This window comes from Corynebacterium sp., assembly GCF_030532965.1.
In the GTDB taxonomy this organism is placed as follows: domain Bacteria; phylum Actinomycetota; class Actinomycetes; order Mycobacteriales; family Mycobacteriaceae; genus Corynebacterium.
Map to the genome: position 1 here is coordinate 57,140 of NZ_JAUNKC010000007.1, position 57,671 is coordinate 114,810.

Annotated in this window: 58 protein-coding genes (2 of these 58 running past the window's edge); 18 read left to right on the forward strand and 40 right to left on the reverse strand. The window is 55.5% G+C overall.

Annotated elements, in window-relative coordinates:
- The 5 genes in view from Q4D85_RS05110 to Q4D85_RS05130 are tightly spaced (at most 28 nt apart) and all read right to left on the reverse strand, a layout consistent with a single transcriptional unit that may run on beyond the window.
- Positions 1-233: the 5' portion of a rhamnulokinase family protein gene (locus tag Q4D85_RS05110; protein WP_303198684.1), read on the reverse strand. The gene continues 1,159 nt to the left of window position 1, outside the view; 233 of the gene's 1,392 nt are visible here — the first part of the coding sequence; its start codon is at positions 231-233; the stop codon falls past the left edge of the window.
- Complete coding sequence (locus Q4D85_RS05115) at positions 233-2,002, reverse strand: L-fucose isomerase (protein WP_303198685.1); 1,770 nt, start codon at positions 2,000-2,002, stop codon at positions 233-235. Before Q4D85_RS05115 ends, Q4D85_RS05110 begins: the two co-directional genes overlap by 1 nt.
- Before the next feature lie 9 nt (positions 2,003-2,011).
- Positions 2,012-2,992 (reverse strand): ABC transporter substrate-binding protein, encoded by a 981-nt coding sequence (locus Q4D85_RS05120; RefSeq protein WP_303198686.1) that lies wholly within the window; start codon positions 2,990-2,992, stop codon positions 2,012-2,014.
- 28 nt (positions 2,993-3,020) lie between these two features.
- On the reverse strand, positions 3,021-4,016 hold the full coding sequence (locus Q4D85_RS05125) for an ABC transporter permease (protein ID WP_303198688.1): 996 nt from the start codon (positions 4,014-4,016) through the stop codon (positions 3,021-3,023).
- Positions 4,016-5,539, reverse strand: a complete 1,524-nt coding sequence (locus Q4D85_RS05130; RefSeq protein WP_303198689.1) for a sugar ABC transporter ATP-binding protein — start codon at positions 5,537-5,539, stop codon at positions 4,016-4,018. The genes Q4D85_RS05125 and Q4D85_RS05130 overlap by 1 nt, the downstream gene beginning before the upstream one ends.
- 611 nt (positions 5,540-6,150) lie before the next feature.
- Here Q4D85_RS05130 and Q4D85_RS05135 point away from each other — a divergent pair.
- The 9 genes from Q4D85_RS05135 (at position 6,151) to Q4D85_RS05175 (ending at position 15,050) form a co-directional block, all read left to right on the forward strand.
- Positions 6,151-6,405 (forward strand): hypothetical protein, encoded by a 255-nt coding sequence (locus tag Q4D85_RS05135; protein ID WP_303198690.1) that lies wholly within the window; start codon positions 6,151-6,153, stop codon positions 6,403-6,405.
- 53 nt (positions 6,406-6,458) lie between these two features.
- Positions 6,459-7,373: a YwqG family protein gene (locus Q4D85_RS05140; protein ID WP_303198692.1), complete on the forward strand. Its 915-nt coding sequence runs from the start codon at positions 6,459-6,461 to the stop codon at positions 7,371-7,373.
- 38 nt (positions 7,374-7,411) lie between these two features.
- Complete coding sequence (locus Q4D85_RS05145) at positions 7,412-8,200, forward strand: YwqG family protein (protein ID WP_303198694.1); 789 nt, start codon at positions 7,412-7,414, stop codon at positions 8,198-8,200.
- A gap of 146 nt (positions 8,201-8,346) precedes the next feature.
- Complete coding sequence (locus tag Q4D85_RS05150; protein ID WP_303198696.1) at positions 8,347-9,582, forward strand: DUF6138 family protein; 1,236 nt, start codon at positions 8,347-8,349, stop codon at positions 9,580-9,582.
- A gap of 570 nt (positions 9,583-10,152) precedes the next feature.
- A complete protein-coding gene (locus Q4D85_RS05155) occupies positions 10,153-11,061 on the forward strand; it encodes an alpha/beta fold hydrolase (RefSeq protein ID WP_303198697.1) in 909 nt (302 codons plus the stop codon).
- 125 nt (positions 11,062-11,186) lie between these two features.
- Positions 11,187-12,335 (forward strand): ATP-binding protein, encoded by a 1,149-nt coding sequence (locus Q4D85_RS05160; RefSeq protein WP_303198698.1) that lies wholly within the window; start codon positions 11,187-11,189, stop codon positions 12,333-12,335.
- A 348-nt stretch (positions 12,336-12,683) separates the two neighbouring features.
- The gene (locus tag Q4D85_RS05165; RefSeq protein ID WP_303198699.1) at positions 12,684-13,052 is read left to right on the forward strand and encodes a hypothetical protein; all 369 of its coding nucleotides are present in this window, start codon (positions 12,684-12,686) and stop codon (positions 13,050-13,052) included.
- 158 nt (positions 13,053-13,210) lie between these two features.
- On the forward strand, positions 13,211-13,768 hold the full coding sequence (locus Q4D85_RS05170) for a hypothetical protein (RefSeq protein WP_303198701.1): 558 nt from the start codon (positions 13,211-13,213) through the stop codon (positions 13,766-13,768).
- 313 nt (positions 13,769-14,081) lie between these two features.
- A complete protein-coding gene (locus Q4D85_RS05175; protein ID WP_303198702.1) occupies positions 14,082-15,050 on the forward strand; it encodes an Abi family protein in 969 nt (322 codons plus the stop codon).
- Between the two features lie 210 nt (positions 15,051-15,260).
- Here the strand turns inward: Q4D85_RS05175 and rpsQ are convergent, their stop codons facing one another.
- Genes rpsQ through rpsJ form a run of 11 tightly spaced genes read right to left on the reverse strand, consistent with a single transcriptional unit; the run spans position 15,261 to position 20,409 of the window.
- The gene (rpsQ, locus tag Q4D85_RS05180; RefSeq protein ID WP_047261141.1) at positions 15,261-15,539 is read right to left on the reverse strand and encodes a 30S ribosomal protein S17; all 279 of its coding nucleotides are present in this window, start codon (positions 15,537-15,539) and stop codon (positions 15,261-15,263) included.
- A gap of 2 nt (positions 15,540-15,541) precedes the next feature.
- On the reverse strand, positions 15,542-15,772 hold the full coding sequence (gene rpmC, locus Q4D85_RS05185; RefSeq protein ID WP_303198704.1) for a 50S ribosomal protein L29: 231 nt from the start codon (positions 15,770-15,772) through the stop codon (positions 15,542-15,544).
- Entirely contained in the window at positions 15,772-16,188 is a 417-nt protein-coding gene (rplP, locus tag Q4D85_RS05190) for a 50S ribosomal protein L16 (RefSeq protein ID WP_047261139.1), read from the reverse strand. The genes rpmC and rplP overlap by 1 nt, the downstream gene beginning before the upstream one ends.
- 3 nt (positions 16,189-16,191) lie before the next feature.
- Entirely contained in the window at positions 16,192-16,938 is a 747-nt protein-coding gene (rpsC, locus tag Q4D85_RS05195) for a 30S ribosomal protein S3 (RefSeq protein WP_303198705.1), read from the reverse strand.
- 2 nt (positions 16,939-16,940) lie between these two features.
- The gene (gene rplV, locus Q4D85_RS05200; RefSeq protein ID WP_303198706.1) at positions 16,941-17,297 is read right to left on the reverse strand and encodes a 50S ribosomal protein L22; all 357 of its coding nucleotides are present in this window, start codon (positions 17,295-17,297) and stop codon (positions 16,941-16,943) included.
- Positions 17,298-17,300: 3 nt separating this feature from the next.
- Positions 17,301-17,579, reverse strand: a complete 279-nt coding sequence (gene rpsS / locus Q4D85_RS05205; RefSeq protein ID WP_047261136.1) for a 30S ribosomal protein S19 — start codon at positions 17,577-17,579, stop codon at positions 17,301-17,303.
- Positions 17,580-17,595: 16 nt separating this feature from the next.
- Entirely contained in the window at positions 17,596-18,438 is an 843-nt protein-coding gene (rplB, locus tag Q4D85_RS05210; RefSeq protein WP_303198709.1) for a 50S ribosomal protein L2, read from the reverse strand.
- 24 nt (positions 18,439-18,462) lie between these two features.
- Complete coding sequence (gene rplW / locus Q4D85_RS05215) at positions 18,463-18,765, reverse strand: 50S ribosomal protein L23 (protein ID WP_047261134.1); 303 nt, start codon at positions 18,763-18,765, stop codon at positions 18,463-18,465.
- On the reverse strand, positions 18,765-19,418 hold the full coding sequence (gene rplD, locus Q4D85_RS05220) for a 50S ribosomal protein L4 (RefSeq protein ID WP_303198711.1): 654 nt from the start codon (positions 19,416-19,418) through the stop codon (positions 18,765-18,767). The genes rplW and rplD overlap by 1 nt, the downstream gene beginning before the upstream one ends.
- Complete coding sequence (gene rplC / locus Q4D85_RS05225; RefSeq protein WP_047261132.1) at positions 19,415-20,071, reverse strand: 50S ribosomal protein L3; 657 nt, start codon at positions 20,069-20,071, stop codon at positions 19,415-19,417. The genes rplD and rplC overlap by 4 nt, the downstream gene beginning before the upstream one ends.
- A 32-nt stretch (positions 20,072-20,103) precedes the next feature.
- Positions 20,104-20,409, reverse strand: coding sequence for a 30S ribosomal protein S10 (rpsJ, locus tag Q4D85_RS05230; RefSeq protein WP_047261131.1), 306 nt, complete (start codon positions 20,407-20,409; stop codon positions 20,104-20,106).
- Between the two features lie 930 nt (positions 20,410-21,339).
- On the opposite strand from rpsJ, the gene Q4D85_RS05235 reads away from it, so the two are divergent.
- The 4 genes from Q4D85_RS05235 to Q4D85_RS05250 all read left to right on the forward strand — a co-directional run bounded on the left by Q4D85_RS05235 (position 21,340) and on the right by Q4D85_RS05250 (position 26,985).
- A complete protein-coding gene (locus Q4D85_RS05235) occupies positions 21,340-22,323 on the forward strand; it encodes an ABC transporter permease (protein WP_303198714.1) in 984 nt (327 codons plus the stop codon).
- A gap of 2 nt (positions 22,324-22,325) precedes the next feature.
- Positions 22,326-23,258: an ABC transporter permease gene (locus Q4D85_RS05240; RefSeq protein WP_303198716.1), complete on the forward strand. Its 933-nt coding sequence runs from the start codon at positions 22,326-22,328 to the stop codon at positions 23,256-23,258.
- A complete protein-coding gene (locus Q4D85_RS05245) occupies positions 23,255-25,168 on the forward strand; it encodes an ABC transporter ATP-binding protein (RefSeq protein ID WP_303198717.1) in 1,914 nt (637 codons plus the stop codon). The genes Q4D85_RS05240 and Q4D85_RS05245 overlap by 4 nt, the downstream gene beginning before the upstream one ends.
- Positions 25,169-25,293: 125 nt before the next feature.
- Positions 25,294-26,985, forward strand: coding sequence for an ABC transporter family substrate-binding protein (locus Q4D85_RS05250; protein ID WP_303198719.1), 1,692 nt, complete (start codon positions 25,294-25,296; stop codon positions 26,983-26,985).
- 59 nt (positions 26,986-27,044) lie between these two features.
- On the opposite strand, the gene Q4D85_RS05255 is transcribed toward Q4D85_RS05250, so the two are convergent.
- The 12 genes from Q4D85_RS05255 to Q4D85_RS05310 form a co-directional block, all read right to left on the reverse strand.
- Complete coding sequence (locus tag Q4D85_RS05255; protein WP_303198720.1) at positions 27,045-27,575, reverse strand: DUF421 domain-containing protein; 531 nt, start codon at positions 27,573-27,575, stop codon at positions 27,045-27,047.
- Between the two features lie 71 nt (positions 27,576-27,646).
- Complete coding sequence (locus tag Q4D85_RS05260) at positions 27,647-28,273, reverse strand: hypothetical protein (RefSeq protein WP_303198722.1); 627 nt, start codon at positions 28,271-28,273, stop codon at positions 27,647-27,649.
- Positions 28,274-28,498: 225 nt separating this feature from the next.
- Positions 28,499-29,320 (reverse strand): TrmH family RNA methyltransferase, encoded by an 822-nt coding sequence (locus tag Q4D85_RS05265; RefSeq protein ID WP_303198724.1) that lies wholly within the window; start codon positions 29,318-29,320, stop codon positions 28,499-28,501.
- Between the two features lie 185 nt (positions 29,321-29,505).
- Positions 29,506-30,699 carry an elongation factor Tu gene (tuf, locus tag Q4D85_RS05270; RefSeq protein ID WP_047261124.1) on the reverse strand — a complete coding sequence of 398 codons (1,194 nt, stop codon included), beginning with the start codon at positions 30,697-30,699 and terminating at the stop codon, positions 29,506-29,508.
- A 326-nt stretch (positions 30,700-31,025) separates the two neighbouring features.
- A complete protein-coding gene (gene fusA, locus Q4D85_RS05275; RefSeq protein WP_303198772.1) occupies positions 31,026-33,098 on the reverse strand; it encodes an elongation factor G in 2,073 nt (690 codons plus the stop codon).
- Positions 33,099-33,383: 285 nt separating this feature from the next.
- Positions 33,384-33,851 carry a 30S ribosomal protein S7 gene (gene rpsG, locus Q4D85_RS05280; protein WP_047261123.1) on the reverse strand — a complete coding sequence of 156 codons (468 nt, stop codon included), beginning with the start codon at positions 33,849-33,851 and terminating at the stop codon, positions 33,384-33,386.
- Positions 33,852-33,856: 5 nt separating this feature from the next.
- Complete coding sequence (rpsL, locus tag Q4D85_RS05285) at positions 33,857-34,228, reverse strand: 30S ribosomal protein S12 (RefSeq protein ID WP_047261122.1); 372 nt, start codon at positions 34,226-34,228, stop codon at positions 33,857-33,859.
- Positions 34,229-34,591: 363 nt separating this feature from the next.
- A complete protein-coding gene (locus Q4D85_RS05290) occupies positions 34,592-35,320 on the reverse strand; it encodes a hypothetical protein (protein WP_303198728.1) in 729 nt (242 codons plus the stop codon).
- Positions 35,321-35,398: 78 nt separating this feature from the next.
- Complete coding sequence (locus Q4D85_RS05295; RefSeq protein ID WP_303198775.1) at positions 35,399-36,253, reverse strand: sugar ABC transporter permease; 855 nt, start codon at positions 36,251-36,253, stop codon at positions 35,399-35,401.
- Between the two features lie 23 nt (positions 36,254-36,276).
- Positions 36,277-37,599, reverse strand: a complete 1,323-nt coding sequence (locus tag Q4D85_RS05300) for a carbohydrate ABC transporter permease (protein WP_303198777.1) — start codon at positions 37,597-37,599, stop codon at positions 36,277-36,279.
- 293 nt (positions 37,600-37,892) lie between these two features.
- Positions 37,893-39,131 carry an extracellular solute-binding protein gene (locus tag Q4D85_RS05305; RefSeq protein ID WP_303198730.1) on the reverse strand — a complete coding sequence of 413 codons (1,239 nt, stop codon included), beginning with the start codon at positions 39,129-39,131 and terminating at the stop codon, positions 37,893-37,895.
- A gap of 281 nt (positions 39,132-39,412) precedes the next feature.
- The gene (locus tag Q4D85_RS05310) at positions 39,413-39,706 is read right to left on the reverse strand and encodes a hypothetical protein (protein WP_303198732.1); all 294 of its coding nucleotides are present in this window, start codon (positions 39,704-39,706) and stop codon (positions 39,413-39,415) included.
- 38 nt (positions 39,707-39,744) lie between these two features.
- Between Q4D85_RS05310 and Q4D85_RS05315 the strand changes: the two genes are divergently transcribed.
- The gene (locus Q4D85_RS05315) at positions 39,745-41,343 is read left to right on the forward strand and encodes an alpha-amylase family glycosyl hydrolase (protein ID WP_303198734.1); all 1,599 of its coding nucleotides are present in this window, start codon (positions 39,745-39,747) and stop codon (positions 41,341-41,343) included.
- On the opposite strand, the gene pulA is transcribed toward Q4D85_RS05315, so the two are convergent.
- Both pulA and Q4D85_RS05325 read right to left on the reverse strand, forming a co-directional pair.
- Positions 41,340-43,259, reverse strand: coding sequence for a type I pullulanase (gene pulA / locus Q4D85_RS05320; protein ID WP_303198736.1), 1,920 nt, complete (start codon positions 43,257-43,259; stop codon positions 41,340-41,342). The genes Q4D85_RS05315 and pulA overlap by 4 nt on opposite strands.
- A gap of 466 nt (positions 43,260-43,725) precedes the next feature.
- Positions 43,726-44,826: an ABC transporter ATP-binding protein gene (locus tag Q4D85_RS05325; protein ID WP_303198737.1), complete on the reverse strand. Its 1,101-nt coding sequence runs from the start codon at positions 44,824-44,826 to the stop codon at positions 43,726-43,728.
- 263 nt (positions 44,827-45,089) lie between these two features.
- Here Q4D85_RS05325 and Q4D85_RS05330 point away from each other — a divergent pair, with 263 nt between their 5' ends.
- Complete coding sequence (locus Q4D85_RS05330; protein WP_303198739.1) at positions 45,090-45,866, forward strand: DUF1707 domain-containing protein; 777 nt, start codon at positions 45,090-45,092, stop codon at positions 45,864-45,866.
- Positions 45,867-45,993: 127 nt separating this feature from the next.
- Here Q4D85_RS05330 and Q4D85_RS05335 read toward each other — a convergent pair whose 3' ends face one another.
- From Q4D85_RS05335 to Q4D85_RS05355, 5 genes are all read right to left on the reverse strand, one after another.
- Positions 45,994-46,173 carry a hypothetical protein gene (locus Q4D85_RS05335; RefSeq protein WP_303198741.1) on the reverse strand — a complete coding sequence of 60 codons (180 nt, stop codon included), beginning with the start codon at positions 46,171-46,173 and terminating at the stop codon, positions 45,994-45,996.
- A gap of 347 nt (positions 46,174-46,520) precedes the next feature.
- Positions 46,521-47,300 (reverse strand): hypothetical protein, encoded by a 780-nt coding sequence (locus Q4D85_RS05340; protein WP_303198743.1) that lies wholly within the window; start codon positions 47,298-47,300, stop codon positions 46,521-46,523.
- Positions 47,290-48,054 carry an ABC transporter permease gene (locus Q4D85_RS05345; RefSeq protein ID WP_303198746.1) on the reverse strand — a complete coding sequence of 255 codons (765 nt, stop codon included), beginning with the start codon at positions 48,052-48,054 and terminating at the stop codon, positions 47,290-47,292. The genes Q4D85_RS05340 and Q4D85_RS05345 overlap by 11 nt, the downstream gene beginning before the upstream one ends.
- Before the next feature lie 9 nt (positions 48,055-48,063).
- Positions 48,064-49,005: an ABC transporter ATP-binding protein gene (locus Q4D85_RS05350; protein WP_303198749.1), complete on the reverse strand. Its 942-nt coding sequence runs from the start codon at positions 49,003-49,005 to the stop codon at positions 48,064-48,066.
- A gap of 164 nt (positions 49,006-49,169) precedes the next feature.
- Complete coding sequence (locus Q4D85_RS05355) at positions 49,170-50,228, reverse strand: hypothetical protein (protein WP_303198750.1); 1,059 nt, start codon at positions 50,226-50,228, stop codon at positions 49,170-49,172.
- A gap of 312 nt (positions 50,229-50,540) precedes the next feature.
- On the opposite strand from Q4D85_RS05355, the gene Q4D85_RS05360 reads away from it, so the two are divergent.
- Positions 50,541-50,918 (forward strand): hypothetical protein, encoded by a 378-nt coding sequence (locus Q4D85_RS05360; protein ID WP_303198751.1) that lies wholly within the window; start codon positions 50,541-50,543, stop codon positions 50,916-50,918.
- Positions 50,919-50,924: 6 nt separating this feature from the next.
- On the opposite strand, the gene Q4D85_RS05365 is transcribed toward Q4D85_RS05360, so the two are convergent.
- Genes Q4D85_RS05365 through Q4D85_RS05380 form a run of 4 tightly spaced genes read right to left on the reverse strand, consistent with a single transcriptional unit; the run spans position 50,925 to position 54,688 of the window.
- On the reverse strand, positions 50,925-51,698 hold the full coding sequence (locus Q4D85_RS05365; RefSeq protein WP_303198753.1) for a hypothetical protein: 774 nt from the start codon (positions 51,696-51,698) through the stop codon (positions 50,925-50,927).
- Positions 51,699-51,709: 11 nt separating this feature from the next.
- Positions 51,710-52,669, reverse strand: coding sequence for an ABC transporter ATP-binding protein (locus Q4D85_RS05370; protein ID WP_303198755.1), 960 nt, complete (start codon positions 52,667-52,669; stop codon positions 51,710-51,712).
- Positions 52,666-53,373, reverse strand: coding sequence for a response regulator transcription factor (locus tag Q4D85_RS05375; RefSeq protein ID WP_303198756.1), 708 nt, complete (start codon positions 53,371-53,373; stop codon positions 52,666-52,668). The genes Q4D85_RS05370 and Q4D85_RS05375 overlap by 4 nt, the downstream gene beginning before the upstream one ends.
- Before the next feature lie 25 nt (positions 53,374-53,398).
- Positions 53,399-54,688 (reverse strand): sensor histidine kinase, encoded by a 1,290-nt coding sequence (locus Q4D85_RS05380; protein WP_303198757.1) that lies wholly within the window; start codon positions 54,686-54,688, stop codon positions 53,399-53,401.
- A gap of 260 nt (positions 54,689-54,948) precedes the next feature.
- On the opposite strand from Q4D85_RS05380, the gene Q4D85_RS05385 reads away from it, so the two are divergent.
- Positions 54,949-56,775 (forward strand): ribonucleoside triphosphate reductase, encoded by a 1,827-nt coding sequence (locus Q4D85_RS05385; RefSeq protein ID WP_303198759.1) that lies wholly within the window; start codon positions 54,949-54,951, stop codon positions 56,773-56,775.
- Entirely contained in the window at positions 56,741-57,385 is a 645-nt protein-coding gene (locus Q4D85_RS05390) for an anaerobic ribonucleoside-triphosphate reductase activating protein (RefSeq protein ID WP_303198761.1), read from the forward strand. The genes Q4D85_RS05385 and Q4D85_RS05390 overlap by 35 nt, the downstream gene beginning before the upstream one ends.
- A 19-nt stretch (positions 57,386-57,404) precedes the next feature.
- On the opposite strand, the gene Q4D85_RS05395 is transcribed toward Q4D85_RS05390, so the two are convergent.
- Positions 57,405-57,671 carry the 3' portion of a hypothetical protein gene (locus Q4D85_RS05395; protein WP_303198763.1) on the reverse strand. It continues 504 nt past the right edge of the window, so the window shows 267 of its 771 coding nt (coding positions 505-771); its start codon lies beyond the right edge, outside the window; its stop codon occupies positions 57,405-57,407.

The following is a 57,671-nucleotide window of genomic DNA, read 5'->3' on the forward strand; positions in this document are numbered from 1 at the left end:
ACAGTGGCTGGCAGACCACCGATCGCATCCTTGGCGTGGCGCAGTCCAGTAATTGTTTCGGCTACCAGGTGGTCAATATCCCATACCAGGTGGCCGCCCTCAGTGTGGGCGTGGTGGGCAAACCTGTGGACCTCTGTCATCTCGAGGGTGTCTCCCCCGGCCGAGCTGGCGACTACGACTCGGCCGGAGGATGATCCTAGATCCACAACTACGGCGTAGCTGAGCGTATCCATCAGCCGTAGAGGGGTCCGTAGTTTGCGCAGGCGCGGAAGTCAGCGGATTCGGCATCCTGGGTGCCGTGCAGCCCCCAAGCACGCGGCCGGAAAATCCGGTCGGCTTCCACGTTGTGCATATTCACCGGGATGCGCAGCATCGCTGCCAGGGTGATCAGCTCGTGGCCGAAATGCCCGTATCCGATGGCGCCGTGGTTCGCTCCCCAATTGTCCATCACCGAATACACGCTGGTGAAGGCACCCTCGCCCGTGAGTCGCGGCGCGAAGAAAGTGGTGGGCCAGGTGGGGTCCGTGCGGTCAACGATGGCGGCGGTGGCGGCGTCGTCAAGCAAAACCGTGGTTCCCTCCACAATCTGCAACACCGGGCCTTGGCCCTTCACCAGATTCAACCGCGCCATGGTCACCGGCATACCACCCGGGGTGGTGAAGTGGGTGGAGAACCCGCCGCCCCGGAAGTACTCATGGGTGGCGGCGTGGAAGGTAGTAGCCTCCAAGCACGCGGTGATGTCCGCATCGGTCATTTCCCACCACGGCTTGATGGTTGGGTTTCCATCCGCATCGGTGGCACCACCTGAGGCATCAAGCGACGTGGAGCCGGAGTTCCGCAGATCCAAGAACCCCTGTGCCGCCAAGCCTTCCGGTTTGGTGCCGGTGACCCGTTCGATAGCCTCCGGCGACCAGTAGGTGCGCACATCGCTAAAGAGCTGAGTGCGGTTGGTCAGCAAGTGGTTAAACAGCATGCTGATGCCGTTGAGCACATCGTTTTCGGTGGCGAACGTCAGCGGCTGCCGCTTACCGTTCCAATCGAAGCTGGTGTTGAGAATCGTCTCCATGAAGTCGCCGTTAGGAAGGTGATCCGTCCACTGGCGTTGCCCCTGGAAACCGGCGCAGATGGCGTTATGGCCAGCGGCTTCCTCGACGAAACCCAACTCGGCAAGACGTGGGTTACCTACCATGAGGTCCTTGGCGATCAACGCCATCTTGGTCACATAATCCCACTGCCGTTCCCGCTCGTCGTCAGAAATCTGGTTGTGCTTAGGGTTATGATCCTCCCCCTCGGTGATCCGCTCCCGCACCCACGCGCGAGCCTTGTCATATTCCTCACTATCGAATACCTTACGGTCGACCCGCCGCACCAGTTCGGTCATGTCGACGCTTTCGGTGCCCATGCCCAGGTAATCCTGCAGCATGTGCCGGTCAATAACCGAACCTGCGATACCCATGCAGGCGGAACCGATCTGCAAGTAATTACGTCCCTTCATGGTGCCAACCGCGATGCCGCACCGGGCGAACCGCAAAATCCGCTCCGCTACTTCCGCCGGGATGGTTTCGTCGTCAGCATCTTGCACATGCTCGCCGTAGATTCCGAAAGCCGGAACCCCGAACTGGGCGTATGCGGCCAGATTGGCGGCCAGGGTGACCGCGCCGGGACGTTCTGTGCCGTTGAAGCCCCAGATGGCGTGTGGGTAATTGGGGTTGAGATCCATCACTTCGGTGACGTAGCACCAGGATGGGGTGACGGTGAGCTCGGCGGCGATGGGGAGTTTGGCGAATTTTTCGGCGCACTGGGCGGCTTCCCCGGCGCGGCCGATGGTGGTGTCGGCGATAACGCAGGTTACTGGGGTGCCGTCTGCGTGGCGTAGATTGTCTTCGATGAGTTTGGCGGCTGCCGTGGCCATTGCCATGGTTTTTTCTTCCAAGGATTCGCGCACGCCTTGGCGACGGCCGTCAATGATGGGTCGGATTCCGATGACTGGATGTTGCGTCATTGTTCTTCCTTACTTGTACAGCATGGTTTGGATGTCGGCGTCGTCGATATTGTTTTTGTCGTACCACGCAAAGTTGGTGGCGATATTCTTTTCGACGGTTTCGCCGCCTGCGGCGGCAAAGGCGGCCTTTACTGCCTGGTACCCGATGTCGACTGGGTCCTGGGTGACTGCGCCAGCGATGGTGCCATCTTTGATGAAGTTCATCTGTGCTTCACCGGAGTCGAAACCGACGACGGTGACCTCACCTTTCTTTCCGGCTTCGGTGACGCCGAGGCCGATTCCGACAGCGGAGCCTTCGTTGCAGCCGTACATTGCTTTGATGCCGGAGTGTGCTTGCAGCATGGACTTGGTCAGGTCGGCGGATTTCTGGTGGTCACCGCCGCCGTATTGGATGTCGACGACTTTCAAGTTAGGGGCGTTCTTCTCCAGGTACTCGGTGAATCCGTCGCGGCGATCCTTGGCGGTGGTGGAGGTTTGGTCTTGGCAGACGACGCCCACTTCGCCGGTATCCCCCACGAGCTCCACCACGTGCTTGGCGGCTTCAGCGGCTGCCGCTTTGTTGTCGGTGGCGGCGGTTGCGACTGGGATGTCGGAGTCGACGCCGGAGTCAAATGCGACCACTGGGATGTTATCGCCCTGGGCGGTGGTCAGCAGCGGGATGGCGGCTTGGGAGTCGAGTGCTGCGAAAACCACGGCGATTGGTTTCTTCGACAGCGCGGTTTGCAGCTGTTGGATCTGCTTATCCACTTGGGTTTCATTGTCGGGGCCGTCGTAGGTGATGGTGGCGCCGACTTCTTCGGCCGCCTTCTCTGCGCCCTGCTTGACTGCCTGCCAGAATTGGTGCTGGTAGCCCTTGGATACCACCGCGATGTAGGGTTTGCCGTCTGACCCCGGTGACGGGGAGGAGGTTCCTGCTTGGTCGCCGGAGTTTCCGGAGCACGCGCTCAGCAGCGTGGCAGCGCCTAGGACGGCGAGGAGTTTCTTGTTCATGGTGCTAGTCCTTTCTTAAAAACTAGAGTTAGGCTTTCTTTTCGCGACTTCGGCGAAGATTGTCGGCGAAGACTGCGATGAGGATGACGATGCCGATGGAGACTTTCTGCCATTCCTGCGGAATGGACATGATTTGGAGGCCGTTGGCCAGAACCGCCATGAGCAGCGCACCGATGAAGGTGCCGAAAATGGTGGCCCGACCGCCCGAAAGTGAGGTGCCGCCGATGACGACTGCGGCGATCGCTTCCAGCTCATAGCCCATGCCGGTGGCCGGTTGGGCGGAATTGAGCCGGGCGGATAACAGGATTGCGGCTAATGCCGTGAAGATTCCCGCGAAGGTGTAGATGGCGATCAGCCAGTTCCGGGTGTTGACACCGGAGATGCGGGTGGCTTCTTCATTGGAACCGATCGAGAGGGCGTAGCGGCCAAGCAGGGTTTTGGACATCACCACTGCCGCGATGATGGCGCAGATGATGAATACCAGGGCGGCATTGGGGAACTCTGGTATGACCTCGCCTTGAGATATAGCGGCAAAGGCGGGGACATCGGTGAGGTAGATCGGGGTGGATTTGGTGATAATCAAGGCAAGGCCTTGGGCGACCATCATCATGGCAAGGGTGGCGATGAACGGCGGGATTTTAAAGATTGCCACGTTCATGCCGTTGATAAATCCCATGAATGCGCCAAAGGCGATGGCGGCGATGATACCGATTGGCAGTGGCAGCCCTAACCAGTCTCCGCTTAAGAACACACCGGTCATGACGGCGCACAGGGTCATGCCGGTGCCGACCGACAGGTCGATGCCGGAGGTGGCGATGACGAAGGTGGCGCCAAGGGCCATCGTGCCGATCACCGCAGAAGACAGCAGAATGGATGTGATGTTGCCCCACTGGAAGAAATTGTCAGTGGATACGGAGAAGAAGATGAAGATCAAGGCCAGGGCTGCCAGCGCCAGCAATTGTTGTAGTTGAGCGCCAAGCCGTGCGTTAAGGGTGCTTGCGGTCGTGGTAGATTGCGCAGACATTAGGCCACCTCCTTATCGGTGTCGCGGAATTTGGTTGCCAGTTCCATGATTGATTCTTGGTTTGCCTCGGAGTTTTCCAAGATGCCGGTCATGCGGCCGTTACACATCACGCCAATTCGGTCGCAGATGCGCAGCACCTCGGGGAGTTCGGAGGAGATGACGATGAGTGATTTTCCTTCGGCGCAAAGTTCGTTCAAAAGGGCGTAGATTTCGTCCTTGGCGCCAACGTCGATGCCTCGGGTGGGCTCATCGACAATGAGGATGTCGCAGTCGCGGACCAGCCACTTGCCGATGATGACTTTTTGCTGGTTTCCGCCGGAAAGATTGCGGATGATTTGGTGGATGCTGGGGGTTTTGATCTTTAAGCGATCCACCTGGGCTTGGGTGTCGCGAGCAATGTCGGCTTCGCGAATGATCCCGAACTTCGAATATTTGGTGGACAGCGACGAGAGCGCGGTATTGGCTTTGACATCCATGTCCAGCAGGAGCCCGTATTGTTTGCGGTCCTCCGACAGATAGCCGATGCCGTGCTCGACCGCGTCCGCTGGCGAACGAAGGTGAACTTTCTTGCCCGCAACGGAGACCGTCCCGGCGCTTTTCGGGTCGGCACCGACGATGGCGCGGGCGAGTTCGGTGCGCCCGGCCCCCATGAGGCCCGCGATGCCGAAGATTTCGCCGCGCCGCAACTCGAAGCTGACATCTTTGACCAGGTCGCGGGTGGAGAGCTTGTCGACGCTCAAGACAACCGGCTGCCCTTGGAAGTCTTTGGGCTCCGGTCGGACATCCGTGACAATCTGGCGTCCCACCATGGCTGCGATGATGTCCTTGATGGGCGTTTCGGCGGTTTCGAGCGTGGTGACGTATTGGCCATCGCGAAGCACCGTCACCCGGTCGGTAATCTCGGCGATTTCGTCCATGCGGTGTGAGATATACACCATGCCGGTTTCGGGGGACACGAAATTGCGGATGAGCCCCATCAAGGTTTCGATCTCGGTATCGGTGAGGGCGGCAGTGGGCTCGTCCATCACCAAAATCTTGCAGTCAAACGAAAGTGCTTTGGCGATTTCCACCATTTGCTGCCGGGCCACCGTGAGGTCGCGGATATAGGCGCGGGGATTGACGTCGATCCCGAGTTTGGTCAGCAATTGCTCGGCGTTTTTCACCATCGCATTGTCGTTGAGTAAGAGCCCACCGGTTTTAGCCTCCCGACCCATGTAGATGTTTTGGGCGACAGTCATGTCGGGCACCAAGTTGAGTTCTTGGTGGATGATCGAAATTCCTTTTTCCTGTGCGTCGCGTGGCCCGGTGACATCGCTTTCGTGTCCATTGATGTAGATGCTGCCGCCTGGGTCCGCGGTATAGACGCCGGTGAGGATCTTCATCAGGGTGGACTTGCCTGCACCGTTTTCACCGCATAAGCCCAATACTTCATTGTGGCGCAGGGTGAGCATCACATCGTCCAAAGCTTTGACGCCTGGGAAGGTTTTTGAGATGTGTTCAAGGCGAAGTAAATCGGTGGTCATTGCCTGCCGCCTCCTTTCACTTGTTTCAGTGGAAGCAAATGAGGCTTGGAACACACTCAGCTTTTATTGTGGGGTGCCTCACTTACCGCTCTAGGCTCAGCTTGCATGATAGCGCTAACATTGGCAAGCGATTCCGATAGAAAATGAAAAAGATCCCAACAGCTTTACCCCCGCTAGAATCCGAAATTTCCACACACATTTTCGGTGCACATCGCCGCTAATCGACGCATATGCAAGTCGGCCCAAACAGTCAACCAGCCCGCACCCAGAGAGGGTAATTACCGTGCTAAATGGCCAAATTTTCCATCCTGTTATGTGAAGGTTCACATTAGCAAGACCTTAACCAAACCTCCATAAAAACCACCCATCAGATGACCGAATATCACGAGCGATACACCACCCCCACGATCACAGATTTTTAAGCATTCTTGGTTGGATATTTCCACATTGCCCACCATGGGGCGTCGAAAAGCGAAAACCGCTGCAAAAATCTTGAATTTTTATTAACTTTAGATAGCTTAAAGCTAATTTATGTATGATAATTGCACTAGATTGCAGTTAATACACATCGGAGGAACCACACGTATGCGTCGCCTTTTCTGTCGTGCTGGATGGCAGCCGCCCTCACATTCACGACAATCGTTCCCGCAGCTCACAGCGCCGAAACCCCTCCGCAGCCCCGCAGCGCAAGCGCCACAACGTCCGCCCAAACAACGCCACCGGAGACGCAACGCCGCGGCCAAGACTTCGATCTGGGCACCATCATCAGCATCATTGTTAGCGTTGTCGCCAGCATCGGGGTATCGCTCATTGGGCTCGCTCCCCTGCTGAATTATTATCTGCAAAAACATCCCCGGTTTCGTTAGGGAAGACTAAAATCTCAAGGCACATATCACACGTCATGTGAAAGGCCGTCCGCGTGGATTCCGTCATTCGTCCCAACCTTAAAAACCTCGAATCGCCATTTGCCGAATTCGCCGCAGCAAATCTGCGCCGAACCACGAAGCTAACGCTTATACCCGTCACCACACCGCTCGCCGCTACCGCCTCACGCACTGGCAATACGGCGGCAGTGACGCCAAACCATCCGTGGCCCGTTGATTCCTCTGGCAACCCGATGCAGCATCTCGCGCAGCTTAACCTCGCCGAACTGCCCGCCCGAGAGGAACTACCAACGGAAGGTTTGCTGCAGTTCTTCGTCACGGTGGATGACCACATGGGCACCACAAACGGTGCAACCCCCGACTACTCAGAAAGCGTCGTGCGCTACATTCCGGCAGCGGAACTAGAAACTGCCACCACCGAAACCCACGATCACGTCGCGAGCACCTTTTCCATCGACCAATTCACGATCACTGGTGCCCTCTACGACCAGGCACCGCAATGCGGCGACTACCAGTTCAGCGCGGTAGCGGAACAGGCGGGCATTTACACAGAAGAAGAGGATTTCCTCGACTCCATCGGATTCTATGATGACGAAGACTTCGAGGACCTCGACGAAGAAGACGTCCTTGAAGAACACGGGTGGCAGGATCCACTTGACGCGCTAGCGGACGTCACCGACAATTACGCTCAGCTTTTCCTCGGTGGCTGGACCCAGCACCCACAGCAAGATCCGCGCGGCTACCTCAACGACCAGAATTCACGGTACTTTCATCCGCATTTCCAAACCCAAAACATGCAGCTACTTCTGCAACTCGCATCCGTCACCGACCCCGCTACCGGTGCCCGCATCGATATTGGCCACGATGGGATTCTACACTTCTTCATCGGCGACAAAGATTTAGCCAACCTTGATTTCAGCACCCCACTGTACAGCTTTAGCACCCACTAGTCCCCCGCCCATCCCGTGATCCTAAGGAATGCTTCGCCGTGACTGATATCCGCCCAGCCCTCACCGATTTCTACAACACCACGACTCGCCCTGTCGTCGCCCTGAAATTACACCCCGTTTCTGGCTCTGGACCGCAAGAACTCGATCCGGCGAGTTCCCGGGTGGGATACCTCGGTGCGGTCACCCCGGATTTTCCCTGGCCCCGCGGCTACAACGACAAACCGATGTGTTTAATCGCCCAGCTCAACCTCGCGGAACTACCGCCATTGACCGGCTACCCCACCGGTGGGCTTCTCCAGTTCTTCGTTGCGGATGATTTCTCCTTTGGATCCGACGAAGCCGCAACCGGCGGCAAGCCGGGGTGTCTGGTGCGTCTCATACCTGCCGACGAGCTTGATAAGGCCCAAGCCGCCGAACATATTCCGGATAATGCCGAATTTCTTTTAAGCGGCGGGCACTTCACGGTCACCGGCACCCATATTCAGCAGGGGATCAGCAGTGCCGAAAACCCCGTTGTGCTGAACGAACTCGCCGAGCACGGCCTGCCTACGGATGCCACTACTGCCCGGAAACTGCGGCGGATCATCACCGCACACCAGCCAGAACCATATCCCTCGATTTTCGGCGATGGGTGGGGCTACTTCTTCCACTGGGATCCCCGTGAGGTCGGCGACGGTCAGCGGCTTCTCCTCCAGCTTCATGCATACAGCACGCAGGACGTCCAATTGGTCCTAGGCAATGAGGGGTGCATGAGTTTCCTCATCGACGACCATGACCTTCAACGCTGCGACTTTAGCAATATCACGTATCTCTTGGAAGTCTCCTAACGCCCGATACCGCGCGGGCCGGGATCGTTACCGGATAACAGCTTGGCGACGCCCCCCACGTCGCCGACCAAAACGAACAAATAATAAAACCGCACCGCAGCACCACAACTACAGATTCCGTTTAGATCGCCTTAGAAAGCAGAAATATGTCGGCAAATGACCACGTCCAGCCCAGTTTCGACGACTGCACGGATCCTCTGGCCAGCGACATGTTTACCTGCGTGCTCAAACAACTACGGTTGGGCCACATCCACTACCGCGACATAACCACCGAGCACCCCAAATCGATCCAATACAAGGATGTCCGCATCCCCATACAGGCCCTTGTAGAGTTCGCGTTAAACGAGCTGGACCTAAGTTCCACTACTGCCGACGAATGGGATACGGTGGATAAACTCCGGGAACTGGTTGGGTGGAACGCCATTAGCGGGCCTATGTGCAACTGGCTGAGGCGTAACCTTACCGAACCATACTTTCCGGCTACTCAAAACCCCTATGCAGTTACTACGTGGAACCCCAAGCCCGAGGTGGATCTAACAGAAGTACCCCACGAACTACTAGAGTTTGCGTGCACCGTTGCGGTAGCCGATATCCGCTATTCGTCCCCAACCTCGCGCCAATACGCAGATATGCTGTTAAACCAGGCCAAGGCATTGGGTTCTGATACCCCACGCCGTCTGCGTGAAACCGGCAGCGGCGATCTGCCTGACACTATCGCCACTTCCGCTGGCGATAGTTGGCACGGGCAGGCAAATGACGTCTCCGGGATTATTTCCGTGACCGTGACGCAGGAAAATCCACACGCGTATCTCGCGGTGTTGGAGTACCTTATCCGCGTTATCTCCTGTCCTCTATTCCCCGCAAGCTACGGCATCGATTTCACCGGCCCCACCGAGGACTACCTCCCCATTCCGTATGTGGAGACCAACAGCATAAATCAGCTTTTCCAATGCGCTGCACGCTATCCCGAATTATTCGGAATCATCGCCGACTACGCTCGCGCAGCCATGAGGGAATACGAATGGTATCTCGGTTTAGAAGACGAGAACCGGGCAATGCCCGGGACGTTCGCGGTTTTTGCACTTGGGCTTTACGACGCCACCGCCGCCCCACTCGTCAACGACTACATGGAGCTTTGCGACGATGAGCACCAAGAAGTGCACGCGTTGTTCGTCGCCGCCGCCATCGAGAGAAATGGATATACCGCTACAACAATTGAGTACCTTGTTCGGTGCCTTGAGAATTGCCAAATAGAACCAGAATTGACTGAGATGACGGAGAAAACTCCTGATGCTGACGCGCGTGAGATTCTCAACGAGGTGGAAGCTAACGTTGACGAATACCTGTGGGAACGTATTCGCTACAGCATCTGGGGTGAATAGTTTTCCATGCTACGTAGCCAAACCCGCCATGAATCACGCGACCGAAATAAGTGAAACGGCGTTATTCGAATAACACATTGCTGCGATAACAATCGCACTGGCCAAGTGGGGTCGGGCAGCGAATCCAGCATCCAATTCCGCAAGGTTTCAAACAGTTGCTTTACTAAACCCGCCACAAACTCGCGACTGGTAAAGAATACAACCGTGGCCCTAAAAGCCTTCCCTCGTAGTCCGTGCTAAAACCAATCCCCGCTACAAATTTGTCCCCGTATTTATCACGCAATGTTGAGATGATGAGACGCGGCTCTTGAGGCGTCGAAAAGCAAGAAACTTATCCATGCCACAGTGTGCGAACTGCTGCCAATGTGGCCTGGCTAACGCACTATTTATGCAGCTTAACCCTTTACCTTCCCACTATGCGGTGCTAGGTTTTAGGCTATGTCGGCACCGCAGAAGGACCCGTCACCGTTGGCAGCCCCAACACGAAGGTCAACCGCGCGCTCTAACCGCCGCAGGAATCTGGCGCGGACCATCGTCGCGGTCCTGGCGATAATTGGGGTTTGGCACGTCGTGGCAACAGTAACAGGCAAGGCTAGAGTCGGGTATTTCCAGTCCGTCGCTGGCCGTAACGCCTACGCAGCCGCATACCGCGATGCCATGACGCTCATGCCCCCGCTGACGAAACAACATGATATCCAGACGGACTACGGCACAGTGCGCGTTTACGAGTGGAGCACACCCGCGACTGCGGATTCAACTCCTATAGTGCTGTTACCGGGGCGTTCGTCAGGGGTGCCCATGTGGGCAGCCAATCTGCCGAGCTTTGCCGAAACTCACCGCGTTGTGGCATTCGATGCGCTTGGCGACGCTGGCATGTCAGCCCAATCGGCCCCATTAATCTCAATGGCGGACCAAGCTGAATGGATTGACCAGGTCATGGATGCCGTAGCCCCTATGGGCGCGCACTTTGTTGGCCATTCCTTCAGTGGGGCGACCGCAACCGCGTATGCGTACACCCATCCGGAACGCGTCGTATCCCTTGCGCTTCTCGAACCGGTCTTCACTTTCGCGTATCCACCTGCGTCCATGATGGCTTGGGTACTTGTGGCATCGATTCCCGGCGTCCCCGATAGCATTCGCAACCAGGCACTTAACCGCATCGGCGGTGTCGAAGACGACCACGATGACGATGACGCCCTGGCGCGCATGATCGCATTAGGGACAAAGCATTACCGTGCGCAACTGCCAACCCCGTCACTGCTAACCGCATACACCGCAGCGGCGCTATCTATGCCGGTCTACGTTGCGATAGCCAGCGACAGCTCACTTGCTGGCGGGCAAAAAGCGGCGGATAAGGCTCATCAATTGCTTGACGACGTCACAGTGCACACGTGGCCGAACACCACCCATTCTCTTCCGATGCAGGCGCCCGACGAATTGGCTACCCACTTGCAGAAACTTTGGGATAGCGCGAAGTAGGAAATTATCACAACTCAACGGCTCAAGGACTTGCGTCGTACCCGTTTTGAGCTAGCAATATGCGGAAGATAGTAAGAGATAGTAAAGGATAATAAGAGATAGTAAAAATAATGTAGATTTATGTCATGAGCCGTGTACGCAATCCTTTCAAAGCCACATTGGGAGCAACCCCGCCATACCTTGCTGGTCGTGAACAAGAAATTGAAGACTTCAAGGATGCGCTTTTCGACGGCCCAGGCGCACATGAACGAGTTTCCCTCATTACCGGCCTTAGTGGCGTGGGTAAAACTGTATTGCTTAATGCATTTCAAGATGTCGCACGAGCCGAATCTTGGTGGGTTATCGCCGAGACTGCAACCCCTGGTTTTACCCAACGCATTCAAGATGCAGCGTACCGGATCATCCAAGAGAACTTTCGCATCCACAAGAAAACTCTTACAGGTGTAAACATCGCCTCGCTAGGAGGCTTGCAGTTCACTGAGACAGAGAAATATCGTCCAAATACAACGTTACGGGATGTCCTCACGAATCTTTTCACGTTGCAGGCACATATTGATGCCCAAATTGGACAGGAACCTGTGGGAGTGCTTATCACCTTAGATGAGCTGCATTGTAACCGAAAAGAAGAAGTTATTGACTTCGGGGCGACCATTCAGCATTTGGTCCGTGAAAACTGCGAGATTGCCGTAACCATGGCAGGCATTCCACAATCCGTGAAACCACTTTTGGCGGCTGATTCTGGGCAAAATCCCGTAGCGTTCCTACGCCGCGCCAACAAAATTGCACTGGGGCTGGTCACTGATTCCGATGTCCGCACAGCCCTTTCGTCCCCGCTAGCCTCATTAGATTTCGAATGGGAACCAGGCGCACTAGATCTAGCTGTTGAGATTTGTGGCGGCTACCCATTCATGATTCAGCTGGTAGGCCAATACCTGTTCCGCACTCGGGACGGAAACCGCATAACCTTAGACTCGGTTACAGCAAGTGGTGAACGCGCCCGCCACCGTCTCGGCGAGTTGGTTCACGAACCTTCCCTTTCAGATCTCTCCCCCACGGATCAAGATTTTCTTAAAGCGATGGCAGTTGACGACGGGCCGTCCAAAATGTCCGATATTGCCCAGCGACTTAATGTTGACGCGCAATACGCAGGCAACTACCGACGTCGTCTTTTAGACGCCGAAATCATCTCAAGCCCCCGCTACGGGTATGTCAGTTTCGCTTTGCCCTATATGCGGCAATACCTTACATCACCGACCAATTCCACACACTTTTAAAAAAGATAAGGAAACGGCTTGATGCCTTATGATCCAGTTTCACGGTTGCGAGACTTTTAGGAAATAAACCACGATCTACGTGGGAAAATGCAACCAAACAGCAAACTGGACGGCGCTCTACTGCTAAAACAGTCGGAGTTCTACCGATAAACTGCTCGGCATTCTATTGCTAAATCGGTCGGCGCTTTACGACGATTACCTGGTGGCAGATTGCTGATTCACCGCCATTGTCTGTAACCCATGAAAGCTCCCTTTTCATCGCTGTAGGATGGGCTGATGCATATGTATAGGTCGATTGTAAGAACCCTTTTCACGGTAATTTTCATTTCCGGAGGTTTCTCTCACCTTGTGCTCGGCCGAACGCATCCAGAAAGCTACGCGGTGTTCGGCGACACGGCGCTCATACCGTCGCTTTCTAACCTGTGGTCAGATTTTGTGATGCCGAATATCGGATGGCTCACCATCGTGCTTGGCTGCTACGAAGTAGTTGCTGGTGTCCTCCTTTTGATGAGCCGCTCAAAAGCACGTCTCGGGGCCTGCATGATGCTTGCTTTCTTAATCTTCATCACCATCGTCGGTTATGGATTCCCCACCACGACCATCGTCGAGGATTTGCTAAAGAACAGAATCATCACGATAGTGATGGCACTCCTACTTATCCCCGTAGTCCTAGAATCAAGCCCGAAAAGCTGGCGCGCAATGTGGCGCCATACGTAATGCACGACAACCTCAGCATTGCGGTAAAAGTGTTCCCACGCAGGCGTTTCACTGTTCGTTCAACTAGTGCCGGGTGAGCTGCGCGATGCTTGTCGACGTAGCCAGAAGCCTTTTATAAAACCCCGCAGTATCTGCACTTTATTGTCATAATCGGACCTATGATCTTTTCTTCCGAAATCGAGGCACGGCTGAAAGAACTGGGCGCAACCTACACCAGCCCCAATGACACTTTGCAGGAAGCACTCATGTCTATGACGTTCCCAACGCCCATCATTGAGCAAGGATTCAGTGACCACGTCGAATACAGCGATGATCTTCGCAAGATCCTTGAACACCAAGGACAACTGCGTGAACTGGTTCAAAGGGCAGACTTCACATTCTCGCCTTGGATCGCAACGCCGCTGAGCCCAGGAACCACAGACTACGAAGAGTGGCACGATGACGAGGGCTTCATCACCGGAGTCGCATCAAAACTACCCACAACCACTAAGTCCCCAAACTTCATCATCTTAGGAAACACCCGCTACCAGGTGGGATTTTTCGTTCTTAGCGACGATCCCCACCCCCAAAATCCCACTGTTTACGCCATGGACCACGACGCCTGGTTCTATGACATCGAATACAAACTCACATTCCTTGATTTCTTAAACAGGTTCGCCACTGACACCGAATTGCGGGAAGAAATCAACGCATATTTCGCAAGACCTTCAGATTAAAACGCTTCAACCGGTAACCAACCATCGTATAAGGGAGCAACGGGTTAGTTACAAGGTACAGGGTGCTGTCTAAATTCACACGGCACGAATAACAGAGATAATCACATCGTTTTTGCTCAAGCTTTCTCAATCTCGATCTACTCGGCCGACAGCCCAACCCGCTTACCCCCGTTTTGCGTCAGTGCCCCTGAAAAATCTGCCATATAGAGAAGAAATTTGTTAGACTCTGGTTAATCGTTCAGCCTGCCTTTGAATCATTTTTGATGGTTCGGAGTGTGGGCTGGATCTTTATTTGGAAGTGAAGATCCAACATATGTCAAGCTCTCAAGCCCACCAACTTAAACCCGCAGCAACTATTACCGATCATATTGAACGATTACGGTCGCGTGGTATGATCATCAGCGACGAAATGGCACAGCAGTGGCTCAGTAACGTTAGTTACTACCGTCTCAGTGCTTATTGGTTCCCTGCGAGAATGGTCAATACGGCAGGCGAAAAGTTAGATGAGTTTAATCCAAAGACTTCATTCGAGGCTGTGGTGGAGTTATATGAAGCAGACCGTAAACTTCGTACTCTCATTCATGATGGAATCGAACGGATCGAAATTTCGCTACGCACGCAGATCACCGATTACATTTGCCTTACCAATGGAACCGACCCACTGGCATATAAAGATCCGACGCTCTTTCGGCCAAGCTTTAAACACCTGAATTGGATTTCGACCATCTACAGTCGTCTTGCTAGAGCTCATGCGAGAAACGAAGCGATTAAACACTACCAAGATAATTATGGTGCTCAATTTCCGCTGTGGCTTGTTGCTGAAGCTTTGGATTTCTCCGATATTTCTAAGCTCTACGGAGGCCTCAAAACACATGACCAGTACCAGGTGGCAGAAAAACTCAACATTCAGATTGACCATACTCAACTATCAAAAAGCCAAGCTCGCCAAACAAAGAAGAAACATCCATTAGCGACCTGGCTCGAACAACTGACGGTGGTACGCAACACATGTGCTCACCATGGACGGCTATGGAATAAATCGTTTTTGCCTGCCCAAACAGAAGCATTACGAACTTCGGGCCACTTCGATCAGCTTCCCGAACAACAGAGTGAAAGAATATTTGGAACTCTCGTGGTCATGTCGCATCTTTTACGCACGATATCACCAGGAACAACGTGGCCCGAAAAAGTGGATAAATTAATTAAAGAATCTTTCATCACCAACCCAATTGTTAAGGCAGAAAGCCTCGGTATTCCTAGCGATTGGAACGGAAGCCTTTAAAAGGCTCGTACACCCGACATTCGGTTCATAACAATGGTTCCGTGACAGATTGGTAAAACAGATACATTCTTAACAGTCAGTTCCAACTAAAACATTGAGTACAGCGAAACCCGTTAAAGCGTCGAAAAGCAAAAACACTCGCCCGCATCCCCTTTTATGTCGGGGGGCGGGCGAGTGTGTAGTTTTATCCGCGCCTTTTAGGCTAAAGAATTAGCGTGCCTTCTCGATGATCTCAACGAGACGGAAGTGCTTGTCCTTGCTCAATGGGCGGGTTTCCTCGATGCGAACGAGGTCGCCGATGCCAGCGATTTCGTTCTCGTCGTGAACCTTCACCTTGGAGTTGGTGCGGATGGTCTTACCGTACAAGCCGTGCTGCTTGCGGTCTTCCAATTCCACAACGATGGTCTTCTGCATCTTGTCGGAAACGACATAGCCGGTGCGTACCTTACGTGCGCCCTTTTTCTTCTTGTTCACGTTTGCCTCACTCATAATTAAGCCTCAGCTCCCGGAACAACAGACAGGCCCAGCTCGCGCTCGCGAATAACGGTGTAGATGCGGGCGATGTCGGTCTTGACCGTGCGCAGGCGACGGTTATTGGTCAGCTGGCCGGTTGCAGCCTGGAAGCGCAGGTTGAACAGCTCTTCCTTGGCTTCAGCCAGACGGGTCTTGAGCTCCTCAGCGTTAAGCTCGCGAAGCTCGTGTGCGGGGGTACCGTTAGCCATTAGAACTGGTCCTCCTTCTTGATAATACGAACCTTGCAAGGGAGCTTTTGGCCTGCGCGACGCAGTGCCTCAAGCGCCATTTCCTCATTCGGATAGCTCATTTCAAAGAGGATGCGACCTGGCTTGACGTTTGCGATCCACTTTTCCACAGGACCCTTACCGGAACCCATACGAACACCGAGTGGCTTCTGGGTAAGTGGCCGGTCTGGGAAAATGTTGATCCACACCTTACCACCACGCTTGACGTGGCGGTTGATGGCGATACGTGCAGATTCGATCTGACGGTTGGTGATGTAAGCAGGTTCCAGAGCCTGGATTGCGTAGTCACCGAAGTTGATGCGGTTACCGCCCTTAGAAACGCCGTCACGGTGTGGACGGTGCTGGCGACGGTACTTCACGCGCTTTGGAATAAGCATAGGTTATCCCTCCTGCTTCTGCTCAGCACGCTGACGACGCTGGCCACCACGACGCGGACGTGCGTTGCGGTCACCGCGGCCACGGCGCTCTGCTGGTGCGTTGATTTCGCTCTCGCGACGGCCACCAACGACGTCACCCTTGTAGATCCACACCTTCACGCCGATGCGGCCGAAAGTGGTGTGTGCTTCGTAGGTGCCGTAGTCGATTTCGGCGCGGAGAGTGTGCAAAGGAACGCGACCCTCATGGTAGCGCTCGGTGCGGGACATCTCGGCACCGCCAAGACGACCGGAGCACATAACCTTGATGCCCTTGACCTGTGGCTGACGCATAGCGCCCTGGATTGCCTTGCGCATTGCGCGACGGAATGCCACACGGTTGGTCAGCTGCTCAGCGATGGACTGTGCCACCAGTTGAGCGTTGGCGTCAATGTTCTTGACCTCGAGGATGTTGAGGGCGACCTGCTTGCCGGTGAGCTTCTCCAGCTCGCGGCGCAGACGGTCTGCCTCAGAACCACGGCGGCCGATCACGATGCCTGGACGGGCGGTGTGGATGTCGACGCGGACGCGGTCGCGGGTGCGCTCGATCACGATGTCGGCGATACCTGCACGGTCGAGGGTTTTGGTGAGGAACTCGCGGATCTTGATGTCTTCTGCGAGGTACTCAGCGTAGTTCTTATCGGCGAACCAGTGGGACTTCCAGTCGGAAGTGATGCCCAATCGGAGGCCGTGTGGGTGGATTTTTTGTCCCACTGTTATGCACCTGCCTTCTGGCTCTCGACAACCACGGTGATGTGGCTGGTGCGCTTACGGATCTGGAATGCGCGACCCTGAGCGCGTGGACGGAAACGACGCATGGTTGGGCCTTCGTCGGCGTAAGCCTCGGAGATAACCAGGGTGCGACGGTCAAGGCCGAAGTTGTTCTCAGCGTTTGCAGCTGCGGACTGAACGACCTTGGCTACTGGCTCGGAAGCAGCCTGTGGGGCGTACTTCAGGATTGCCAGTGCTTCCTCAACGGACTTACCGCGAACCAAGTCGATTACACGGCGTGCCTTCATAGGGGTTACGCGAACGAAGCGGGCAGTCGCGCGTGCGGATGTGATTTCGCTCATCGCTTATCGACGTCCCTTCTTCTTTTCTTGAATGTGACCCTTGAAGGTCTTGGTTGGTGCAAACTCACCGAGCTTGTGGCCGACCATGGAGTCGTCCACGAACACTGGCACATGCTTGCGACCGTCGTGGACGGCGAAGGTGTGACCAATGAAGTCGGGGAGAATGGTGGAACGACGGGACCAGGTCTTAATAACCTGCTTGGTGCCCTTTTCGTTCTGAGCATCGACCTTCGCGAGGAGGTGCTCATCAACGAACGGGCCCTTCTTAAGGCTGCGTGGCATCTTTCCTTACCTCCTCTTAGCGCTTCTTGCTCTTGTTCGTGCGGCGGCGCTGCACGATCATGTTGTTGCTGTACCGGTTCGGGTTGCGGGTGCGACCTTCCTTCTTGCCCCATGGGCTAACTGGGTGACGACCACCCGAGGTCTTACCTTCACCACCACCATGTGGGTGATCCACTGGGTTCATGACCACACCACGCACGGTTGGGCGAACGCCCTTCCAGCGCATACGGCCAGCTTTACCCCACCGGATGTTGATCTGATCGGCGTTGCCGACCTCACCAACGGTGGCGCGGCAGCGGATGTCCACGCGGCGGATTTCAGAGGAAGGCATACGCAGAACAGCGTACTTGCCTGCCTTACCGAGCAGCTGAATGGATGCACCTGCGGAACGGGCAAGCTTAGCGCCTGCGCCTGGCTTGAGCTCAACGCAGTGGATGACGGTACCAGCTGGGATGTTCCGCAGCGGCAGGTTGTTACCAACCTTGATGTCGGCGGTTGCGCCGGACTCTACCATCTGACCCTGCTTGAGGCCCTTAGGTGCGATGATGTAGCGCTTTTCGCCGTCGACGTAGTGCAGCAACGCGATGTTGGCGGTACGGTTCGGGTCGTACTCGATGTGAGCAACCTTTGCCGGAATGCCATCTTTGTCGTTGCGACGGAAGTCGATCAGACGGTACTGGCGCTTGTGTCCACCACCCTTGTGGCGAACGGTGATGTGGCCGTGAACGTTACGGCCACCCTTCTTTGGAAGTGGGCGAACCAGGGACTTCTCCGGGGTCGAGCGAGTGATCTCCTCGAACATCGATACGGAGCTCTGGCGGCGACCCGGGGTTGTCGGCTTGTACTTACGAATAGCCATAGTTTTTCCTTACCTCGACCTTTCTTAAGCGCTAGCGCCAAAGATGTCGATTGCGTCGCTGCCCTCACGAAGCGTCACGTAGGCGCGCTTGGTTGCCTTGCGGGTACCGAAACCGGAGCGAGTGCGCTTGCGCTTGCCCTCACGGTTAAGGGTGTTCACGGAGGCGACCTTCACACCGAAGATCTGCTCGACGGCAATCTTGATTTCGGTCTTGTTAGCGGTCTTTGCGACGAAGAACACGTAGGTGCCTTCCTCCATCAAACCGTAAGACTTCTCAGAGACAACCGGGGCGAGAATGATGTCGCGTGGGTCTGCAATCTTAGCCATTAGTTCTCCTCCTTATCCGCACCGGTAGCGCGGGCGATAAAGGCGGTGAGAGCCTCGACCGAGAACACAACGTCATCGGACTTGAGAACGTCGTAGGTGTTCAGCTGATCCTGGAACAGGATGTGAACGTTAGGTAGGTTACGAGCACTCTTCTGCGAATTGATGTCCTCACGACCAACGACGAACAGAACGTTACGACGATCGGTCAGGCGCTCGATGAACGCGCGTGCGGACTTAGTAGAAGGAGTCTGACCAGGAACCAGTTCCTCGACCACGTGGATGCGTGCGTTACGAGCACGGTCCGACAGTGCACCGTACAGAGCGGCCTTGATCATCTTCTTCGGGGTGCGCTGGCTGTAATCGCGTGGCTTAGGGCCGTGTGCGATACCACCACCAGCGAAGTGAGGAGCGCGGATCGAACCCTGGCGAGCGCGACCGGTGCCCTTCTGGCGGAATGGCTTGCGGCCACCGCCACGAACTTCACCACGAGTCTTGGTGGAGTGGGTGCCCTGACGCTTTGCAGCGAGCTGAGCGTTGACAACCTGGTGCATCAACGGGATGGAGACTTCGCGGTCGAAGATCTCAGCTGGCAGTTCAACGGTGCCGTTGGTCTTGCCCTCAGCGGTCTGGACGTCCAATTTCAGATTGGTCATGCGTGTGCACCGCCCTTCACTGCGGTCTTAACAGTAACGATGCCGCCACGGTTGCCCGGGATTGCACCCTTGATCAGGATGAGGTTGGCATCGGCGTCGATCTTTTGAATCTTAAGATTCTGGGTGGTGACGCGATCGGAACCCATGCGGCCAGCCATGCGCTTGCCTTTGAAGATGCGACCTGGGGTAGCGCAGGCACCGATGCCACCGACGCGGCGGTGTGCTGCCTGGTTACCGTGGGATGCACCCTGACCGGCGAAGCCGTGGCGCTTCATGCCACCAGCGAAGCCCTTACCCTTGGAGGTGCCGGTAACGTCAACGAAGGTGATGCCTTCGAAGATGTCAACGGTGACATCCTGGCCGACCTCGTAGCCGGAAACGTCATCCATGCGGATTTCGGCTACATGGCGGCGTGGGGTAACGCCTGCTTTATTGAAGTGACCGGTGCGTGGCTTGTTTACCTTGCGAGGGTCAATGTCGCCGTAGGCGATCTGGATGGCGTTGTAGCCATCGGTTTCTACAGTGCGAATCTGGGTAACTACGCATGGACCAGCCTCGACGACGGTTACTGGGATGACCCGGTTTTCCTCGTCGAAGATCTGAGTCATGCCGAGCTTGGTGCCCAGAATGCCCTTGATCTCAGTTTCACTCATTATTTGTTCTCCGTAGCCAAGAAACTCGTCGATTACTTAATGTCCACATCGACGCTGGCCGGAAGGTCAATACGCATAAGCGCTTCAACCGTCTTCGGCGTCGGGTCGAGGATGTCGATCAGGCGCTTATGAGTGCGCATCTCGAAGTGCTCGCGAGAATCCTTGTACTTGTGTGGGGAACGAATAACGGCGTATACGTTCTTTTCGGTTGGCAATGGCACTGGGCCCACAACGCGTGCCCCGGCACGGGTCACGGTTTCGACAATCTTACGTGCAGCCACGTCGATTGCCTGGTGGTCGTAAGCCTTCAGGCGAATGCGGATCTTTTCTCCCGCCACGCTTATCCTCTTCCTCGCTTGTCCCACATCGCAAATGGAGTGGTGGGAATCGCTTCATCTATCTCTATAACGTTGTCCGGACCAGTTTTAAGGGCCTAAAGCGCAACGCCAGTTCTTAACTTGACTTGTCTTAAAACGACTTGCCGGAAACGCTTAAGGTCAAAGCAAATAAACTTTCACCGCATTTCCTTGAAGCTTCCACCCCTGGGGTACAAGACCCAGATGTGTGCCAAGCCGGAAGGGATCTTAATGCTCGTGATAAGCGTGGGATCTCTTTCGTATACTGCCGCTGTTTATTTGCCATGCTCTTCACTTTTCCGGCCCTCAAGGTATGAACTGGATATCGCCCAGAAACCTTGAAGGTCCTTCCATGGTTTTGAAAACCCAACCGCACGGGTTGGGACTTCACACCAGTGAAGGTGTCATGTTTGCCCTACCAGCACTGATAGCAATCCTGTTAAGGCAACCTGATTATTAAATCATGCATACTCTCCAAACGCAACCTCAGGGCGTCGAAAAGCTAAAGTTTTTAGCTCCGCACCCCGCCCGCTTTTCGACGCCCCCAGGTCGCGAAATTTTATGCACCTTAGCAAATCCCTATATTTTCGACTGAAATAACCTATTTCCACCTCCAGTACACCGTATGATTTATAGGGTTTTTCCACCGATATTTTTGCCATGAAAAGGAAAAATGCGACCAACTAGGGGCCGTGACAGCTCACGCTCGAAGTTTTTAGATAAGTTAATCTTTTAGTAAGATTGTGACGCAGCTCGCATATATGCAAGCATCGGCCACCTCCCGCAATTGTGACTAACGAAACTGCGGGAGTAGATTTATGTCAAACGCTTGCATTTATGCCTGTGCACTGCGTTTTCGCATTTTTTACGTGCGAAACCTATCCCTTTGTCAGAACCCATCGTGGAGACACCATGTTCAAGTATTTGCTGAGGAAGACCCTGAGCTGGATGCTCATTGTTTTCTTGGCGACGAACCTGACGTTTTTCCTCGCGGCATCCTTTTTGGATCCGCGATCGAATTACATCGGGCGACGTCCACCGCTAAGCCCAGAACAGGTCGCCAACCTGCTGGAACCATACAACCTCAACCCAGACACTCCTATAGTTGAGCGGTGGTGGACATGGCTTACCAATATCCTTCTCCATTGGGATTGGGGAAGGTCTCCGATCGGCGATTCCATCAACGAACAAATCTCTTACCGCATTTGGGTCTCCGCGCAGCTATTGCTCCTGGCAACTATTCTCGCCGTGGTCGTAGGCGTCGCGATTGGTGTTTACACCGCCTCTCGCCAATACAAGTTCGCGGATAGGGCATGGCAAGCCGTTTCCATCGTGGCGTTGAATACACACGTTGTGGTTGCATCGATCCTGGTTGTGTGGCTGGCATTAAAGATTAACGAATGGACTGGTGTCCGGGTTTTCTATGTCACCGGCGCCGCCTCGCCAGACGTGACCGGTTTCTTCAACCGACTCATCGATTTGGGCCAGCATTTAATCCTACCGACCGCGTCACTGTTGATCATTTCCTACGCTTCGTATCACCTCACCCAACGCACTCTCCTGCTTGATAATCTCGGCGCGGACTATGTCCGAACCGCACGCGCCAAGGGGTTAACCCGCGCCCAAGCTATTCGACGACACGCGCTGCGCACCTCGATCATTCCGGTCGCTACCTCGGTGGCGTTCTCGGTTCCCGGCATTTTCACCGGCGCGGTAATGACGGAAAAGATCTTCGCGTGGAAGGGCATGGGTCAGTATTTTGTTGAGACGATCGCTCGAAACGATGTTCACGGCGCGGTAGCTGTGGCAGCGTTCGGTGCCGCCATGACCGGTGTATCCGCAATCCTCGCCGACATTGTTGTTGTTGCCCTTGATCCACGAGTTCGGGTGAGTTAACTATGAGTTCTGAAAAAGCCCACGACCAGGTGCTCGACGCCACCCCCGTGACCGCAGATGACCCCGTAAAAGTCGTGCGGGGCACCTCTCGGTACAAGCTGTATGTGCGGCGGTTTTTCCGTAACAAACCCGCTGCTGTCGGCCTAGTAATTTTCGCGTTTCTCACCCTCATCGCCATCTTCGGCGAGAAGCTCAGCGCCTGGGATTTCTTCGACCCGGACTTTTTAAATCTCAGCGCCCCTCCGTCTCCGGAACACTGGTTCGGCACCACCGATTCCGGCCATGACCTATTCGCCCAAACTGCCCACGGCCTGGGCCGGTCGATGGTCATCGCTATTTCCGTGTCCCTGGCCAGCACCATTCTTTCCGCTCTCATCGGCGCTGGTGCTGCGTTGTATGGCGGGAAAGTCGAGGCCGTGGTTCTGGCCATCATCCACTTCATGATGGCCATTCCGTCCTTCCTCCTGCTCGCCCTTCTGGTTTCCGATTCGGGCGGCGACTGGAAACTTCTGATCGTCGTGCTCATCGCCTTCGGCTGGATGTTCCCCTCCCGTGTCATTTGGTCGCTATCGCTGACCGTTCGGGAGAATGATTTCGTGCGGGCCGCTAAGTACATGGGTGTGTCTCGCCCGCTGATCATCATTCGCCACATGTTGCCGAACATCGGCTCGTTACTTGTTATCCAGTTCGTCCTCGGTGTCGTCGCCACTGTTATGTCGGAAACCGCCTTGTCCTTCCTGGGCTTGGGTGTGAAGCTTCCCGATGTCTCCTTAGGTACGTTGCTCTCTGGCGGTACGTCTTCACTTTTGACAGCCCCGTGGAACTTCTACTTCCCTGCCGGTGCGCTTACCTTACTCACCGTTTCTATGGCACTGATCGCTGACGGCCTGCGCGATGCGCTTGACCCCAATTCCAAGTCCGGAGGCAAGGCATGATCTCCCCTGATACTTCTACACCCCAACCAGTTCTTTCTGTATCTGACCTTAATGTCTCCTTCCCATCCGAGGCGGGAAAGGTCTCTGCAGTCCGTGGTGTCAGCTTCGACCTGTACCCCGGCCGCACCCTCGGTATCGTTGGTGAATCTGGCTCCGGCAAATCCGTAACGTCCATGGCTGTGATGGGACTATTGCCGCAATACGCAACCATCACCGGTTCGGTGAAGTTCGCGGGCGAAGAACTCATCGGAAAGACTGATACCCAAATGTCGAAGATTCGTGGCAAGGGCATCGGCATGATTTTCCAAGACCCGCTGTCGGCTCTCACGCCCGTATTCGACATCGGCACGCAGTTAGTCGAGGCGATTCAAGCCCACCAAAAAGTTTCCAAGCAACAAGCGACCAAGCAGGCAATCGAGCTTCTGGACTTGGTGGGAATCAAGGAACCCCAGAAGCGAATCCGTTCCTTCCCTCATGAGTTTTCCGGCGGTATGCGGCAGCGCGTGGTGATCGCCATCGCCATCGCGAATAACCCCAAAGTTCTGATAGCGGACGAACCGACAACCGCACTGGATGTGACCATTCAGGCGCAGATTCTTGATGTCATCAAGATCGCGCAGCAAGAAACCGGCGCGGCCACCATCATGATCACCCACGATATGGGTGTCGTGGCGGGAATTGCCGACGACGTCATGGTTATGTACGCCGGTCGCCCCGTAGAACAGGCGGACGTCTATACCTTGTTTGGCCAACCACGTATGCCCTACACCGTGGGGCTGCTGGGATCGACGCCACGACCAGACGTGTCTTCGGAAGAACCGCTCACGCCGATCTCGGGTAATCCGCCCATCCTGGTCGATCTCAAGGACCAATGCCAATTTGCGGTTCGCTGCCCTGTCGCCATTGACCAGTGTTTGGCGGGGGAACCGCAACTACGCAGCGTCGAAAAGCACGACAACCACACCGCTGCTTGCGTGCGCGCCGACGAAATCGTCGACGGCGAAATAGACGGGCAGAAGATGTTTAAAATCCCGGAGCAATCGCCGGATCTTTTGGCGGACATTCCGCGTTCTGAGCGCACAGTCACCTTGCAAGTTGACAACCTCACCAAGGAATTCCCGCTGGTGAAAGGTTCGATCATCAAACGTCGAGTCGGTTCCGTCAAGGCCGTCAACGGCATTAGCTTCGACATTCGCGCTGGTGAATGCATGGCCATTGTGGGCGAGTCTGGCTGCGGCAAAACAACAACGCTGCTTGAGATCATGGATCTCAACCCGAAAAACGGCTCGGTGGTGCTCAATGGCGTCGATGCCGCGAGCATGACGAGCAAACAACGCCGCGAAGCCCGCAAAGATATCCAAATCGTGTTCCAGGACCCCATGAGTTCGCTAAACCCCCGGCTTACCGTCCGGGAGGTTATCGCGGAACCGTTGCAATCTCTGGGATACGACGGCGACATTGATGAGCGCGTCGCGGAGCTGATGAAACTCGTTGGTTTGGATGCCTCCCAGATCGACCGCTTCCCGGGGCATTTCTCCGGTGGTCAGCGGCAGCGCATCGGCCTGGCCCGTGCATTGGCGACGAACCCCAGCGTCATCGTGTTGGACGAGCCGGTATCCGCGTTGGATGTCTCTATCCAAGCAGGCGTGATTAACCTTTTGGACGATCTCAAGCGGAAGCTAGGTTTGTCGTACCTCTTCGTCGCCCACGACCTGTCCGTTGTTCGGCACCTTTCCGACCGCGTGGCGGTTATGTATAAGGGCGAGTTCGTGGAAGAAGGCGCAGTTGATGACATTTTCGACAACCCGCAACATGCGTACACCAAAGCTTTGTTGTCTGCCATTCCGATCCCAGACCCTACCGTGGGACGGAATCAGGTACGCACAAAGTACACGGAAGACTCGGCTTAGTCGTAGGTGTTGGCGCTGACATAACGTCTCCACCAACAACTACCACTCAGCCACATAGACCTGCTGGAAGATTCCTTCCAGCATTATCCCCACCCCCTTAAAAAACGAAGGAGGATCAACGCAGTATGAAAAAGAACATTCGCATCGCTGCGATGGCAACCTTGTCGGTCGCTGCATTGACCCTAGGTGCCTGCGCATCTAACGGCGAAGGCGGCTCTTCATCAGGCAAGGCCAAAGTTGAAGTTAATCTAGCTGGCGATTACAACGAATTAGACCGCGACCAGATCAAGGACGGCGGTGAACTGGTACTGCCGATCGAAGAAATCTCCGAGCAGATGAATGATTCGCACGGCAACTCCACCCGGTACGCCCGTGACCTCAATTACTGGATTCACCCAAAGCTAACCCTGCTCAACGGCAAGGGCGATTGGGAGCCGAACCCGGACTACCTAACGAGCGTTAAGGACGAGGTTGTCGACGGCAAGCTCGTTGTCACCTACGACATCCACGAGAAGGCAACCTTCAACGACGGAACCCCTATCGACTGGAAGGCCTTTGAGCACACCTGGAAGATGACCAATGGCTCCAACCCGGACCTCCAGGTTTCTTCCACCGATGGTTACGACCTCATCGAATCGGTGGAGCGCGGCGAGTCCGATAAGCAAGCCGTTGTGAAGTTCAACGGAACCTACCCATGGTGGCAGCAAGTATTCAGCGGTCTTCTGCACCCCGCAGTGAACACCCCTGAAATCTTCAACGAAGGCTTCATCAATAACCCACACGACGAGTGGGGCGGCGGTCCGTTCAAGGTAGAAAAGTGGGATCCAAACGGCGGCACCGTCACCTTCGTACCTAACGAGAAATGGTGGGGCGATAAGCCAAAGCTGGACAAGGTCACCTTCCGTCAGATGGAAGACAAGGCCATGATCAACGCCTTCAAAGCCGGCGAAATTGACTCCACTCGCGTAGCCAATAAAGACAACCTGGCCGTAGCTCAGTCCATGGGCGATGCCATCGACATCCGCGGCGCGCTGCAAAACTCCAATTCGCTACTCACGCTGAATGCTCAGGCACCACAGCTCAAGGACGTGAAGGTCCGTGAAGCAGTCTTCGCCGGCATTGACCGTGCCCAGGTAGCGGCCATCCGCTTCAATGGCCTCGACTACACCGAAAAGCTTCCAGGCTCCTTCTTCCTGTACCAGACCCAGGAAGGCTACGAGGATAACTTCGGTTCGGTTGTTTCCTACGATCCAGAAAAGGCCAAGAAGCTTCTCGACGAAGCCGGCTGGGTTGAAGGCGCTGACGGCATCCGCGAAAAGGACGGCGAGAAGCTGTCCCTCCGGTACATCGTCATCGGCGATAACCAAATCATCAAATCCATGGCTTCCGCTGTCCAGAAGATGCTGAAAGACGTCGGCATTGACGTGAAGATCGAAGAGCGCCCAAGCTCCGACTTCTCGAAGGTTATAACCAAAAAGGACTTTGATATTTTCCCAATGGGATTCTCTTCTTCCTCTCCGTGGGGCACCGCATTCTTCGGCCAGACCTACAAGTCGGACTCGGAGCTGAATCGCTCCGGCACCGGCAGCCCAGAATTGGACGCCAAGATTGACGCATTGCAGAAGCTTCCAACCGCTGAAGAGCAAATCGCTGAAGCAAACAAGCTGGAAAAGGAAGCCTTCGAACAGTACGGCATCATGCCAATGTACAACGGCCCTAACTTGGTTGGTACCAAGAAAGGCCTGGCCAACTACGGCGCATATGGTTTCGCTTCCGTCGCTATGGAAGACATCGGCTGGGCTAAAGACGCCAGCTAAGTAACCACCGATAACCGGGACATTGCTTCAGTCCGAAGCCATGCCCCGGTTTTTTGGGGTTATGGGTATAAATATTCCACCCCAGCCACACCCTTAAGCAGGTCGGGGTCGACGGGTTCGCCGGTACGGAAGATGGACAGCTCGCCGGTCGGCTCAAGGATCATAAGCTGCACGTATTTCATATTGGGGATTCCAGCGCGCCGCACTGCGTGCTTGATGTCGGAGCGAGAAATATGGCTTTTGCGGATTTGTTTCATGATGATCTCACCATTGGCGACCACAACCTGCGGCCGTCCGTCCAATGCTGCCCGAATCGGCCCGACGCCGCGTGCGATGCCGAAGACTGCTTCCAGCACCATGAGCGTTATCAGGCCGATGACGCCGGAGGCGAGCGTCGGCGGGTGGCCGACGATAACACGGCCAGCAACTGCCCCGAACATGACAATGACCACCGCATCAAAGGTGGTCATTTTTGCTAAAATCCGGGAGCCGAATATGCGTACCAGCACCAAGAACGCGAAGTAGATTCCTACCCCACTCATGACAACCACGGGGATTCGCCATGGCTCGATGGTGAGTTGGGTTGTCATGAATGTCAGTAGCCGGTCCACATTTTCACTGTACCGCCAAGGTTGCATGCGATACAGTCAGGTGTTCCGGTTTAGAACTTGAAAATACGCGGCAGAAAGCTTAACGCCCCTGCAATCAAAGCTCCGATTGCACCCAATGCACCTAGAATGCCACCAACAATTTTCCATGTACCCGAAGAAGAACTGCCACCGGGCTGAGCTTTCTCAGAAACAATGATTACGGTAAACGCCGTAGAATCGCCGAAAAACGTCCCTATCGTAATTCTTCCCGCCATCGTTGGGGTGTAGGTGGTTCGGTAGGTCGCACTATCCCCAACGCGCATTGCCTGCACTGTTGAATCACCAATCATGATGGGAAGTGCATCTGGTAATTCCATCATGTCGCCCTCACCAGGGGCTAGTGTGACTTCAATCGTTGTCGTCTCCCCCACGCTCAATCGACTTGGGTTGACGTTGAAATTGATCGGAATCGATTGCACTGATTCCTTAGCAGGTAGATCAGTTTCTGATTCAGAAGCTACGCCTGAGGTAACAGCAGTTTCATGAGAGCCAGTTTCTGGCATTTGATCTTGGGATGAATAAGACACATCCTGCTGAGGATTCTCAACGGCTGAAGCTGACGTAAGGTTGCTTAAAGAACCCATAAACATAGTCGCTACTGCAAGGGCTGCCACGTTCTTTCGTAATCGGAGGTACATTTGATAATCCTTTCATGTCGATGGCTCATGCCAGTAACTATTCAACGTTTACCAGCAAAATGAATTGACAGGCATTGGATTAAGTCCCGAAAAACGCTAAGAACTTTTCTGTGGGTCATAACCATGCTGTACATCTTTCAACATCAATGGAATCGAAATTATTCCGTTGCCCAACCGATTACTACAGCGACTATCGTTACATCACGGCATGATGAGGTTACCGGGTTAAAAACGTTGCAAAGCTGACCTGGCACGCTCGTACATGGCAATTGCGGCAGCCACCGAAACATTCAACGACTCAATCGCTGAACTAATGTCGATCCGATATCGCGAGGTCGCGGCTTCATGCATAATTAACGACGGCCCGGTTTTCTCGCTGCCCAGCACCAAACCAACACGCGGTGCCAATCCCCCGATCTCGGTGATTGCGTGCTCAGCGCCCCCGTCCAACACCGCGAGCGGAATATCCTTGGCCCGCGCCTGGGCCACGGCTTCTTCTGGTTCCGCAAACACGACCGGGATGGAAAACACCGTACCCCGGCTGGCGCGAATCAGCCGCCGGTCGACCAAATCCGACAGGCCGCTATCAACCACTACCACCCCCGCGGCGCGAAATGCACAAGCGTTGCGAATAATCGCGCCGATATTGCCCACCAAACGCACCCCATCGAGCACAATAATGTCCCCCGGCCGATCGAGAATATCAGTTAGCTGCGGCCGATCGTGCCACCTAGCTAACGCAAACACCCGCGACAGCCGCTCCGAGCCGAAGATGTCGCGCACATCAGTATGCGCCACGCACGCGATATCCGCGCCAGACAGCACTGGATTGTCTAGAAAACCTGCGGGAGGGTGCGCGTTGGAACTTATAAAAACCCCAAGCAGCTCGACCCCCGCGCGGGCCGCCTGGAGGATGTTATCCTCATCGTCGATAACGAATAAGGTCGGGTTGAGGTCGCGGTTACGCAGTGTCTCCTTTACCCGCACCAGGCGGATATCCGAGGCATGGCACACTGGCAATTGACCGAGCTCGTCCTTGTTGTCCACGAAGTACCCTTTCGGAAAACCAATTGTGCTTGTCGACGCACACACGTCCCCCTAACTTACCGCCCTGCGGCTATAAACAGCAAGGCAAACAGCACAAGAGCCCCACCTCGCCGAAGCGAGATGGGGCTTTTGAAAAAAGATCGCGAAGGATCACTGCTGCCACGATGTGTGTGGCGGAAGTGAGATTACTTCAGGATCTTGGTGACACGACCAGCGCCAACGGTACGGGAGCCTTCGCGGATAGCGAAGCGCAGACCTTCGTCCATAGCAACTGGCTGGATCAGGGTAACGGTCATGTCGACGTTGTCGCCAGGCATAACCATCTCGGTGCCCTCAGGAAGCTTCACAACACCGGTAACGTCGGTGGTGCGGAAGTAGAACTGTGGGCGGTAGTTGTCGAAGAATGGGGTGTGGCGGCCACCTTCATCCTTGGACAGAACGTAAACGGAAGCTTCGAACTCGGTGTGAGGGGTGTAAGCGCCTGGCTTAACAACAACCTGACCGCGCTCAACTTCGTCACGCTTGATACCACGGAGAAGCAGACCACAGTTGTCGCCAGCTTCGGTGTAGTCGAGAAGCTTACGGAACATCTCGATACCGGTAACGGTGGTGGTGGTGGACTTTTCCTTGATACCGATGATCTCAACGTCTTCGTTAACGTTCAAGGAACCGCGCTCAACACGACCGGTAACAACGGTACCGCGGCCGGTGATGGTGAAGATGTCCTCGATAGGCATGAGGAATGGCTTGTCGGTCTCACGAACAGGATCTGGAATGGAGTCATCGCAAGCCTGCATGAGGTCGAGGATAGCCTGGGTCCACTTAGGATCGCCCTCGAGCGCCTTCAGAGCGGAGATCTGGATGATCGGTGCTTCCTCATCGTAATCCTGCTCAGCGAGCAGCTCACGAAGCTCAAGCTCAACCAGCTCGATGATTTCTTCATCAACGTCTGGGGAGTCACACTTGTTCAGTGCAACGAGGATGTAAGGAACACCAACCTGGCGAGCCAACAGAACGTGCTCACGGGTCTGCGGCATAGGACCGTCGGTAGCAGCAACAACGAGGATTGCGCCGTCCATCTGAGCAGCACCGGTAATCATGTTCTTGATGTAGTCGGCGTGACCTGGAGCGTCAACGTGTGCGTAGTGGCGCTTCTCGGTCTGGTACTCCACGTGGGAGATGTTAATGGTGATACCGCGCTCTTTTTCTTCCGGAGCCTTGTCGATGGCGTCGAAAGCGAAAGCTTCGTTCAGGTCTGGGTATGCGTCAGCCAGAACCTTGGTGATAGCAGCGGTGGTGGTGGTCTTACCGTGGTCAACGTGACCGATGGTACCGATGTTTACGTGAGGCTTAGTACGCTCGAACTTTGCCTTTGCCACTAGTTGTCCTCCTGGACTTCGTGGTGGCTACGAAACTCGCAGCCACGGGTTTGATCAGTGCTGTACATTCTAGCTGCTAATTCGGCAGCCTGGCAGCACAGCTATTACAAATGTGCCAATTACATGATCCTAAGCGCCCAGCGCTAGTTTTTCAAACCGCTACCGGAATATTCTAGGAATCTTTCAGGGTAACGGCCGTCTAAAACCTAGAGTGTAACTCAATGCCTTAGAAGGCCGCTACCCCCAATTTCGGAGCGAGTTCCCGCTTGGCACGGCGGGAACCGTCCGTTAAAGCTGGGGTTGTGCCCTAAAACCCGCTAGGGGTTTTAAGAACCAGTGCGCTCAGCAATGATGTCTGCTGCAACGTTGGTTGGAACCTCAGCGTAGGAGTCGAAGATCATGGTGTAGTTAGCACGACCCTGGGTCTTGGACCGCAGGTCACCAACGTAACCGAACATCTCAGACAGCGGAACCTTAGCCTTAACAACCTTGGCGCCAGCACGGTCATCCATAGCGTTGACCTGACCACGACGGGAGTTAATGTCGCCCACAACTTCGCCCATGTACTCTTCCGGAGTAATGACCTCAACAGCCATCACTGGCTCAAGCAGGACTGGCTTTGCCTTAGCAACGCCTTCCTTCAATGCCTGGGAACCGGCGAGCTTGAAGGCCATTTCGGAGGAGTCAACTTCGTGGTATGCACCGTCGAGCAGGGTTGCCTTGATGTTCACCAGCGGGAAGCCAGCCAAGAAACCGTACTGCATTGCGTCCTGGATACCTGCGTCCACGGATGGGATGTATTCCTTTGGAACACGACCACCGGTAACAGCGCTTTCGAACTTGTAGATTGCGGACTCGCCCTCTTCCAAGGTCTCTGGCTCTGGTGCGTATGGCTCGAGAGCAACGATAACCTTCGCGAACTGACCGGAACCACCGGTCTGCTTCTTGTGGGTGTATTCGATCTTCTCGACTGGCTTACGGATGGTCTCACGGTATGCAACCTGTGGGTTACCAACGTTAGCTTCAACCTTGAATTCGCGCTTCATGCGGTCAACCAGAACGTCGAGGTGAAGCTCGCCCATGCCGCCAATAACGGTCTGGCCGGACTCGGAGTCAAGCTCAACGGTGAAGGTTGGGTCTTCTTCAGCCAGCTTCTGGATAGCCAGACCCAGCTTCTCCTGGTCGGACTTGGTCTTAGGCTCGATGGAAACCTTGATAACCGGATCCGGGAAGTCCATGGACTCGAGGATGATTGGGTTGTTTGCGTCGCAGAGGGTGTCACCAGTGGTGGTGTCCTTCAGACCGATGAACGCGTAGATGTTACCAGCGCGTGCCTCGTCAACTGGGTTTTCCTTGTTGGCGTGCATCTGGAACAGCTTACCGATGCGCTCTTTCTTACCCTTGGTGGAGTTAGAAACCTGTGCGCCTGGCTCAACGAGACCGGAGTACACACGAACGAAGGTGAGCTTACCGAAGAATGGGTGCACGGCGATCTTGAACGCAAGAGCTGCGAACGGTTCATCAACGGAAGGCTTACGAACAACCTTGGTGGACTCGTCGCCAACAGCGTGGCCAACAACTTCACCGATGTCCAGTGGGTTAGGCAGGTAGTCGATAACCGCGTCGAGAAGCGGCTGAACACCCTTGTTGCGGTAAGCGGTACCGCACAGCACTGGGTAGATCTCGGAGTTGACGGTCATCTTGCGGATGGCGCCCTTGATCTCCTCGATGGTCAGTTCTTCGCCACCGAAGTACTTCTCCATGAGTTCTTCATCGGACTCAGCAACAGCTTCGAGCAGCTTCTCGCGGTACTCTTCGGCCTTGTCCTGCAGGTCGGCTGGGATTTCCTCGATGGTTGGTTCCGCACCGGTCTCGACCTTGCCACGCCAGGTGATGGCACGCATGTTCACCAGGTCGACAACGCCGTCGAAGTCATCCTCAGCACCGATAGGCAGCTGAAGAACCAATGGCTTAGCGCCCAAGCGGTCGATGATGGTCTGCACGGTGTAGTAGAAGTCAGCACCGAGCTTGTCCATCTTGTTCACGAAGCAGATACGAGGAACGTCGTACTTAGCAGCCTGGCGCCACACCTGCTCGGACTGCGGCTCAACGCCTTCCTTGCCGTCGAAAACAGCAACTGCGCCGTCGAGAACACGCAGGGAACGCTCAACCTCAACGGTGAAGTCAACGTGACCAGGGGTGTCGATGATGTTGATCTGGTTACCGTTCCAGAAACAGGTAACAGCAGCGGAGGTAATGGTGATACCGCGCTCTTTTTCCTGCTCCATCCAGTCGGTGGTTGCGCCGCCGTCGTGGGTTTCGCCCACCTTGCGGTTGATACCGGTGTAGAAGAGGATACGCTCGGTTGTGGTGGTCTTACCAGCATCGATGTGGGCCATGATGCCGATGTTGCGGACCTTGTTCAGATCCTTAAGCACTTCTTGTGGTGCCACGATTGTCCTAACTTATGTAGCTGGAGTTCCAGTTTGGCGGAACTCACTACGGGTAGTGTTTGTTCAATTTTGCCAGTGTGTGGCGAAATCTTTACGCACCAACGTGGTAGTTGGTATGACGCGTCGTCCAAGTGACAATAAGACCCAACCAGGAAAGCCTGGCGGTGAAAGCCGGTGCGTTCATCTCCGGTTGGGTCATTGACTATCACTTTTCGACGGTCGTGGCGATGATTACCAGCGGTAGTGAGCGAACGCGCGGTTGGCTTCTGCCATCTTGTGGGTATCTTCGCGACGCTTCACGGAAGCACCCAAACCATTTGCTGCATCCAGAATCTCGTTAGCGAGACGCTCGATCATGGTGTTCTCACGACGCTGACGGGTGAAGGTCACCAACCAACGCAGAGCAAGGGTGTTTGCACGAGCTGGGCGAACCTCAACCGGAACCTGGTAGGTTGCGCCACCAACGCGGCGGGAACGAACCTCGAACTCAGGCTTGATATTGCCGAGGGCCTTTTCCAGGGTCAGAACTGGGTCGGTACCGGTCTTTTCCTTGCACTTTTCCAAAGCACCGTAGACGATACGCTCAGCGACGGACTTCTTGCCGTCCTTCAGAACCTTGTTCACCAGCTGGGTAACAACCTCAGAACCATATACTGGGTCGTTGACGATAGGGCGCTTTGGAGCTCTATTCTTACGCATTTAGATTACTTCTCCTTCTTTGCGCCGTAGCGGGAACGAGCCTGCTTACGATCCTTAACGCCCTGGGTGTCCAGTGCGCCGCGGATGATCTTGTAGCGAACACCTGGGAGGTCCTTCACACGACCACCACGAACGAGCACCATGGAGTGCTCCTGGAGGTTGTGGCCCTCACCTGGGATGTATGCGGAAACCTCAATGCCAGAGGTCAGGCGCACACGAGCGACCTTACGCAGTGCGGAGTTAGGCTTCTTAGGGGTGGTGGTGTACACACGAGTGCACACGCCACGACGCTGTGGGGAACCCTTCAGCGCAGCGGTCTTCACCTTTGCAGGCTTATCGTGGCGGCCCTTACGGACCAGCTGCTGAATTGTTGGCATGAACCGTCTTTCTATATTTTTATATTTCTCTTGAGGGAGAAACCTTATGCTTTGCAGTTTTACCGTGGCACACACCTACCCCCTAAAGACCCTATACAAACGAAAATAGGGGCTCTTTTCCGGGGCCGCTTCCGTGTGTTCCATCAAGTTAAGAAAACAACCAACAATCGTTGATGTTCCACTTCCATAATGGATAAACCATCAGGCAAAACTTGAGGCTCCCAACACATATACATGTGGGACTTCAATGCAGCCTATACAGATTTGCACCCCTAGTCAAATCTTCGGCGAAAACTTCAGCGTGAGGCTCTAGAACAAAAACTACGCACATTTACCATTCTCCAACGACCCCACACTAGGCCGCTATAGCAGACTAGCCGCACATAATGCCGCCGGGTAGATCAGCATGATTATTGGATGTGGCCAGGTCGAAGTCTCACCAAGGTTCTCGGTTCGATAGTGGAGGAAAATAACACCGACCGCAGGGCTGATGCCGAAAGAAGCACCAACGAGTGCGGCTGTCATCATCATGGTGTTTTCCCGGCCATGAAGGTAGTGGAAAATGAGGAAAAGGGCGATGAGTACCACGCCGGTGTAGACGAAACTCAATCGCAGCCCAATGTTAAACAGAACCGCCCACATCAGCGCGGCCACTACCACCGCAGCCATGGCGGCGACATAGCTGGTACGCGGCTTGGTTTTAAGGTGAGTATCGGCGGCCGCGATGATGAAACATAAAACGGTCGCCCAGATAAAGTTCTGGCTTTTCATGTCGATAAACGTTCCGCTGATGGCGAGGTCATAGGCAATTTCGGTGATGATGCTTAGCCCGACCAAAACGCCCAATAACCGCAAGCTCAGGCCGAAGCGTTGAAAACTTGTGAAGAGCAGGAAGGCCACGATTGGCAGTGCCGCCCAACTGACGAGTTCGATGAGGATGACGGCGGTGAGCGTCGAAAAGCTAGCGGCGGAAACGTCGGCGACGGTGTGCTTTTCCGCAACGATCGCGCATACCTGCGCCAGCAAAAACACGCCGGTGAGCACGAAGTAGGCCGGAATTTTAAAGCCAGATGGTGAAGCGGTATTGGTCATGATGAGTAGTTATTCTAAGCCACGGCACGAAAATGGGGCATCCACTTAAGATGCCCCATGAGTACAAACGTTGTACCTTTATCCCTTCACGGATCCGGCCATCGATTCTTGGTAGTAGCGCTGCATGACGATGAACAGGATGACGATCGGAATGGACACGCAGACCGCACCGGCGGCGAACCGGGCGAACCAGTCGTGGATGTATTCCTTTTCCAGCATCTTCCACAGACCCAACGACACCGTGTAGTTATCTTGGGTGCGGGCGATGGCTTTCGCCAAAACGAAGTCCAGCCACGGGGTGAGGAACCCGATGATGGCCTGGTAGACGATCATTGGCTTCGCGATTGGCAGAATAATCAGCCGGAATACCTGCCACCGGGTGCAGCCATCCAGATAGGCGGCTTCATCCAGCGACATCGGGATGGTATCCATGTATCCCTTCATCACATAGAAGGTCATGCCGGAACCGGCCGAGTACACGATAATCAGAGCGATATTCGTAAGCCCGCCACCGGTAAGACCCAGTGCCTTGAGGATGAAGTAGATAGCGACAACGGCCATGATGCTGGGGAACATGCCCAGGATCAGCGCGATGTTCATGTATATCTTGCGGAAGCGGAATCGCATCCGGGACAGGCAGAACGACACGATCAATACGAAGGTCACCGAGATCAGGCAGGTGAAGATCGCAATGATGAGGGTGTTCATGAACATCTTGGGGAAGTTCAGAACGGAGGTTTCTGTGAATAGCTGTTTGTAGTTATTCAGGCTGTACTCCCGAGGGAAGAACGTGGGCTGGTAGGGTGCGGTGGATTTATTGAAGCTTTCCAAAACCACCCACACGATCGGCATCACCCAGATGATCGCCAGCACGCCGAGGAATAAGTGGGTGGCGAAGTCCGCGACCCGACGGGCGGTGCGTTGATTATGCATTTTTTCGCTGCGTGCGGTTCCGGTCACTGGAATCCCTCCTCATTGCGGTACGAGCCGGAGCGACGATAGGTGATGAGGGCAACCACGCTGAGCACGATGAACGTCAAGATACCGATGACGGCACCGACGTTGTAGTCGCCCTTGTCCACGGTGAGCTTATACAGCCAGGTAATCAGCAAGTCCGTTTGGCCCGCCGATGCGCCAACCGGGGTGGGGTCACCACCGGAAAGCATGTAGATAACGTTGAAGTTATTAACGTTGGCGGTAAACGTCGTGATCAGATACGGCGTCATGACGAACAGCATGTACGGCATGGTGACGTAGCGGTAAGTCTGCCACCACGAAGCGCCATCTAGGCGGGCGGCCTCGTACAGTTCGCCCGGGATATTCTGCAAGATTCCGGTGACCTGCATGATGGTGTATGGGATACCGATCCACAGGTTAATGACGATAACGGTGACTCGGGCCCAGGTTGCATCGGTAAAGAACGGCAGCGGGGTGTCCGTCAGGCCGATTTCCATCAGCAATCGGTTGACCGCGCCTTGCGGTTGCAGCATCGAACGCAGCACCAAGAGGGAGGCGAATTGCGGCACCGCGATCGAGAGCGAGAAGATCGCGCGCCATACCCCTTTGCCCCAGGTGGTTTTGCGGTTAATGAGCATGGCCAAGAACATGCCCATGAAGTAGTTAAGGAAGGTGGCAAAGAACGCCCACACCAAGGTCCAGGTCAAAACGCCTAAGAACAGCTGAAGGTTGACAGTTCCGCCTTCATTGGAGAACACCTTGCCGAAGTTCTCCAGGCCGACCCACTTGAAATAGAGGGTGTTTTTGGAGTCGTAGCTGGTAAAAGCCATCGAGATCATGAAGATCAATGGCAAAACCGTGAACATGAGAATGCCCAGCGTCGGCAGCGACATGAGCAGGATATGCGCATCGGAATCGGTAAGCGCCTTAAGATCCTCAATGAATGTCCTAGCGCGGCCGGTGTTATTCACCTGCACCTGGGCTTTATAGGCGCTTCGGAAGGATACCGTGGCGAACCAGATAAAGGCGATGATGAGGGCAATCGCGGCCACGCCATGGAGCAACACAACGACCGATGGGTCGGATTGGGTATAGACCCAGAATCCGTTCACTTTCTCACGGGTTTGTTCGCCGTTGCCGCCGAGTTCGGGAAGCGCCGCGATTTTGGAAAAGCCGATAGTGATAAACCACGCGATGCTCACGATTTCGATGGCGAGAAACAGCAAACCCTTGAGGTACTGCTTGCGGACTATGTTTCCCAGGCCAAAGATAACTGCGGAAAGCTTGGTATAAAGGTCGCCGTTCATCCGGGCGGGCCCCATGCCGTAATCAGCTTTCAGCGTGCAACATTGGTCGCGTTCCAGTGGGTTTGGCACAGTGTTTTTATTCACAACGCCCACCTTCATGGACCTTCTCCTTTCTTGCGAGGAGCATTTAGCTTTTCGACGCTTCCCGCGCCGTCCGCAACCAGTGGCGACAAGCGTCGAAAAGCTAAGTGCTCCTCTACGAAAATTTTTAAAACCCGAAGCGCCGTATCGTGGAAGTCACGGCGTTTCGGGCTAGTAGGTTGTAAGCCGCACGGGGCTTACACGATGCACAGCGGCGAATGCCTGGCTTACTTGTAGCTAGAGAACCATGCTTCGGTCTTCTCGTCTGCGTTATCAGCGGTTACTTCGCGGTTAACCAGAGCCTTACCGAAGTTTTCTGCTGGATCCCAGAAGTCGGACATCGACTTGAAGGTTGGCTGCAGAATGGAAGCGTTAGCGACGGTATCGAACAGTGCTACTGCGACTGGGTCCTTGGAAATGGTGGCGTCGGTCGCCAGGCTCTTGTCAGCCGGAACAACACCGTTCTTTTCGTAGTGAACCTTCTGCGAATCAGCGGAAGCAAGGAACTCCGCGAACATAGCAGCTACCTGTGGCGACTGGGTGTTCGGGTTGTAGGCAACAGCCTTGGAGCCGGAGAAGGCCTTGATCTGAACGTCCTCACCATCGAGCTTGAAGGTAGGAAGCGAGGCAACACCCAAGTTGTCGCCGAGGGCCTGCTCAGCGTTCTTTGCGTCCCATGCGCCGGAGAATACAACGTCAACGTTGGTGCCCAGCGATCCCATGCCGGAACCTTCGACATCGTTGATGAAGTTCGGGTTCTCAACAACGCCAGCCAGGTACTTGGTCACAGCGGCTGCCTTGTCGCCTGCCTGAATGCCAGCGGACTCATCGAGACCATCAGCACCGAAGAAGGTAGCACCAGCGCCAGCGTAGAAGGCGCCCAGGTACCACGAGTTAGACATTGGGAAGGAAACCTTTGCCTTTTCCAGCATGGTGTCGAAGGACTTGACGTCTTCTTCGCTCAGCTTGGACTTGTCGTAGTACATGAACCAGGTGTTTGGCTCGTATGGCAGACCGTAGTAGCTGCCGTCGGTGTGCTTGACGGAGTTAGCGAGGTTTTCCTCGGTCTGTTCTTTCAGTTGCTTTTCACCACTATCGGAAAGCTCGCCGATAGCACCAGAGGACAGCAGGGAGCCCAGCTGGTCATTGGCGAATAGGTACACGTCAGCGGCGGCGGACGGATCCTGGCTCACGGTGCTTTCCGCGTCTGCTGCGGAAACGACTGAGTTCTTCCAGGTGATGTCAAGATCGGGGTTGGCTTCCTCGAACTTAGCCTGCATGGTCTGCAACCAGGCGTCGTTGTTGGTCTGATCTTCCTGAGAGGTCCACACGGTAAGAGTTACAGAACCGGTAGCGTCGCCGCCACCAGAGGCGGACTCGGAGGAGTTGGAGCAAGCAACCAAGCTTACGGAACCAATGGTTGCCGCCATGATCGCGGCAAAAGCCTTCCGCTTCGTGAATGCCATAGTGAAATTCACCACTTTCTATTCAACTGGGCCGCAGCGTCAGCGTCGAACCGACGGTGGTCGCGCCGCAGAAGTTTATTGCGGTGTGTGCGACCCAACGTATTTTGTTTTGTGAGCACTTTCGTTCTTTGGTGGGATCACGTTGGTTTCACAACGCTTCACCACAAAACCCAAAAGCATTCAAGCCTCATTGTCCGATTTAAGCACAGTGATAGCATCAACTAAAAACTGCGATTGCGATCTACAACACATCCCCTAACGGTTATCGACAAAACCCCTTTTCACCCCGAATTTCCATGAAAAATGTCACACCCGGTTAGCCCCTTTTGCGCCGCAGAAATCCCCCTTCCCCACAGTTGTTTCCCACCTAAAACCAAACGAAAAAGGCAAACCAAAACCACGCAAATCAATAGAACTTTTGCTTTTTCAAAAGCGTCGCCCACCATTGCACCCCCGTCTGGCGATTCGGGCAGGAAATTCCGGAAATTTTTCTGTTTTTTGCAGTTTTTACCCCGCCGAACACGCCCGAATTTTGCCCACTTCAACACGGAAAAGAATAATTCACACCAGTTCATGTGGTGCCCTTCGCGGCGGCAACCTTAAGATCAAAACCATGACCAATTTCCCATCACCGCGATTCCCCCTCCCAGACTGGTTGGAATCAGCGGTTTTCTACGAGATCTATCCACAAAGCTTCTACGACACCAATGGCGATGGCATTGGTGACTTGCCCGGGATCACCGCGAAGCTGGATTACTTGAAAGAACTGGGTATCACCGCACTGTGGTTGAACCCCATTTTCGACTCGCCGTTTAAAGACGCAGGTTACGACGTGCGCGACTACTACACCATCGCGGAGCGCTACGGCAACCATTCCGACTTTAAAGAGCTGCTCGTCCAAGCACACATGCGCGATATTCGGGTGCTGTTGGATCTTGTACCCGGGCATACCAGCGAACAACACCAGTGGTTTCAGCGCAGCGCCGAGGTGGAACCCAATGAGTTTTCTAACCGGTACATCTGGACTTCCCATGCCTTCGACAACGGGGCTGGCCTGCCGTTTATCGGCGGTGAATACGACCGCAATGGCACCTATATTTTGAATTTCTTCAAATCCCAACCCGCCCTCAATTACGGGTTCAACCACAAGGATCGCCCCTGGCAACAGGACATTTCCGCAGCAGGCCCACTAGAAAACCGCAAGGCGATGGCAGAGGTCATGCGCTACTGGTTGTCCTTGGGCTGCGACGGTTTCCGGGTAGACATGGCCGATTCCTTGGTCAAGTTCGATGGCGAGGACAAACCGTGCACGATCACCGTCTGGCAGGACATTTTCGCCCAGGTGCGGACGGACTTCCCCGAAGCTGCTTTCGTCTCCGAATGGGGCAAACCGTGGCAGGCGTTGGACGCGGGTTTCGACATGGACTTCTATCTCGACTGGCCCCGCAATGGCTATAACCTCTTGCTACGCGATACCGATGACCACTTCGGTGGCACCGATACCAGCTATTTTGCCACGGACTCCGACACCCCAGCCGATGTATTCTTCGACTGCTATCTCCCGCAGGAATCGGCAGCCCGCGAGCGCGGCGGGTTCTTTTCCCTGATTTCGGGAAATCACGACACCCCACGGGTAGCTCCCCGACTATCGGAGGAGGAACGGAAGCTGTTCTTCCTCTTCTTGCTCACCATGCCAGGCGTGCCGTTTATCTATTACGGCGATGAAATTGGGATGCGGTACCTGGATGTGCCGACCACCGAGGGCGGCTATGCCCGCACCGGTTCCCGCAGCCCCATGCAGTGGGACAGCGAGGCGGAGAACTTCGGCTTCTCCACCGCCGATGCTGAGCAGTTGTATATTCCGGTCGATCCGGACCCGGCAGCGCCTAGCGTCGACAAGCAAATCGGCGTGCCGGAAAGCATGCTAGAAACGGTCCGGGACTTTATCAGCTTGCGCCGCAAGCACAAGGCGCTGCAGGCGTCAGGCGGTTTCGAGCGGTTAAGCACCGTTAATCCACGGTGCATGGCTTATCGACGCTGGACGGACGCGCAAGAAATCACCATCATCATCAACCCCGGCAATACGCAATTGACCGAGCCCGCATCGCGCGGCTGGCCGACCGCCGCAATTGGTGGCGCGACGATCGACGATACGGTTGTGACGTTGCCGCCGACCTCGGCGATCGTTATCAGCCACAACCATTCGGCTTAAGCGGAGATTTGCTCCAGCACAACGAGCCGCAGCGGCGGAACGACGAATTCGTGGCTTAATGCAATATCCACGGGTTCGTCGGATACCGAGCCGTCGTTGATATGCACGCGGTACTTACCGGCGGTTACCGGGTGCGACCAGTGATTGCAATTGGCGTTGACCAGGACGATCGCATCGCGATTCTTGCCAAAACCGTCAGTCACCCGGAAGCTTAAGTGCAGGCCTTCGGCGTGAACCAAGTGCGAGGAGGACTTGATCTGTTCGTAGTCCGACTGACGCATCCACTGATACTTCTGTCGGAAGCGATTGAGGTCGCGCACGAATTTCGTTTCGTTAGCGAAGGTGGCCGCGCGGTCGTAATCGAAGCAGTTGATCGAGTCTGGGCTTCGGTACGAATTCTCGTCACCGTACTTGGTGCGAAGGAATTCCTGACCGGCATGGAGGAACAAGATACCCCGCCCCACGTACTGCAAGCTAGTCGCCAACGTGTGGCGCTTGGCAATGTCATCGTCGCTGGCCCACACCAGGGTGCGAGTGCCCCGCAGCTTATCAAACATGGTCCAGTTATCGTGCGCTTCGTTGTAGATAACGGACTGCGCCGCCTCCAAATAACCGCGGTTCGCTGGCGCGCCGAGCAGGGCGTCGAAAAGCGCACCGGCGCTCGACTGGGCGCAGTCCATGGCACCGGCACAACCCGAGACGAAGCCGGGGTCGGAAGCCGTGAAATTGGACCCCTTGACAATATCGCGGTAGAAGTCGTTGAACATGCCTACCCGTGGCATGAGATGCCCATTGCCCTGGTGCGCGCCCAGAACGCCTTCCGGGTGATTGCCCATGGCCCACCCTTCGCCGATCACGATGATGCCCGGATCGATCTCATCCAGCGCGGCACGCACCGCATTCATGGTGTCCACATCGTGGATTCCCATGAGGTCGAAGCGGAAACCATCAAGGCCGAAGGTCTTGGCCCAGTACACCACCGAATCCACGATGTATTTACGCATCATGAGCTGCTCGGACGCGGTTTCGTTACCGCAGCCGGTGGCGTTGTGGAAGTTACCGTCCGCGTCCATCCGGAAATAATAGCCCGGCACGGTGCGCTGCAGCGGCGAGTTTTCGGTCTCGTAAACATGGTTGTACACCACGTCCATGATTACCCGCAGCCCACGGGAATGCAGGGCATCGACCATCTGCTTGAATTCGGCCACCCGTGACACAGGGTTCGCCGGGTCGGTGGCGTAGGAGCCTTCCGGCACGTTGTAATGCACCGGGTCGTAGCCCCAGTTGTATTGGGAATCGAAGGAGAGATCCCCCACCTCGTCCACGGAACCGAAATCGAAAATCGGCAGCAACTGCACGTGGGTGATTCCCAAGCCGGACAGATAATCCAAGCCCGAGGGGTTATTGTGGCTGGTGCGGGTGCCTGGCTCGGTGAGCCCCAAAAACTTACCCTTGTGGGTGATGCCGTTTTCGGGCGAGATCGTCAGATCCCGCACGTGCGCTTCGTAGATGATGGCGTCAGAGGCGTGCTCGAAGCTAGGTAGCCGGTGCGCCTGCCCGATAAGCTTGTCGACGTTTATAACGACGCCGCGCTCACCGTTTGCGGTGACGGACCGGGCGTAGGGGTCGACCGATTCCACGCGTTTTCCGTCCGGGAACGTCAACTGGTAGGTGTATTCCACCAGATCCGTGTCACCGGAAACGAACAATTCCCACTGCCCACGATCGCCGCGCGTCATGAGGTAGGAGCCGATGGCCGGACCGGTGTGCAGAATCAGTTCCACGGATTGTGCGGTGGGCGCCCACAACCGGAACGTGGTGCCCGCTTCAGCGTGGATGGCACCGAGTTCGCCATCAAAGAAAAACCGCTCGTTAAACTCAGCGGAATGCAAATCCACATGACTATAGGTTTGCATGCTGAATCCTTCCCTTCATACCTAATTCTTACGTCTTGCCCAGCTTAACGCCGGGCCAGGTTCCACCATTAACCGCAGATGAACAGTGTTAAATTCGCGAAATCTGCCCTGGAAACCTGAATCTGTCTGATGTTTATCATTTGCAGACTACTACACAAGGTCTTTTGAGTGACAAACCAACTACCGACAAAAACCCGATTATTTTATACCGGTTTTTCCTATAAAAAATAAAAACCCACGTTGCCGCGCACTTTCCCGAGCACAAAACAGCACAAACCCCGCGTTATCTGTGAAAAATCAGACAACGCGGGGTCGTGTCCGGGAAAGCCAATCCAGGCGGCCGATCCAGGGTCAGGTCACGTCACACCGTGCAACGTCCACGTCACGTAACGTCCAGTTAGACAACCGAAGTTACATGACTATACATAAGCCATTTTTCCAGTTAGCCCCTGACGATCACTAGTTACTAGCTGGGCAGCCGATTGGTGGTAGCTGCGGAGAAGTTATGCTGCCCACCTTCAGTGACCTGAACGTGAACAACGGTTCCTGGCTCCGGCGCGATATTCGGCAGCGCCCGCACGACGATCTGCTGCCGTTCGCCCTCAACACCGGTGATGTGCCCGTAGAGGTAGGAATCGGAACCGAGCTCCTCCACGAAATCGAGCTTCATCGGAATGGTATTGGTACCAGCTTCCACCAATTCCAGGGATTCCGGCCGGAAACCGATGATGATCTTTCCGCCGTCCTCGGCGGTAACCGCATTGCGTGTTACTTCCGAGACTGGGATGCGGGCATCGCCCAGGGTCGCTACACCGTCAGCACCTAAATCGAAGGTGAAAATGTTCATGGCTGGCGAACCGATGAATCCGGCGACGAAGACGTTGGTCGGCTCGTCGTAAAGCTCCCGAGGTGCGCCTACCTGCTGCAAATAACCATCTTTCAACACCGCGATCCGATCCCCCATGGTCAGCGCTTCCGTCTGGTCGTGGGTGACGTACAGGGTTGTGACGCCGAGTTCCCGCTGCAAGGACGCAATCTGGGTGCGGGTTTGCACGCGAAGCTTCGCGTCCAAGTTGGACAACGGCTCGTCCATCAAGAACACCTGCGGCTTACGCACGATAGCGCGACCCATGGCAACACGCTGACGCTGACCACCGGAGAGCGCTTTCGGCTTACGGTCGAGGTACGGAACCAGATCCAGCGTCAACGCCGCAGCCTCAACTCGCTTGTTGATTTCTTCGGCATTTACGCCAGCAATCTTGAGCGCAAAGCCCATGTTTTCCCGCACGGTCATGTGGGGATACAGCGCGTAGTTCTGGAACACCATGGCGATGTCGCGTTCCTTAGGCGGCGCGGCGGTGACGTCTTTATCGCCGATCAAGATGCGGCCGGACGTCACATCCTCCAGGCCAGCCAGCATGCGCAAAGTGGTGGATTTACCGCAACCAGAAGGCCCAACCAGAACCAGGAATTCACCGTCTGCGATTTCCAGGTCGAACTTATTAACGGTTGGTGCTTTTGCCCCGGGATAGACCAGAGTGGCGGCTTCGTAGGTGACAGATGCCATGTCGTTTTCTCCTCCATCGGCAGGTACGTGCCGAACGATCCGTAGTGGGAACTATCTGGGAACGTGCAATCGTTTGCTAATCAACGACTGCCCTAATCACTAAAGCTAGCACCCTGTTTCCCGCTTCCGCCAATTTCAGATCACAGCACCCCACCCCGTGTAATCCAGGCCACTTATCGCCCCAATTTCTAGCTATCCGTATATAGGGAACTCAGGTATATTTGGAACTATCTGTCCGAACCACACACCTGATTGCGACCATAATGAGCGATAGTAATTCCCCTCGCACCCGCGCCAGCAGTTTTCAACGTACAACCGTCTCAAACGCACTTCGGTTCGCATTCGACGATGGCCAATTAGATTTCGCGGAATACACCGCCCGAAACGAAAAGGCCCTCCAAGCCACCTATCGGGACGAATTACCTACCCTTACCTGCGATCTTGATCTCGGCCCCGGCCTGCCCAAGGTCTCCGACCACCGGTACCTTGAATCCGTGTCGCAGCGGTTCCAATTGCCGATCATGCCGGATCAAATGCACACCATCCACTCCGGCGAGGTGGACATTCGCCCCAATTCCCAGCCCGCCGCCACCCAACCAGCTGGCCAGTCGTTCACCAACCAGGTGACCAATATTGTTAGCAATTTCTTGGCGCCCCAGGGTGCAGCGAAAACCGACAAGACGCTGTCAATTTTCGGCGAGAATTCTCGCAAGGGTTCCTGGGTCTGCGCCCGGGAGCACTCCGCGCTCACGGTGTTTGGCGAGACTGTCATTGATTTAACCGCCGCCCAATTTGAATCCCCGGTGACCAATCTGACCGCGTTCTCACTTATGGGTGAGGTCACGATCATCGTGCCGGATACCTTCCAAATTAAACAGGATGTCGTCGCCATTCTGGGCGAGGCGAAGGTAAAAGACGTCGGTCGAGTCCGGCCAATGTCAGCATTCGACCCAAACGCCCCCACCCTGGTCATTTCGGGGTTGGCTGCACTCGGCACGGTCAAAATTAAGCGAGTGCCTACCCGCCACGACCAAAGGTAGTCACAACCTGTAATTACGAGGTTTCCGCCCCCGGCATAATGAATATTAAGTTACAACCGCAAAACCAGCCGGGCATGCCCGCTTCGGGCTTCATCCGACTGGCTCAGCGTGGCCTATGGGGATGGGGTCATCCGTTGGCGCCTCGGAAATCGATGGCGAGATAACAGATAGTCATGGCGACCGCGACGATCAACACGAATGGTGCTGCTATCACTTCGATTCCTTGCGCCCACACCATCATGGCAAAAACCGCAAGTGCGAGGAGGACCGCAACCAACCCAAAGACTGTGCGTTTTGTGGTTAACATTGCCCATCACCTACTAACTTTTGTGTTTGCATGGTGTAGCTCTATGAAGTTATGGAAGTCACCTACTGTGCCCCACGAGGCAGCTGTTTATTTAAGTGGCTTCACCCTCATGTATACCCGTAAAAAGTACCCCGCAGCGCCCAAATTCGTGGTTGACAGCAACTTTTACGGCTGTTGTTAGCCTCTTGTAATTTTCCCATCCGAAACGGGCATAACACGCCAGCTAATAGCGCATTTCCCACCCCCACGTCTCCCCCTCAGCCACTGCCCGCATTATCGACTCAGGCGGCAAATCCGCGCTCTTAGTAAGCGCCTTCGAAATCAGGCGCTCATTCTCGAAGGCGCAGTTAATTGCTAAAGGCACCGCTGCCGCCCCGGCGCGCCTGACGGATCATCGCGGAATACAAAACCACCCCGATCAGCGCCCATCCGCAGCCCACCGCGCATTCCAATAAGACGTGCGGCATCACCGATTGGCCTGAGATCAGCGCCCGTAACCCGGTGATGGCGTGCTGGCCCGGCAATACCGAGCCGATGGCGTTGAGGATTGGGAAAGAGGCTAGTGAGAAAAACGCTCCTGAGCACACCACCGCCAGGGATGCCACCGCGTTGTGGATGAGGTTTTGGAAGGTGTTGCCGATGGCGAAGGCGGCGATTGTCAGTCCGCACATGAGCGCGCTGAGCAGCACCGGGAGGGTGACCCACCAGGAGGTGAGGACGTCGAAAAGCAGTGCCTTCTCCCCCAGTAACGGTGCAAGGACGCAAACGGCAAGGATCGAATCCACGGCGGCGAGGAGAAGGAGCGGTATACAGCGGATACTGTAGCGCAGCAAGGCCACTGCGCCGCCGGTAAGTAGCGGTCCGGTTACCTGAAACATGGAGTCGCGGACCGGAATGTCGGTGACTTCGCTTAGTGCCGCGCGGTACATGGCTACGACCGCTATGCCCACGATCGCGACCGGGATGGCCGCCCGGCCGCCTGCTACCACGGCGAATAGGAGGAACATTGTCATGCGGCACAGCTCGGGAATTATGTGGGCTACAACCAGCACCGACCAGGGTCGTTCCGCCCGTTCTATCTGTATTCCTAACCTCAGTTCGGAGGCTACGAGCGTTTTAAAACTCAAGGGAACCCACCGCCTTTGCCCGGTGGAGCAGCACCCTGATCGCGCGGTGGGCGAGGCCGACGTACACCGCGGAAAGCGCCAGCCCGATGGCCAAAGCTGTCCACTGCGGCTGGGTGGTGGTAGAGACCAGAAATTCCCTCAGCCAGCGTAGATTCACCACCACGCTGAGAAACCGCAATGGGGTGGGCAATAATTCCACCGGGATAACGAAGCCGCCTAATAGCAGCAGGGGCGGCCCGGCGGCGGCCGTTAGGTAGAACGCCCGACGGCTGAGGATTACGGCACAACCCAGGAGCATGCTGGCCGCGCCGCCGCCGATAAATACTGCGATCAGCGCTAACACAAAAGCCGGTGGTTGGTCGATGTCCATACTTAGGCCGAAAATTTTGAGGAAGCTGAAACTGGCGATGAGAATAAGTGCCATGTCGTAACTCATCGCGGCGCAGGTTTTGACGGCGGTGATAAGGGTGGGTGAATACCGTGCGGTGAAGGTGCTTGCCATCATGCCGGTCCAGATATCTCGGCGCAGCACCCCGGCAGCGCTCCATATCGCTGCGCTCCACAGCGCGGCCAGGATCGACGAGCTAAACGCCGTGGTTACGGCCGAAGGGTCGAGGGAATCGAGGCGTTGAAACGTCATCAGTGCCAGGAATAGCCAGGGGAATACGATCCCGGTTGCGATATTCATGGGGCGGCGGATGACCATCGCGATTTGCGTCCAAAAGATGGGGATCAAGCAGCGGATTGTCGTCATGGCGCTTCCTTAGCTTTTCTGGTCGAAATACGCCGCGAATGATTCATCTAAGGTCGCGCTGCGCACCACAACATCCAGCACACCGGGGACGGCATGGACCTGCGAAATTATTGCCACGGATTCCGCGCCCCAATCGGGGAGTTTCACGCTTAATTGGTAGTAGCCGTGCTCGATCGGCGTTGTTGCTACCGGTTGCGGTATTCCCGCCAGTTCGCTTTTCGACGCCTCCGGCACCGTCGCGGTCACCACCGCCGTGAAACCGGCGAGTTTCCGAAATTCCGCCACGCTGCCGGTCATCCGAATCGCCCCGTCGTCCAATAACACCACCCGATGCGCCAGCGCCTCTACGTCATGCAGATTATGGGAGGTGAGCAGTACGGTGGTGCCTGATTGCACCGAGGCGGCTACTGATTCTCGAAGCCGCTGCGCTTCGACTGGATCGAGGCCGACGGTTGGTTCGTCCAGCAACATCACCGGTGCCTGCTTCAACATGCCAGCCGCGATATGAAGGCGTTGTTTCATTCCTTTGGAATATTGTTCCACCGGCCGATCTTGGGATAGTTCTAAACCCACCGCCTGCACCGCCTCCGTTATCCGCGATCGAGCGTTCTTTCCGGCCAGCCCTGCTAAGGCGGCGTGGTAGCGTAAGTTTTCGCGTCCGCTGAGCATGGGATAGAAGCCACGATCCCCGCCAAAAACCGCGCTGGCTACGGCGCGGGCGTGTTCCGGATGCGCTGTGACATCCTTTCCCATGATCCGGGCGGTCCCAGAGCTGGGCAGTAGGAGTGTCGCAAGGATTTTCGTCAGCGTCGTTTTGCCTGCGCCGTTTTTACCTAATGAGGCCACGCATTCGCCCACCGACACCGACAGGTCAACGCCAGTCAAGGCGGTGACCACGGTGCCATTGTGGTTGAAGGTTCTGCTTAGGTTGTCAACGTCGATGGCAAACATGTTTCACCCCGTTACGTGGTTTTAAGGCTTTGGCCGCAGAAGTTTTAGGTAGTTCAGGTGCTTTCCATCGTAGTTTCGTCCGCAAGGCCGAATCGGATAACCACCTATATCCGGGGGCGACGAGACAAAAACGTACCAGCCACCGATGAGGCTCCCCACCCGCGTTAGAGCCGCCCAGCCCCTAACATCTGTAGCCCTTCTGGACGCAATATGGGTTCGATGACAAGCGCCCCAGCATTGGTGGCATCTGTTTCTTCGATAAAACTGGTTGTGCCGATCGCGTACCATTTTTTGGTTACGGGGTCTTGTGCCCATACCGGACCCCCGGAATCCCCGGAGTTGGAAATGCTCTGGTAGCGGTACACGATGTCGTCTATACCCACAAATTCGCCGCAGCTTAATCCCGTGCCCGCCCCAATTCGGCAGGTATAGGGCCGGTTTTCCGCCAACCATTCCCAGCTGCGCCAACCGACGATTTGCATGTCATCGGGAACCGGCAAGCGGGCGGATAACCCCGGCGCGCCCGTGACATTAACCAGACCATAATCAAGTTCCCCCAATCGATGCGCACTAGACCAGCTCACTTCGAACTTGCCGACGGGGATAAGCTCACCGTTTTCTGCGGGGTAGAAAACCTGATCGCCGCGTTCACCGCAGTGCCCGGCTGTTATCATCCACACCTCGCCGGGAAACCTCGACGGCTTGGCCAGCCATCCGGCGGAGCAGGCGAACATCGAGCCGTCCTTGCGGCGAACGACAAACATTGAACCGGGATAGATGCCCTGTGGATTTTTTCGGAGGAATTCGTAGTCGTCGTGGTGCCACAGCACTTTGCCGTCCCGCCGCTGCTCTTCGATATTAACGGCATCAATGGCTGCTTGTGCCAGGTCACTTGTAAACCCTGTATCGAGGTCGCGTTCGATATCGCCACCGGTAATCTCGTCGTGTTTTACTGAGTCGACGAACATCACTTCCGTTAATGACCGAAGCTGGGTGGTAGTGGTTTCGGCACTCTCAGCGGGTTTGGCGGTGGTGGCAGGTGGCGTGGTGTTGCTCATAAAGATACCCACTGCGCTTAGTGCCAATGCGACAACGACAACCACCGCTATGATGATCGTTTTATTACCAGCGTTCGCTCCGTCTCCTGCGGGTTGTGTGCGATCAGGTTGCGGTTGAGCAGCGGCGGTGTGTGCTTGCACTTGACTGTTTTCGGGTTGTCGCATACGTCGAATCCTCAACTGGTTTCTACGGTTTTGCACAGTTTCTCATTGGCGCTTTTCGATACTACCCAGCTATTTACCCGTCGGCAGGCTTTTTTGCTTGTGTCCCTTGTCCCTGCTTTCGCGTATACACCCCGAACAGCACCATAGGCATGTTGGCTATTAGCGCAATCCCACGCAACGGTAATGGCCATGCCGCGCCGAGAATCGTCGTCACGCACGATGGTTTCTTTTATTCGGCTTCTCGTGTTGTGCCCAGTTGTTAAGGTGAAAACCAAGAGGTCACATGAAAAGCTACGCAGGGAGATTCGATCCATGGCGCACGAGATTGCCGCAGGTGAAATATTCGTTTTTGGCAGCAATGAAGCAGGCCGCCACGGCAAGGGCGCGGCGTTATTTGCGGTGAAGAACTTCGGTGCCGTGCGCGGCTGCGGTTTTGGCCTGCAAGGACAGTCCTTCGCCATCCCCACCAAGGATAAAACGATCACGACTCTGTGTCTGGATAGGATTCGCACCTATGTCGATCGGTTTATCGATTTTGCGCGTTCCAATCCCGACATGCGGTTTTTCGTAACAGCCATCGGCACCGGGCTGGCCGGGCTAAGCCACACCGACATGGCGCCGCTGTTTGCCGACTGCCCGGATAATTGTCGGCTACCGCCGGAATGGGTGGCCATCCTCGCTGCGGAATAAGCAAAGCTAGCGAATATCCCGTCGGTCATTGGCCCAAAAACCTATGACAAGCAGCAGGACGGTCCACCCGAGCACCACCGCGATGTTGAACCACATGGGTTGGAGGCTACCGAAGTGCCATCCGGTGGGGGTTTCGGCCACGGATGGGTGCGACACGACGGTGGCGATTTGCTGCACGCGTTCCAACGGCAGAAACCACCATAGCCCTGTGAGATTGTCATGCAGCCCGGCAAGTACTTTGAGAAGCGGCTCGAAAACCTGGAACGCCAAAATGGGGATCGCGATTGCCACCACTTTGGAGCGCGTTGCCACGGCAAGACTGATGGCGCATATCGCCATGAGGATCACGGACATGCCGTTGTAGATGAGTGAGGTGGGGTCGGATAGATCTAGCCCTTGTTGGCTCAGCGCCACCTGCGCCAAAAGCGCCAGCACGATGCCGACACCGAGCATGCCAAGGATCACCCCAAGGCCCACTACCAGCCTGGCGATAAGCCACACCGCCCGGTTTTTCTGGCTCAAGAAGCTATGGGCATTCATGCCGTTTTCCACCTCACCGGCGGTGCTGGCACCAATGAAGATCACCGCAATGAGCCCGAACATGGAGACGCCGATGAGCAATTCTTCCCAACTGTACCCAAACGGTGGTTCGAAGAAAACACACATGATGAGCACCGGCACCGGGATGACGATGAGCATGAGAGCCAGGTACACCCAGGTGGCGGTGAGACTGCTAAGTTTCAATATTTCTGCGCGAAGCGCGGGCATGAGAGATGTCATAACAGTTGTCCTTAGTGTGCGGCGTTTGGTTTGGTTGCGGTCCCGGCGCGAAATTCTTCCCACCCTGCGGTAGCAGCCAAGTAACGTTGTTCGAGATTGTCGTGGACGGTTTGCAGCCGGGTAACCAAGTATCCGGCCTCGGCTGCAATCTGGGCGATCTGCTGCCGCAGTGCCGCCTCGGTTACATGCGGGCTCAGCGGAACAATGATGGTATTCGACCCCGGCCCCGGCGTCGGGCTGAGTCCCGCTGCAACCAGCGCCGCCGCGAGGTCTTTCGCCTGGGGGCTTTCGACTTCAACGGTGGTGCCGTCGGCGAGGAATTCCGACATCGAGTATTCGCCCACCATGTGCCCCTTGCCGATGACGACAATACGGTCGGCCGTTTGCTCCATTTCCGCCAGCAAATGGGAGGACACCAAAACAGCTCTGCCCTCTTCAGCGAAACGCCTGATGGTGGTGCGCATCCAATTCACCCCGGCGGGGTCGAGGCCATTGATTGGTTCATCAAGAATCAGGTGTTGCGGGTTCCCCAACAGTGCGGCGGCAACACCGATTCGTTGTTTCATACCCAGCGAATAGCCGCCGAGTTTCTTATCACCAACATTGGTCATGCCGACAATAGCTAAGCATTCTTCCACCCGTTTGTCGCTAATGCCTGCGCCCCGGGCGATCACCCGCAAGTGATTGCGGCCGCTGCGGGCTGGGTGGAACCAGGAGGTATCAATGATGGCGCCCGCAACCTTGGGTTTATTATCCAAAGAGGCAAAGGGGCCGTCGTAATAACCACCGCGGAAAACCGCAGTGCCTGCGGTCGGCGCATCCAGGCCCAGGATGCATCGCATCGTGGTGGATTTCCCCGAACCATTCGGCCCTAAAAAACCGGTGACCTGGCCGTCCGGGACGGTGAAACTGAGATTGGAAACGGCCACTTGTGCGCCGTATTTTTTGGTGAGATTTTCAACGATAATCATTCTGGAATCACTCCGTGTTTAATGGCAAACAACACCGCGTGCACTCGATCGCGGGAATTGGTTTTAGCAAGAATCCGCCCGACGTGGGTCTTCACGGTGGGCAGCGAAATAAACAACTCGTCGGCGATTTCGGTATTCGATTTACCGTGGGTTATGAGCACCAGAATCTCCGCTTCCCGTGCGGTGAGCGGATCTGACAGACAATGATTAAGCAACGCGAGGGTATTGTCCTTCGTCCCCGCAGCCACCCCAGTCGCCAGTGGCTGTTGATGCCGTAAGTGGCTAAACAGCTTTGCGGTGGCGGCTGGTGAAATGACTGCCGCTGATTCACCTACGTTGTATACCGCACTGATCAGTTCCTCCGGTGAAGTATCTTTGAGTAGAAACCCGGAAGCTCCCGCTTCTATTGAACTAACCACGTAGTTATCCGTATCAAAGGTGGTTAACACCACGATCCGGGTAGGAGTCCCCTTCGGCGATAATTGCTTCCGGGCGATGAGTTCCTTGGTGGCTTCAATCCCATTGAGCACCGGCATTTGAATGTCCATGAAGATCACATCCACCGGGTCGTTGGTGGCCAGTTCGACAGCTTCAACGCCGTCGCTTGCTTCCCAGGCGACTTCAATATCGTCCTGGGATCCTAGCACCATGGAAAACCCGGCGCGCACCAACTGTTGGTCGTCGACAAGCCCTACGCGATACACAATTATCCTCGTTTCTTCTTCGGTATTAACTCGTTACCGGCAAGGTGACGTCCACCCGCCAATTATCGCCGTACTGTCCCCACGATGCCGTACCGCCGTGGAGCTTCGCCCGTTCCGCGATGCCGATCAGCCCTCTACCAGGCAGTTCACTCTCGGTTTCCACCAACCCTACGCCGTTGATATTACTGACGACGATGCGCAGCTCCTGCCCGTCGTTCGGCTCCGGCCACCGCAACTTGACCTTCACCGGCACCGAACCTGCGTGTTTAAGCACGTTGGTGAGCGCTTCCTGCACGATTCGATACACGCTTAAGCTTGTCGACGCCCCCAGGTTCTGCGGGGTTCCAGTCACCGTGTAGTCGACATCCGCCCCGGCGCGCCGGGCTTCGCGTACCAGATCGTCGATCCCGGCGATCCCACCGTCCACGCCAAGCGAACGGTCGGGGGTTTGGTCGTCGCGCAGGACGCTGAGCAGGGACCGCATTTGCCCCAGGGCGTCGCGCCCCACCTCGGAGATGGTGCCTAGTGCCTGGAGGGCTTTGGCGGGGTCTTTTTGCCCGGCGAACCTGCCGCCGTCGGCTTGGGCGATCATGACGGTGAGCGAATGTGCCACGATGTCGTGCATTTCGCGGGCGATGCGGTTGCGTTCGGCAACGGCGGCGTATTCCGCCCGGTCTTGGAGCGCTTGGATTCTGAGCATGCTGCGCCTGGTGTTTTTGCCGTATTGCCAAAACAGTGCGATGGCAAGGTAGATCACTGCTAAAGAAACAAAGGACATCCCAAGGTTGAGCGGGCTGACAACCCAAGCACCAAAGCTCATAGCTCCCTCAAATTCAATGCTATGGCTATAGGCTGGCAAGATCAGTAAGAAGATCACTGCAAATGTTCCAGAAACATACAGCAAAATTGTCCACAATGTACACCGGTGATAAACGTACGCTGCGATAAACCAGGCTTGATGACATATGAGAATCAACCCCATCGGATGGACGAAGCGCAGCGTCAATATCAATAAAATTCCGCCAATGAATACGATGAATAAGCCAGTTTCTGGCCGGAATCTTTCGAGGATCACCCCGAAATAGCACAATGCGGACCCTGTATAGAGGAATATTAGGCTGATCGGAATGAACCACCTGTATTGCCCAGCAATTGGCATGATAAGTGCCGATTCACCTTCCAATTCGCTGGTTGACGCAAAAAGTAAAAGTATTACAGTGATAAACGTTTGAAAGACTAATTGCAAAATGAGGTTGGAGTCTTTCCACCACGGAAGCGTCCGCTTGGTCTCTGTTTCGGTGTAGGTGGTGGCCATACCAGCAGAGCTTAGTCAGTGGCGGGTCTGCTGCGGATCGGCCCGGGGTATGAAATACCGTGGGTGCACACCGCTTCGGCGTGACTGGCACCTGGGCATTAGACACGAATGACACCGGTGTAAGAAATCCCACTGGCGCAACATCTAGGGGCCCACCCCAGCGGGAACACGATCAACAAACACAATATGTAGTATTAACCGTAATTTTCAGTGGAATATCTTGTGCCACTTTTCGATTAGCTGCCATTATGGTGGACGGCATGACAACCATCAATCCACACGCCACCCACCCCCAGACCCCTACCGAAAACAACCTTCGGGAAAGCACAACCAGCATCAACGAGTACCTGACCCGCTCCGATTGGCGGATCAATGCAAACGCCAACCAGGGCTATAGCTTAGGTGGACTGATTCTCAACACCGCCGGAAAAGCCATGGCCAATTACTTCCTTGATGAGGTCTTCTCCCCCGCCGCCAACGCCGCCCACCGCAGCGGCGATATCCACATCCACGACCTGGACATGCTGTCGGGCTATTGCGCCGGGTGGTCACTGCGGCAACTACTCGAACAAGGCTTCAACGGGGTACCGGGCACCATTTCCTCCGCACCGCCGAAGCACTTTAGTTCCGCCTGCGGCCAAGTGGTCAATTTCCTCGGCACCTTGCAAAACGAATGGGCTGGCGCCCAGGCTTTTAGCTCCTTTGACACCTATATGGCGCCCTTCGTGCGGCTTGATAACCTGCGATATAACGACGTGTTGCAGGTGATCCAGGAGTTTGTTTTCAACCTCAACGTCCCATCGCGCTGGGGCACCCAAACGCCTTTTACCAACCTGACCTTCGACTGGACCTGCCCTGCCGACCTGCGCGACCAAGTACCGTTCATCGGGGAGGAACCACAGGACTTCTATTACGGTGACCTGCAACCCGAAATGGATCTGATCAATCGGGCCTTCATTGAGGTTCTCTCCGGCGGGGATGCCGACGGACGGCCGTTTACCTTCCCCATCCCTACCTATAACATCACCAAGGACTTCGACTGGGATAGCCCCAATGCGCAGGCACTATTCACCATGACCGCACGATACGGCCTGCCGTATTTCCAAAACTTTATTAACTCCGACCTCGACCCGGGCATGATCCGCTCCATGTGCTGCCGATTGCAATTAGACATGCGCGAGCTGCTCAAACGCGGCAACGGCCTGTTCGGCTCGGCCGAATTGACTGGTTCCATCGGGGTGGTCACCCTTAACTGCGCACGGCTAGGTTACCTGCACCCAGGCGACGAGCCGGGACTTCGTGCCCGCGTCGACAAGCTCATCGACATCGCCATCGACACCCTGGAACGTCGGCGGGAATTCGTTGCACACAATCTCGAAGCCGGGCTATACCCGTATACCGCCCGGTGGCTCCCCAGCCTGGATAATCACTTTTCGACGATCGGCGTCAACGGCTGCAACGAAATGGTGCGAAACTTCAGCCACGACCGCCTCGACATCACTGACGAGGAAGGAAAACAACTAGTCACCCGGCTACTCGACCACATTAACCGGCGACTGACCGCCGCCCAGGAAGCAACCGGGCACCTGTATAACCTGGAAGCAACCCCGGCGGAAGGCACCACCTACCGGTTTGCCAAAGAAGACATCGCCCGCTTCCCCGACATTGTGCACGCCGGCAGCGACAGCCAACCGTATTACACCAATTCCTCCCAACTACCCGTCGCCCACACCCCCGACCCGTTTGTCGCCTTGGAACACCAAGACGAACTGCAAACCAAATACACAGGTGGTACCGTGCTGCACCTCTACATGGGGGCTGCCATGTCCGACGGCGTCGCCTGCGCCAAACTGGTGCGACGCGCCCTGGAAAACTACCAGCTGCCGTACATCACCATCACCCCGACCTATTCCATTTGCCCTAACCACGGCTACATTTCCGGTGAACACCCCACCTGCCCCGACTGTGCCGCCGAAACTGAAATGTGGACCCGGGTCATGGGGTACTTCCGCCCCGTCCAAAGCTTCAATATCGGAAAGAAAGGCGAGTTCCATGAACGACGCTATTTCAGCGAAACCTACGCCTAACCCGCTTCCGATAGCAGGAATCATTCCGTTCTCCGCCACCGACTGGCCCGGGAAAATCACCGTCACCGCATTCACCCAAGGGTGCCCACTACGCTGCTTGTACTGCCACAATCCGCAGCTGCAACCATTCGCGCCCGCCGCCTATAACTTCGACGACGTACTCGCCGTGGCGACGAAGCGGCGCACGTTTATCGACGCCCTCGTCATCTCCGGCGGCGAACCGACCGCCGTTTCCGGGCTTGGCGACGCAATCGCCGCCGCCCACGCGGCCGGATTCCCCATTGGGCTGCACACCTGCGGCTACCGGCCACAGGTGATAACCGCACTCCTAACACGCCCCGAAACCACACCCGACTGGGTAGGACTCGACATCAAGGCACTGCCTAAGGACATGCACGAGGTCACCGGCGTTCACGCCACAGCGGCGAATCGGGTGTGGGATTCACTAACCGCGCTCAGCCGCGCCAATGTGCCGCTCCAGGTACGCACCACCGTCTGGCGTGGCGGCTTGGTGGAAAAGCACCTACCCGAACTCCAGCACCGCCTCGCCGACCTCGGGCACGACCTCGTTATTCAACAGGCCCGCAGAATGGACGGTAGTTTTATCTGATTAGAAAATCGATCGAGTTTTAGCGCTTGGTAAAACGATCTTTCCTGCCTTCTGAAATTCCAGTTGGTGGTGGCACAACCGAAAAACCCATATCTTCAATGGTAGATAGCGCCACTTCTGGCATATCACGGATTGCCGAGGCCAGTTGTTTCTTTCGCCATTCAAAGACTTGACTATGCAATTGTGCAGTTACATCATCGACACTCATAGTCGTATCTATTCCATACTCCTCAATAAGCATGAGAAGAATGTCTTCTAGCACTGGTCGAAACCGCGTTCCGCCTAC

Coding starts and splice junctions, on each gene's coding strand:
- Q4D85_RS05360 (WP_303198751.1), top strand. CDS start 50,541: ATGGCGCACGAGATTGCCGCAGGTGAAATATTCGTTTTTGGCAGCAAT.
- Q4D85_RS05260 (WP_303198722.1), bottom strand. CDS start 28,273: ATGTACCTCCGATTACGAAAGAACGTGGCAGCCCTTGCAGTAGCGACT.
- Q4D85_RS05255 (WP_303198720.1), bottom strand. CDS start 27,575: ATGACAACCCAACTCACCATCGAGCCATGGCGAATCCCCGTGGTTGTC.
- Q4D85_RS05130 (WP_303198689.1), bottom strand. CDS start 5,539: ATGACCACCGATTTACTTCGCCTTGAACACATCTCAAAAACCTTCCCA.
- Q4D85_RS05170 (WP_303198701.1), top strand. CDS start 13,211: ATGATCTTTTCTTCCGAAATCGAGGCACGGCTGAAAGAACTGGGCGCA.
- Q4D85_RS05305 (WP_303198730.1), bottom strand. CDS start 39,131: ATGGCATTCACGAAGCGGAAGGCTTTTGCCGCGATCATGGCGGCAACC.
- Q4D85_RS05135 (WP_303198690.1), top strand. CDS start 6,151: ATGGCAGCCGCCCTCACATTCACGACAATCGTTCCCGCAGCTCACAGC.
- rplP (WP_047261139.1), bottom strand. CDS start 16,188: ATGCTTATTCCAAAGCGCGTGAAGTACCGTCGCCAGCACCGTCCACAC.
- Q4D85_RS05385 (WP_303198759.1), top strand. CDS start 54,949: ATGACAACCATCAATCCACACGCCACCCACCCCCAGACCCCTACCGAA.
- Q4D85_RS05380 (WP_303198757.1), bottom strand. CDS start 54,688: ATGGCCACCACCTACACCGAAACAGAGACCAAGCGGACGCTTCCGTGG.
- Q4D85_RS05350 (WP_303198749.1), bottom strand. CDS start 49,005: ATGTTTGCCATCGACGTTGACAACCTAAGCAGAACCTTCAACCACAAT.
- rplV (WP_303198706.1), bottom strand. CDS start 17,297: ATGAGCGAAATCACATCCGCACGCGCGACTGCCCGCTTCGTTCGCGTA.
- Q4D85_RS05365 (WP_303198753.1), bottom strand. CDS start 51,698: ATGACATCTCTCATGCCCGCGCTTCGCGCAGAAATATTGAAACTTAGC.
- Q4D85_RS05370 (WP_303198755.1), bottom strand. CDS start 52,669: ATGATTATCGTTGAAAATCTCACCAAAAAATACGGCGCACAAGTGGCC.
- Q4D85_RS05120 (WP_303198686.1), bottom strand. CDS start 2,992: ATGAACAAGAAACTCCTCGCCGTCCTAGGCGCTGCCACGCTGCTGAGC.
- fusA (WP_303198772.1), bottom strand. CDS start 33,098: ATGGCCCACATCGATGCTGGTAAGACCACCACAACCGAGCGTATCCTC.
- Q4D85_RS05325 (WP_303198737.1), bottom strand. CDS start 44,826: ATGGCATCTGTCACCTACGAAGCCGCCACTCTGGTCTATCCCGGGGCA.
- Q4D85_RS05235 (WP_303198714.1), top strand. CDS start 21,340: ATGTTCAAGTATTTGCTGAGGAAGACCCTGAGCTGGATGCTCATTGTT.
- Q4D85_RS05175 (WP_303198702.1), top strand. CDS start 14,082: ATGTCAAGCTCTCAAGCCCACCAACTTAAACCCGCAGCAACTATTACC.
- Q4D85_RS05310 (WP_303198732.1), bottom strand. CDS start 39,706: ATGAACTGGTGTGAATTATTCTTTTCCGTGTTGAAGTGGGCAAAATTC.
- rpsL (WP_047261122.1), bottom strand. CDS start 34,228: ATGCCAACAATTCAGCAGCTGGTCCGTAAGGGCCGCCACGATAAGCCT.
- rpsG (WP_047261123.1), bottom strand. CDS start 33,851: ATGCGTAAGAATAGAGCTCCAAAGCGCCCTATCGTCAACGACCCAGTA.
- Q4D85_RS05390 (WP_303198761.1), top strand. CDS start 56,741: ATGAACGACGCTATTTCAGCGAAACCTACGCCTAACCCGCTTCCGATA.
- Q4D85_RS05245 (WP_303198717.1), top strand. CDS start 23,255: ATGATCTCCCCTGATACTTCTACACCCCAACCAGTTCTTTCTGTATCT.
- Q4D85_RS05345 (WP_303198746.1), bottom strand. CDS start 48,054: ATGACGACAATCCGCTGCTTGATCCCCATCTTTTGGACGCAAATCGCG.
- rpsQ (WP_047261141.1), bottom strand. CDS start 15,539: ATGAGTGAGGCAAACGTGAACAAGAAGAAAAAGGGCGCACGTAAGGTA.
- Q4D85_RS05290 (WP_303198728.1), bottom strand. CDS start 35,320: ATGACCAATACCGCTTCACCATCTGGCTTTAAAATTCCGGCCTACTTC.
- rplB (WP_303198709.1), bottom strand. CDS start 18,438: ATGGCTATTCGTAAGTACAAGCCGACAACCCCGGGTCGCCGCCAGAGC.
- rplC (WP_047261132.1), bottom strand. CDS start 20,071: ATGAGTGAAACTGAGATCAAGGGCATTCTGGGCACCAAGCTCGGCATG.
- Q4D85_RS05315 (WP_303198734.1), top strand. CDS start 39,745: ATGACCAATTTCCCATCACCGCGATTCCCCCTCCCAGACTGGTTGGAA.
- rpmC (WP_303198704.1), bottom strand. CDS start 15,772: ATGGCTAACGGTACCCCCGCACACGAGCTTCGCGAGCTTAACGCTGAG.
- Q4D85_RS05300 (WP_303198777.1), bottom strand. CDS start 37,599: ATGGGGCCCGCCCGGATGAACGGCGACCTTTATACCAAGCTTTCCGCA.
- Q4D85_RS05150 (WP_303198696.1), top strand. CDS start 8,347: ATGTCGGCAAATGACCACGTCCAGCCCAGTTTCGACGACTGCACGGAT.
- pulA (WP_303198736.1), bottom strand. CDS start 43,259: ATGCAAACCTATAGTCATGTGGATTTGCATTCCGCTGAGTTTAACGAG.
- Q4D85_RS05295 (WP_303198775.1), bottom strand. CDS start 36,253: ATGCATAATCAACGCACCGCCCGTCGGGTCGCGGACTTCGCCACCCAC.
- Q4D85_RS05330 (WP_303198739.1), top strand. CDS start 45,090: ATGAGCGATAGTAATTCCCCTCGCACCCGCGCCAGCAGTTTTCAACGT.
- rpsS (WP_047261136.1), bottom strand. CDS start 17,579: ATGCCACGCAGCCTTAAGAAGGGCCCGTTCGTTGATGAGCACCTCCTC.
- Q4D85_RS05250 (WP_303198719.1), top strand. CDS start 25,294: ATGAAAAAGAACATTCGCATCGCTGCGATGGCAACCTTGTCGGTCGCT.
- Q4D85_RS05240 (WP_303198716.1), top strand. CDS start 22,326: ATGAGTTCTGAAAAAGCCCACGACCAGGTGCTCGACGCCACCCCCGTG.
- Q4D85_RS05160 (WP_303198698.1), top strand. CDS start 11,187: ATGAGCCGTGTACGCAATCCTTTCAAAGCCACATTGGGAGCAACCCCG.
- Q4D85_RS05355 (WP_303198750.1), bottom strand. CDS start 50,228: ATGCGACAACCCGAAAACAGTCAAGTGCAAGCACACACCGCCGCTGCT.
- rplW (WP_047261134.1), bottom strand. CDS start 18,765: ATGGCTAAGATTGCAGACCCACGCGACATCATTCTCGCCCCGGTTGTC.
- Q4D85_RS05335 (WP_303198741.1), bottom strand. CDS start 46,173: ATGTTAACCACAAAACGCACAGTCTTTGGGTTGGTTGCGGTCCTCCTC.
- Q4D85_RS05125 (WP_303198688.1), bottom strand. CDS start 4,016: ATGTCTGCGCAATCTACCACGACCGCAAGCACCCTTAACGCACGGCTT.
- rplD (WP_303198711.1), bottom strand. CDS start 19,418: ATGACCAATCTGAAATTGGACGTCCAGACCGCTGAGGGCAAGACCAAC.
- Q4D85_RS05115 (WP_303198685.1), bottom strand. CDS start 2,002: ATGACGCAACATCCAGTCATCGGAATCCGACCCATCATTGACGGCCGT.